51 protein-coding genes, 1 tRNA gene and 1 pseudogene (2 of these 53 cut by a window edge) are annotated in these 57,671 nt (G+C 42.2%); 20 read left to right on the top strand and 33 right to left on the bottom strand.

Annotation, left to right across the window (positions count from 1 at the left end; translation table 11 throughout):
• The 4 genes from mreD to B3R63_RS10040 all read left to right on the top strand — a co-directional run.
• A protein-coding gene (gene mreD, locus B3R63_RS10055; protein WP_005024886.1) for a rod shape-determining protein MreD crosses the window boundary here: on the top strand, positions 1–454 show its 3' portion. It extends 38 nt beyond the left edge of the window; only the last 454 of its 492 coding nucleotides appear in the window; its start codon lies beyond the left edge, outside the window; the stop codon is at positions 452–454.
• Positions 442–1,008, top strand: coding sequence for a Maf-like protein (locus B3R63_RS10050; RefSeq protein ID WP_005024888.1), 567 nt, complete (start codon positions 442–444; stop codon positions 1,006–1,008). The genes mreD and B3R63_RS10050 overlap by 13 nt, the downstream gene beginning before the upstream one ends.
• A gap of 38 nt (positions 1,009–1,046) precedes the next feature.
• A complete protein-coding gene (gene rng / locus B3R63_RS10045) occupies positions 1,047–2,501 on the top strand; it encodes a ribonuclease G (RefSeq protein WP_151838803.1) in 1,455 nt (484 codons plus the stop codon).
• A 134-nt stretch (positions 2,502–2,635) separates the two neighbouring features.
• A complete protein-coding gene (locus B3R63_RS10040) occupies positions 2,636–2,809 on the top strand; it encodes a PA1571 family protein (RefSeq protein ID WP_005015969.1) in 174 nt (57 codons plus the stop codon).
• Between the two features lie 36 nt (positions 2,810–2,845).
• Here B3R63_RS10040 and B3R63_RS10035 read toward each other — a convergent pair whose 3' ends face one another.
• Entirely contained in the window at positions 2,846–4,231 is a 1,386-nt protein-coding gene (locus B3R63_RS10035) for a WS/DGAT/MGAT family O-acyltransferase (protein WP_151838802.1), read from the bottom strand.
• A 198-nt stretch (positions 4,232–4,429) separates the two neighbouring features.
• A complete protein-coding gene (locus B3R63_RS10030) occupies positions 4,430–5,164 on the bottom strand; it encodes a phosphoadenylyl-sulfate reductase (RefSeq protein WP_111280540.1) in 735 nt (244 codons plus the stop codon).
• 199 nt (positions 5,165–5,363) lie between these two features.
• On the opposite strand from B3R63_RS10030, the gene thrH reads away from it, so the two are divergent.
• Positions 5,364–5,981: a bifunctional phosphoserine phosphatase/homoserine phosphotransferase ThrH gene (gene thrH, locus B3R63_RS10025; RefSeq protein WP_138000518.1), complete on the top strand. Its 618-nt coding sequence runs from the start codon at positions 5,364–5,366 to the stop codon at positions 5,979–5,981.
• 69 nt (positions 5,982–6,050) lie between these two features.
• Here thrH and B3R63_RS10020 read toward each other — a convergent pair whose 3' ends face one another.
• Together B3R63_RS10020 and B3R63_RS10015 are read right to left on the bottom strand one after the other, a co-directional pair.
• The gene (locus B3R63_RS10020; RefSeq protein WP_151838801.1) at positions 6,051–7,271 is read right to left on the bottom strand and encodes an OmpP1/FadL family transporter; all 1,221 of its coding nucleotides are present in this window, start codon (positions 7,269–7,271) and stop codon (positions 6,051–6,053) included.
• 309 nt (positions 7,272–7,580) lie between these two features.
• Complete coding sequence (locus B3R63_RS10015) at positions 7,581–8,873, bottom strand: OmpP1/FadL family transporter (protein WP_106438656.1); 1,293 nt, start codon at positions 8,871–8,873, stop codon at positions 7,581–7,583.
• 501 nt (positions 8,874–9,374) lie between these two features.
• On the opposite strand from B3R63_RS10015, the gene B3R63_RS10010 reads away from it, so the two are divergent.
• Complete coding sequence (locus B3R63_RS10010; protein ID WP_151838800.1) at positions 9,375–10,058, top strand: phosphatase PAP2 family protein; 684 nt, start codon at positions 9,375–9,377, stop codon at positions 10,056–10,058.
• Positions 10,059–10,089: 31 nt separating this feature from the next.
• Here the strand turns inward: B3R63_RS10010 and B3R63_RS10005 are convergent, their stop codons facing one another.
• The 5 genes from B3R63_RS10005 to B3R63_RS09985 form a co-directional block, all read right to left on the bottom strand.
• Entirely contained in the window at positions 10,090–11,406 is a 1,317-nt protein-coding gene (locus B3R63_RS10005; protein WP_106438654.1) for an ATP-binding protein, read from the bottom strand.
• 20 nt (positions 11,407–11,426) lie between these two features.
• The gene (locus tag B3R63_RS10000; protein WP_286730883.1) at positions 11,427–12,104 is read right to left on the bottom strand and encodes a response regulator transcription factor; all 678 of its coding nucleotides are present in this window, start codon (positions 12,102–12,104) and stop codon (positions 11,427–11,429) included.
• 3 nt (positions 12,105–12,107) lie between these two features.
• A complete protein-coding gene (locus tag B3R63_RS09995) occupies positions 12,108–13,772 on the bottom strand; it encodes a phosphoethanolamine transferase (RefSeq protein WP_151838798.1) in 1,665 nt (554 codons plus the stop codon).
• Between the two features lie 143 nt (positions 13,773–13,915).
• Positions 13,916–13,988: transfer RNA gene (locus B3R63_RS09990), tRNA-Arg, on the bottom strand.
• A gap of 72 nt (positions 13,989–14,060) precedes the next feature.
• The gene (locus tag B3R63_RS09985; protein ID WP_005406968.1) at positions 14,061–15,413 is read right to left on the bottom strand and encodes an amino acid permease; all 1,353 of its coding nucleotides are present in this window, start codon (positions 15,411–15,413) and stop codon (positions 14,061–14,063) included.
• A 332-nt stretch (positions 15,414–15,745) separates the two neighbouring features.
• Between B3R63_RS09985 and prpF the strand changes: the two genes are divergently transcribed.
• The 3 genes from prpF to B3R63_RS09970 all read left to right on the top strand — a co-directional run bounded on the left by prpF (position 15,746) and on the right by B3R63_RS09970 (position 18,402).
• Positions 15,746–16,933, top strand: coding sequence for a 2-methylaconitate cis-trans isomerase PrpF (gene prpF, locus B3R63_RS09980; RefSeq protein ID WP_286730880.1), 1,188 nt, complete (start codon positions 15,746–15,748; stop codon positions 16,931–16,933).
• A gap of 192 nt (positions 16,934–17,125) precedes the next feature.
• Positions 17,126–17,467, top strand: a complete 342-nt coding sequence (locus tag B3R63_RS09975) for a zinc ribbon domain-containing protein YjdM (protein WP_286730878.1) — start codon at positions 17,126–17,128, stop codon at positions 17,465–17,467.
• 26 nt (positions 17,468–17,493) lie between these two features.
• On the top strand, positions 17,494–18,402 hold the full coding sequence (locus B3R63_RS09970; RefSeq protein WP_005015945.1) for a polyprenyl synthetase family protein: 909 nt from the start codon (positions 17,494–17,496) through the stop codon (positions 18,400–18,402).
• Between the two features lie 264 nt (positions 18,403–18,666).
• Here B3R63_RS09970 and B3R63_RS09965 read toward each other — a convergent pair whose 3' ends face one another.
• The 4 genes from B3R63_RS09965 to B3R63_RS09950 all read right to left on the bottom strand — a co-directional run bounded on the left by B3R63_RS09965 (position 18,667) and on the right by B3R63_RS09950 (position 21,718).
• Entirely contained in the window at positions 18,667–19,521 is an 855-nt protein-coding gene (locus B3R63_RS09965) for an SPFH domain-containing protein (protein WP_005015943.1), read from the bottom strand.
• 39 nt (positions 19,522–19,560) lie between these two features.
• On the bottom strand, positions 19,561–20,016 hold the full coding sequence (locus tag B3R63_RS09960; protein WP_005015941.1) for an NfeD family protein: 456 nt from the start codon (positions 20,014–20,016) through the stop codon (positions 19,561–19,563).
• A gap of 92 nt (positions 20,017–20,108) precedes the next feature.
• On the bottom strand, positions 20,109–21,026 hold the full coding sequence (locus B3R63_RS09955) for a patatin-like phospholipase family protein (RefSeq protein ID WP_286730907.1): 918 nt from the start codon (positions 21,024–21,026) through the stop codon (positions 20,109–20,111).
• A 56-nt stretch (positions 21,027–21,082) separates the two neighbouring features.
• Positions 21,083–21,718, bottom strand: coding sequence for a lysophospholipid acyltransferase family protein (locus tag B3R63_RS09950; protein WP_248088443.1), 636 nt, complete (start codon positions 21,716–21,718; stop codon positions 21,083–21,085).
• Between the two features lie 152 nt (positions 21,719–21,870).
• On the opposite strand from B3R63_RS09950, the gene B3R63_RS09945 reads away from it, so the two are divergent.
• Positions 21,871–23,118: an MFS transporter gene (locus tag B3R63_RS09945; RefSeq protein ID WP_286730876.1), complete on the top strand. Its 1,248-nt coding sequence runs from the start codon at positions 21,871–21,873 to the stop codon at positions 23,116–23,118.
• Positions 23,119–23,280: 162 nt separating this feature from the next.
• Here the strand turns inward: B3R63_RS09945 and B3R63_RS09940 are convergent, their stop codons facing one another.
• The 3 genes from B3R63_RS09940 to B3R63_RS09930 all read right to left on the bottom strand — a co-directional run bounded on the left by B3R63_RS09940 (position 23,281) and on the right by B3R63_RS09930 (position 25,304).
• Positions 23,281–23,634: a DUF1304 domain-containing protein gene (locus B3R63_RS09940; protein WP_248088440.1), complete on the bottom strand. Its 354-nt coding sequence runs from the start codon at positions 23,632–23,634 to the stop codon at positions 23,281–23,283.
• Between the two features lie 65 nt (positions 23,635–23,699).
• Positions 23,700–24,677: a zinc-binding dehydrogenase gene (locus B3R63_RS09935; protein ID WP_286730873.1), complete on the bottom strand. Its 978-nt coding sequence runs from the start codon at positions 24,675–24,677 to the stop codon at positions 23,700–23,702.
• 3 nt (positions 24,678–24,680) lie between these two features.
• A complete protein-coding gene (locus tag B3R63_RS09930; protein WP_005015924.1) occupies positions 24,681–25,304 on the bottom strand; it encodes a TetR/AcrR family transcriptional regulator in 624 nt (207 codons plus the stop codon).
• A 346-nt stretch (positions 25,305–25,650) separates the two neighbouring features.
• Here B3R63_RS09930 and B3R63_RS09925 point away from each other — a divergent pair, with 346 nt between their 5' ends.
• Entirely contained in the window at positions 25,651–26,760 is a 1,110-nt protein-coding gene (locus B3R63_RS09925) for a porin (protein ID WP_286730870.1), read from the top strand.
• A 119-nt stretch (positions 26,761–26,879) separates the two neighbouring features.
• Here B3R63_RS09925 and B3R63_RS09920 read toward each other — a convergent pair whose 3' ends face one another.
• Complete coding sequence (locus tag B3R63_RS09920; RefSeq protein WP_349677294.1) at positions 26,880–27,446, bottom strand: hypothetical protein; 567 nt, start codon at positions 27,444–27,446, stop codon at positions 26,880–26,882.
• A 182-nt stretch (positions 27,447–27,628) separates the two neighbouring features.
• On the opposite strand from B3R63_RS09920, the gene B3R63_RS09915 reads away from it, so the two are divergent.
• Positions 27,629–28,324, top strand: a complete 696-nt coding sequence (locus tag B3R63_RS09915; protein ID WP_005015915.1) for an HAD family hydrolase — start codon at positions 27,629–27,631, stop codon at positions 28,322–28,324.
• Between the two features lie 46 nt (positions 28,325–28,370).
• Here B3R63_RS09915 and B3R63_RS09910 read toward each other — a convergent pair whose 3' ends face one another.
• The 5 genes from B3R63_RS09910 to B3R63_RS09890 all read right to left on the bottom strand — a co-directional run bounded on the left by B3R63_RS09910 (position 28,371) and on the right by B3R63_RS09890 (position 33,157).
• Positions 28,371–29,558 (bottom strand): ammonium transporter, encoded by a 1,188-nt coding sequence (locus B3R63_RS09910; RefSeq protein WP_286730862.1) that lies wholly within the window; start codon positions 29,556–29,558, stop codon positions 28,371–28,373.
• A gap of 402 nt (positions 29,559–29,960) precedes the next feature.
• Positions 29,961–30,686 (bottom strand): amino acid ABC transporter ATP-binding protein, encoded by a 726-nt coding sequence (locus tag B3R63_RS09905; protein WP_171053876.1) that lies wholly within the window; start codon positions 30,684–30,686, stop codon positions 29,961–29,963.
• Between the two features lie 14 nt (positions 30,687–30,700).
• Positions 30,701–31,384 carry an ABC transporter permease subunit gene (locus B3R63_RS09900; RefSeq protein WP_005015907.1) on the bottom strand — a complete coding sequence of 228 codons (684 nt, stop codon included), beginning with the start codon at positions 31,382–31,384 and terminating at the stop codon, positions 30,701–30,703.
• A 1-nt stretch (position 31,385) separates the two neighbouring features.
• Positions 31,386–32,129 carry an amino acid ABC transporter permease gene (locus tag B3R63_RS09895; protein ID WP_005015905.1) on the bottom strand — a complete coding sequence of 248 codons (744 nt, stop codon included), beginning with the start codon at positions 32,127–32,129 and terminating at the stop codon, positions 31,386–31,388.
• A 65-nt stretch (positions 32,130–32,194) separates the two neighbouring features.
• Complete coding sequence (locus B3R63_RS09890; RefSeq protein ID WP_286730856.1) at positions 32,195–33,157, bottom strand: transporter substrate-binding domain-containing protein; 963 nt, start codon at positions 33,155–33,157, stop codon at positions 32,195–32,197.
• A gap of 502 nt (positions 33,158–33,659) precedes the next feature.
• On the opposite strand from B3R63_RS09890, the gene B3R63_RS09885 reads away from it, so the two are divergent.
• On the top strand, positions 33,660–34,565 hold the full coding sequence (locus B3R63_RS09885) for an AEC family transporter (RefSeq protein WP_265761362.1): 906 nt from the start codon (positions 33,660–33,662) through the stop codon (positions 34,563–34,565).
• Positions 34,566–34,627: 62 nt separating this feature from the next.
• Positions 34,628–35,613: pseudogene (locus B3R63_RS09880) on the top strand (molecular chaperone DnaJ).
• A 43-nt stretch (positions 35,614–35,656) separates the two neighbouring features.
• Here the strand turns inward: B3R63_RS09880 and B3R63_RS09875 are convergent.
• Together B3R63_RS09875 and B3R63_RS09870 are read right to left on the bottom strand one after the other, a co-directional pair.
• Positions 35,657–37,768: an AAA family ATPase gene (locus tag B3R63_RS09875; RefSeq protein WP_265761364.1), complete on the bottom strand. Its 2,112-nt coding sequence runs from the start codon at positions 37,766–37,768 to the stop codon at positions 35,657–35,659.
• A 96-nt stretch (positions 37,769–37,864) separates the two neighbouring features.
• Entirely contained in the window at positions 37,865–40,756 is a 2,892-nt protein-coding gene (locus B3R63_RS09870; RefSeq protein ID WP_286730852.1) for a valine--tRNA ligase, read from the bottom strand.
• Between the two features lie 199 nt (positions 40,757–40,955).
• Here B3R63_RS09870 and B3R63_RS09865 point away from each other — a divergent pair, with 199 nt between their 5' ends.
• A complete protein-coding gene (locus B3R63_RS09865) occupies positions 40,956–41,633 on the top strand; it encodes a hypothetical protein (protein ID WP_017400958.1) in 678 nt (225 codons plus the stop codon).
• A 41-nt stretch (positions 41,634–41,674) separates the two neighbouring features.
• On the top strand, positions 41,675–42,478 hold the full coding sequence (locus tag B3R63_RS09860; protein WP_286730849.1) for an SDR family oxidoreductase: 804 nt from the start codon (positions 41,675–41,677) through the stop codon (positions 42,476–42,478).
• Positions 42,479–42,548: 70 nt separating this feature from the next.
• Here B3R63_RS09860 and B3R63_RS09855 read toward each other — a convergent pair whose 3' ends face one another.
• The 8 genes from B3R63_RS09855 to sdsA form a co-directional block, all read right to left on the bottom strand.
• Positions 42,549–42,986, bottom strand: coding sequence for a YbjQ family protein (locus B3R63_RS09855; protein WP_248136781.1), 438 nt, complete (start codon positions 42,984–42,986; stop codon positions 42,549–42,551).
• Positions 42,987–43,007: 21 nt separating this feature from the next.
• Positions 43,008–43,358, bottom strand: coding sequence for a YbjQ family protein (locus B3R63_RS09850; RefSeq protein ID WP_005015884.1), 351 nt, complete (start codon positions 43,356–43,358; stop codon positions 43,008–43,010).
• A gap of 94 nt (positions 43,359–43,452) precedes the next feature.
• Entirely contained in the window at positions 43,453–44,925 is a 1,473-nt protein-coding gene (gene adeK / locus B3R63_RS09845; RefSeq protein WP_005406922.1) for a multidrug efflux RND transporter AdeIJK outer membrane channel subunit AdeK, read from the bottom strand.
• Positions 44,925–48,104, bottom strand: a complete 3,180-nt coding sequence (locus B3R63_RS09840) for an efflux RND transporter permease subunit (RefSeq protein ID WP_286730844.1) — start codon at positions 48,102–48,104, stop codon at positions 44,925–44,927. Before B3R63_RS09840 ends, adeK begins: the two co-directional genes overlap by 1 nt.
• A gap of 12 nt (positions 48,105–48,116) precedes the next feature.
• A complete protein-coding gene (locus B3R63_RS09835; RefSeq protein WP_286730841.1) occupies positions 48,117–49,358 on the bottom strand; it encodes an efflux RND transporter periplasmic adaptor subunit in 1,242 nt (413 codons plus the stop codon).
• Positions 49,355–49,996 (bottom strand): phosphatase PAP2 family protein, encoded by a 642-nt coding sequence (locus B3R63_RS09830; protein ID WP_119878494.1) that lies wholly within the window; start codon positions 49,994–49,996, stop codon positions 49,355–49,357. Before B3R63_RS09830 ends, B3R63_RS09835 begins: the two co-directional genes overlap by 4 nt.
• 149 nt (positions 49,997–50,145) lie before the next feature.
• A complete protein-coding gene (locus B3R63_RS09825) occupies positions 50,146–52,200 on the bottom strand; it encodes a site-specific recombinase (protein WP_286730834.1) in 2,055 nt (684 codons plus the stop codon).
• A gap of 16 nt (positions 52,201–52,216) precedes the next feature.
• Positions 52,217–53,194 carry an All-trans-nonaprenyl-diphosphate synthase gene (sdsA, locus tag B3R63_RS09820; RefSeq protein WP_005015869.1) on the bottom strand — a complete coding sequence of 326 codons (978 nt, stop codon included), beginning with the start codon at positions 53,192–53,194 and terminating at the stop codon, positions 52,217–52,219.
• Between the two features lie 467 nt (positions 53,195–53,661).
• On the opposite strand from sdsA, the gene rplU reads away from it, so the two are divergent.
• The 4 genes from rplU (at position 53,662) to serS (ending at position 56,631) form a co-directional block, all read left to right on the top strand.
• Positions 53,662–53,973, top strand: coding sequence for a 50S ribosomal protein L21 (gene rplU, locus B3R63_RS09815; RefSeq protein ID WP_005015865.1), 312 nt, complete (start codon positions 53,662–53,664; stop codon positions 53,971–53,973).
• Positions 53,974–53,991: 18 nt separating this feature from the next.
• The gene (rpmA, locus tag B3R63_RS09810) at positions 53,992–54,249 is read left to right on the top strand and encodes a 50S ribosomal protein L27 (RefSeq protein ID WP_005015863.1); all 258 of its coding nucleotides are present in this window, start codon (positions 53,992–53,994) and stop codon (positions 54,247–54,249) included.
• 208 nt (positions 54,250–54,457) lie between these two features.
• A complete protein-coding gene (gene lolA, locus B3R63_RS09805; RefSeq protein ID WP_005015860.1) occupies positions 54,458–55,153 on the top strand; it encodes an outer membrane lipoprotein chaperone LolA in 696 nt (231 codons plus the stop codon).
• A gap of 206 nt (positions 55,154–55,359) precedes the next feature.
• Positions 55,360–56,631, top strand: a complete 1,272-nt coding sequence (gene serS / locus B3R63_RS09800; protein ID WP_248132662.1) for a serine--tRNA ligase — start codon at positions 55,360–55,362, stop codon at positions 56,629–56,631.
• A gap of 107 nt (positions 56,632–56,738) precedes the next feature.
• Here the strand turns inward: serS and B3R63_RS09795 are convergent, their stop codons facing one another.
• Positions 56,739–57,671, bottom strand: partial view of a helix-turn-helix domain-containing protein gene (locus B3R63_RS09795; RefSeq protein WP_286730819.1) — the 3' portion only. Its footprint extends 39 nt past the window's final position; 933 of the gene's 972 nt are visible here — the last part of the coding sequence; its start codon lies beyond the right edge, outside the window; it ends in the stop codon at positions 56,739–56,741.

The following is a 57,671-nucleotide window of genomic DNA, read 5'->3' as shown; positions in this document are numbered from 1 at the left end:
TCCATTGATTGTCATTATCCTGTCAGTCATAGTCGGGTCAGTATTAATGGTCTATCCACTGTCTTATGACATTTCGGGATGGCGGCCATTATTTATGCTGATGATCATGCTGTTCTGGATATTGTGTCAGCCAAGCTGGACAGGTGTCTGGTTTGCTTTTGCAGTGGGCATCTTTACAGACTTGCTACGTGATGCGCCCTTGGGAATGAATGCACTCAGTTTTGTGCTGATCACCTTTGTCGTACGCTGGTTTACCCGTGAACGCCGGATTTTAACCTTTGGCAATTTATGGGTACTGGCAACACTAGCAATTTTTGCCCATCTGCTGTTTACCTGGTTCACCCAGGTTATGGCCGGGCTGCATTTTTCAATTGCACGGCACTGGCAACCGTTACTTAGCAGTATTTTGTGCTGGCCCATCCTTTATTACCTGCTGCGAAAATGGCGCATCTGATTCTGGCCTCAAGTTCGCCAAGGCGACAGGAGCTGCTCAGGCAATTAGGACTGGAATTCGATATTCACAGTCCTGATATTGACGAGAGCACAAGAGCAGGTGAAAGTGTCGGTGAGTACGTAGAGCGTCTGGCTCGTCAAAAAGCACAGGCAGTACTCGCACAATATCCTGAATCTGTAATTATTGCTGCTGATACCAGTCTCGGGCTGGATGGTACCATTATTGGTAAACCTGAATCGAAGCAGCATGCCTTTGAAATCTGGTCAAAATTATCTGGTAGACACCATGATGTTTTTTCAGGAGTCTGTATTGCCACATCCCGGCAGATTTCGAGTATAGTGGTACATACCCAGGTTGAATTTCAAACACTCAGTCCAAACGACATGGAGCGTTATTGGGCGACCGGAGAGCCAGAAGGCAAAGCGGGTGCATATGCCATACAGGGCATTGCAGCGCAATATATTCCCCGGATTTTTGGCAGCTACACCAATGTGGTCGGGTTGCCGTTACATGAGACAATACAGTTATTAAAAGCAGTTAAGGCACTAAATTAACCGCTGGAAAGAATTTTTATAATGTTTTGAGTTTTAGTATGTCTGATGAGCTACTCATTAATGTCACCCCTATGGAATGTCGGGTCGCATTAGTTGAAAATGGTACGGTCAATGAATTATTTGTTGAACGGACTGTCAAGCGTGGTCTGGTGGGAAATATCTATAAAGCCAAGGTAGTCCGTGTATTGCCTGGCATGCAGGCTGCTTTTGTCGATATTGGCCTTTCACGTACAGCTTTTTTACATATCAATGACATGATCTGGCCCCGCAACCAGCCTACTCCCAATGTATTTGAATTATTACAACCTGGCCAGATTTTGACGGTGCAGGTCATGAAAGATATGCTGGGTACTAAAGGCGCGCGGCTGTCTACTGACCTTTCAATTCCTTCCCGCTATCTGGTACTGATGCCATTTGGAAATCACATTGGGGTTTCACAGCGAATCGAATCAGAAGAAGAGCGTGACCGGCTGCGTTCACTGATTGAGAAAATTCAGCAACAGCACGATTTACCGGGTAGCGTAATTGTGCGTACGGCAGCTGATGGCGTCGATGAAGCAGATATTGCCCAAGATATGGCCTACCTTGCCAAGCTTTGGGAATATATTCAGCGCAAACAGCGTGCTACCACTGTCCCATCTCTGATTTTTGAAGAATTACCTTTGCCTCAGCGTGTTATCCGTGATCTGGCCAATGAAGAAACTGCCAAAATCTATATTGATTCGCGGGAAATCTATACCAAACTGAGCGAATTTATTGAAGAGTTCGTACCGGGTATGCAAGATCGTCTAATTCACTACCCAGGTGAGCGCCCACTTTTCGACTTGTATAATGTTGAAGAAGACCTGCAAAAAGCCTTGCAGACACGGGTGGCCTTAAAATCAGGTGGCTATCTGATGATTGATCAGACTGAAGCCATGACTACTATTGATGTTAATACAGGTTCCTATGTGGGCGGCCGTTCGCTTGAAGATACGGTCTTTAAAACTAATATGGAAGCCACTCAAGTGATTGTCCGGCAGTTACGACTACGCAACTTGGGCGGCATTATTATTATTGATTTTATTGACATGCAGGAAGCGACCCACCGCAATGAAGTCATGCACCAGTTTGAAAAAATGCTGGAACGGGATCATGCCAAAACTAAAATTACACAAGTTTCCGAATTGGGACTGGTAGAAATGACCCGAAAACGAACTCGGGAGTCTTTAGAACATCTATTATGTGAAGCTTGCCCAACCTGTCAGGGACGGGGATATGTGAAAACAGCAGAAACAGTATGTTACGAGATATTTCGAGAAATTATGCGCTATGCTCGGGCATTTGAATCACAAAGTGGCTTTACAGTAGTTGCCCATCCTGCGGTCATAGACCGTCTATTAACAGCAGAAGCACCAGCAGTGGCGGATTTAGAGCATTTTGTAAATCGGGTAATTAAGTTCCAAGTCGAAAATCTGTATACGCAAGAGCAATATGACATCATCTTAAGCTAAAGTTGTAACAGAATTTCGCTTAATCCTTGTTACAACTGAAATTTTACTTTCATGCATGAATTTTCAATACTAGATGCATTGGGTAGCCAAAGACTTTTCTCCCCTATGTAGTCTTAGCAAATGAGGTAAATGACATGAATGTTAGCGAAAGAATTATTCATAAAGGTTTTCAACACGTACTTGATTCAAAAAAAGTCAATACATGCTATATGCTTGATGATGATGGTCGAGAAATCCAGATTACTACTGCGATGATCCGCTCGGTTTGTCACCAGCTTTTAAAACAATGCCGTACTATTAAAAAATAAGGGGCCTAATTTAGCCCCTCAATTTTCTATTGTTCTTTAACCTGTTACAGTCAGATTTTTCTCAAACGTTTCATCTTCGATCAGGGATTCAAAACGCTGTATTTCATCTTCCAAATGGGTAAGCAGATTCTGCATTTTGGGTAATGCATTGCGACAGGCGATTAAGCCGACCTCGAGTTTGTCCAGATAACTGGTCATGGTAATATTTAAAGCTTGTCCATCCAGTACAATCGAAGCAGGAAAAAGTGCATCCAACTTTGCACCATTCCAGTACAAGGGTTCACGTGGACCCGGTACATTAGAAATTACCAAGTTAAAGGCCTGACGTTTAGGCATCATTCCTGAAAGTATATTAAGTCCTGCGGCAGAGTATACCAGTGCGCTGTAATTCAGAATCTGACCTGATGTCATTCGTTTAAAGCGCTGTTTAGCATTCAGTACACTTCGGCGAATAGTTTCCAACCGTTTTAATGGATCTGCCTGATGTGTACCCAGATTGGCCAGAATCATGGTAATCCGGTTGCTCACATCTGAGTCATCATCCCGGATAGAAGCTGGAACCATGGCAATTAATGGCTTCGCCGGTAAACTGTTCTGGCTAAGAAGATATTCACGTAAAGCACCTGAACACACTGCCAGAATTACATCATTAATAGTTCCATCCAATGCACTTGCGATATTACGTAAACGGTTCAACTCAAAAGATTGTGCTGCAAAACGTCGTGAAGCACTGACCCGCTGATTGAGTATACTTTTCGGTGCCTGAAAGCTGGAAACATAGTGCGGATTACGGCCCATATCTTTCATCACTGTCTGTGACAGTTCATACATTACTTTAGGTACAGCTTCAAACTGGTCTTTAAGTAACCCAAGAATTTTCTTTGTACTTCCTTTCTTAGCTTCTTTAAGGCGTTTGGCTCGTGGGCCTTCTACACACCATGGCGGTACAATACTTTTAGCCTGCTGGTCCTTGGATAGTGATTTTTCAACCAGTCGCATTCCTGCAATTCCATCAACCATGGCATGATGAATTTTGAAGTACATAGCAAACCGGTTGCCTTCAATACCTTCAATAATATTACAGGTCCAGAGCGGTTTTGCGCGATCAATAAGTGTACTATGTTCTTGAGAAATATAAGCTAATAGTTCCCGAATACGTCCTGGATGAGGCAATGAAATATGGCGGAAGTGATGATCCAGATCAAACTCTTCATCTTCATCCCAAAACAGGCCACTTAGCCGGTTATTAAAGGGTGGTACTGGAATTGATTTTGAGTTACGAATATCCTGTACCAGATCTTGTATAAAAGTCGCGGGTGCATGTTCAGGAATTTCAAACAGGAATAGACCGCCTACATGCATGGGCTGTTGACGTTTTTCTAATGATAAAAAAATGAAATCAATTGGGTGTAATGGACGCATAGCGTTGATTGCCTCACTGCAATGGATCTGTCAGCTCTTATTGAGCTGCTCATTGTTAGAATTATAGGACACGCGTTACAGTATATAATCTTTCAGTCCAGACGCAGCATAAATTTATGTGAATTCATCAGTTAAATAAAAACCGCTCAATTAACTGTTAAGACTCTCAGTTAGGTATGAGCGGTTTTTTGACTGATATTACTTCTTTAAATTACCAACATGCAGACCACATTCTTTATGGGTGGCTTCTTCCCACCACCAGCGCCCTTCACGTTCATGCTGATTTGGTAAAACAGCTTTAGTACAAGGTTCACAGCCGATTGAAATAAAACCACGTTCATGCAGAGCATTATATGGAATTTCCATTAAACGGATATAACTCCAGACATCACTGCTTGACCAGTTGGCCAGCGGGTTATACTTGATTAACTGTTTACCCGGCCCAGAAAAACCTGTGTCTGCCTGAACTACTAGTATTTCAGTACGGGTTCCCGGACTCTGGTCACGACGCTGACCGGTAATCCAGCCATCTAAAGTCGCTAGTTTCTTGCGTAACGGCTGAACTTTACGAATACCACAGCATTCCTGATGGCCATCAACATAGAAGCTAAACAGGCCTTTACGATTTACCATATCGAGTAAGGGTTCTGCTTCAGGAAAACAAATTTCAATTTCAATGTTGTAATGATTGCGGACTTTTTCAATAAATTGATAGGTTTCTGAATGCAGTCGGCCAGTATCCAGACTGAATACCCGAAATGGTTTTCCCAAACGGGAGGCCATATCAATCAGAACTACATCTTCAGCCCCTGAAAATGAAATAGCAATTTCACCTTCCTGACTCAAGGCAAGTTCCAGAATCTCGCTTGGAGATTTATCAGCATATTCAGATGCCAAGGCATCCACTATATCAATGGTTGGGATAGCGGTCATGAAGGCTCCTGGCTCAAAGGCTTGGACGCTGTAAAAATATATATTCACTAAAGTGCAATACATTTTAAGGGAAATGAAATAAGCTGCTTAGCACATTAACTACAAAGCTTATGAATAAAACTGATTAATAAACAGTTGCGCAAAATATAACGGGTTAATGCTATGATAATCCGATTTTTTTATGATGCTTGGAGAATTCATGGAAATTGTATGTCTCGATCTTGAAGGGGTATTAGTCCCGGAAATCTGGATTAACTTTGCAAAAAAAACAGGGATTAAAGAACTAGAAGCCACTACTCGAGACATTCCTGACTACGATGTCCTGATGACTCAGCGTTTAAATATCTTAAAGCAGCATGGTTTAGGTTTAAATGATATTCAGGCCGTGATTGCAGATATGGGTCCATTACCCGGCGCCAAAGAATTTGTAGAGTGGGTCCGTACCCATTTCCAGCTGATTATTTTATCTGATACTTTCTATGAATTTGCCCATCCATTGATGCAGCAGTTGGGCTGGCCTACTATTTTTTGTCACAAGCTGGAAACAGATGAAGAAGGCATGATCACTGCCTATAAATTACGTCAGCCAGACCAGAAACGTGAGGCAGTAAAGGCACTCCACAACCTGAATTTCCGTGTAATTGCAGCAGGGGACTCGTATAATGATACAACCATGCTGGGTGAAGCAGACCATGGTTTCCTGTTTGATGCGCCAGAAAATGTAATCGCTGAGTTCCCGCAGTTCCAGGCAATTCATGGTTACGCTGCTTTAAAAGAGGCAATCCGTTCAGTGTCACTGCGTGATATTCCAGCTTAAGATTTTATAAATAAGCTTAAAAAAGGGCACTTGAAGCGCCCTTTTTCTATAAATTGTTTAATGAGATTTTTAGAATTTGTAACCAATATTTAGACCATAAGCGATAGCATGATTACTTTCAAAAGTACCTGCCGCCGTATGAGCACCTGTTACTGCATCAGCATCACCTAACCAGAAGTATTTTACACCTGCACCAATAAAGTAATTTTCAGCCGGTGAAAAACGTACGCCTGTACCTATACTCCAGTAACCTTCAGTTGGGCCTAGAGTTGTTACAGGATTACCTGCACCAGAATCCCAACCTACTGATACATTACCTGCCCACAGATCATTAAATTTACGGCCTACACCGACCGTTGCTGAAATCTGATCATCTTTATAGTCAATCAGATTAAAGCCATTTGGTTTGCCAAGAGCTGGAGTTGATTGACCAAGGACTTGCGATAACTTGCCGAATTTATAAGGTTGGACTGCAAACTTGGACCATTCTACCCATCGTACATTGGCAAATGCGACAGTATTTTCCATAATGCCCGTTTGAAAATCGACATTAACTGACTGTGGTGTGGTTAATTCAGTACGTCCAGAAGTAGCACTAATCTGGTTCATTGCACCATCAAGTCGAGGATTACCAGTGAGTCCTGCCGCGCCAAAATTCTCATAAGCATTCATATCATGCTCAATTTCAGAACGATAGGTTATAGCAGCTTTTAGGGCAATCTCAGGAATTTGATAAGCAATACCAGCCAGCCAGCCTACCGATTCGTCTTCACCTGTTTTTAAATCATATCCATTGAAGGCGCTATAAGCATTACCGCGTAATTTCACCGTACCATCAACTGTCTGATAAACAGCACCTGCATATAAATTCCAGTTTTGAGTAGGCTGATAGCCAATCAGAAAATTCAGGTTTTGAGTATCTACTTCAACGGTAGTACCACCTTTAAATGGAACCATACGGTTTTCAACAAAGTTATTATTTCCTTTGTACTCGGCATCAGCACCAAATGGCTGATCATAGATCAGACCAAGTGAAATTTTATCAGTAGCTTGAATTTTCAAAGCCGCTGATGGGAAATAGTAGTCACCAGCCATATCACCAGCAACATTCCCATTTGCGTCAGTACCTGAAACATCAGGATCAAGGATAGAAATACCTGCCTCAAAATAGTTTTCAGGCTGTAAAAATGCCTGAATAGATTGACCTGAACGGTCTAAACCACCCGCATTAACCGCAGTGAGAGGGAGTGAGCTAAGAAGAATAGCGGAATAAATTTTATTGAGCTTCATGGTCTTTCCCTGATGCCATATGTAACAAAAAAGTTGAAGGAAAGTAACACAAAACAAAAAAGAGTAAATGCTCAGCTCGGTCTAAAAAATGAACTGATGAATGCAAGAAATATGCTTGATTAGAGTAAAAAGACTAAGAATACTGATGTATATAAATGATTTATAAATAAAAAATTAGAGTAAATATTTTAAAAAGATACCAAACAAAACCGGATTTTTTTTGGCTAAATTAGCAACACTTAAAATTTGTATAGTAGAGTAGTAATAGAAAAGCTACCGCAAGCGATAGCCTTTCTAAAATAATTTACCTTAGAAACGATAACCAATTTTTAGACCATAACCCCAAGCATCGTTATCTTCAAAATCAGCTACATATGAATTAGAACCGAAATCAGATGCAGCTTGAGCTTTTGCATCGCCTAACCAGAAATATTTCACACCGCCCGCAATAAAGTAGTTTTGTGCAGGGCTAAATTGTAGACCTAAACCAAGATTCCAATAGCCTTCTGTTGGGCCTAAAGTAGAAACTGGATTACCAGCACCTGAATCCCAACCTACAGAAACGTTACCTGCCCATTGTTCAGAAAATTTACGGCCTACGCCTAGAGTAGCTGAGATTTGATCATCAGTATAAGAAACAATATCAAAGCCATTTGGATTATTAGGAGTAGCACCTGCCGCGCCTAAAGCTCTTGAAACTCGTTCAAACTGCTGTGGACGAATTGAGAAATCCTTCCAGTTGACCCAGCGTACGTTAGCAAAGGCTACTGTATCTGCCATAATACCGCTTTGGAAATCAAGGTTTACAGACTGAGGAGTAGAAATTTTAGTATTTGTATTTACATTATAAAGCGCAGCAGCAGGGTTTTGCGTTACTAAAGCTAAAATATCACTACGACCATATTCATTTGTTTTCAAATCATGATCAATTTCAGAACGATAAGTTAGTGATGCTTTTAGAGCAATTTCAGGAATCTGGTAAGCAATACCCGCTAACCAACCTACAGCACTATCGTCTTCCATTGTAGCATTGTATTGACCTAATGCAGTTGTACTGCCATATGCTAGACCACGTAATTGAACATTACCTTCAACTGACTGGTATACAGCACCACCATAAATATTAAAATTTTCAATAGGTTGATAACCTACAAGCATAGTAATATTTTCTGATTTAACTTCTACTTCTGTACCTTCTGTTCCATTATGGAAAACACCACCAGCTAAAGGATTTAAATAAGTATCAGTAGGGTAAGTTGCTTTCGCTCCAAATGGCTGATCATAAATTATACCAAATGAAAAATTATCAGTTAACTGAAATTTTAATGCTGCACTGGGAAAATAATAATCATCACCCATTTCGCCAACTGAGGTGCCTCGATAAGCAGGAGCTAATGGTGCGGCAGCTCCTCCTGGCGTCCAATTATTTTGAACTTTACCAGAAACTGATGGATCAAGAACAGAAATTCCGGCTTCAAAATAATTACCTGGTTGTAAGAATGCAGAGATCGACTGACCTGAACGATCTAAAGCTGCTGCAAATACCCCAGTTGCAGGTAGCATCGCTAAAATCATTGCTGTGCTAAGAGTTTTTAATTTCATTCTAGTCTTTCCTTGAGATACGGGAAGTTTTACGTGCATGATCTATGCTTTTTAATTTTGGAGATCATCCTCTTCCGGGATAAAATCTAACTTAACTCCATGTGACAAAAATAGCACAATTAAAACAAGAGTAAATGCTCTATTTGAACTTAAAAATAAAAAAATATGTTGAAAAATCATACTAAATAGAGTAAATGTTCTATAATTTTAATGGAATAATTAATTAAGTAATTGAAATATAAAAATATTAATTTATCGTTATTATGTAATAATCGCTTTTTTCAATTAAAATTTAAAATTTGACTATTCAGATTTTTAAAAATAATCAAGAAAATCAAGAGCAAAATTTAAGCAAATAATTAATTTAAGTGAATTCATTGTAGGGAGGAATGGGTTAATTTTCTTTAAACAAGATTTTAAGTAGGAAGTAGTGGGTCAGTTTAAGATGATTTTAAGTAATATCTGTTCAGATAAAGAGGATATTTATTTAAATTTTCTGTGATGCAAAACTCAAACTATTTTTTGTCTTATCAGTACATTTTATTATTTATAAATTTCTTTATCTTAAAAATTTTTTTCCCTGTAGGCGGGTTAATCGATTTATCTCTTATACAACCGTGGGTAAGCCACTCGGGAGAATTCCTATTTCGTGATAGCTGGTATTTGGCGAAACTCAACCATAGCTATATAAAAGATATAATTATGGCTGTTTATATCTGCTATTTTATGGGCTGGTTAAGCTCATTTAAGTGCCAAAAACTTAAAACGTATCAAATGAAGTGGGGCTATTTTTTTCTGGTCTCCCTGTTATGTACCAGTATCGTTGGTCTCATCAAGTCGCAGTCTGCATATGCTTGTCCATGGAATATGACTATCCCTTCTATTTCAGGGTTTACTTGGGATTTTTCAGCAAAAAATGGGCATTGCTTTCCAGGCGGCCATGCTTCAACAGGTTTTGCTTTATTAACAGGCTATTTTGTTTACCGCTTATCTAATATAAAAAAGGCCTGTTTCTTTCTTGTGGCTGGCTTAATACTTGGTTTTGCAATGGGCTGGGCACAGATGATGCGTGGTGCCCATTTTTTAAGTCATAATCTATGGACATTGTGGATCTGCTGGTGTGTAAATGTTCTGATATACCAGATTATCCTCAACTATTCTCCTCAAATTTTAAGTACTGACTAGAGATTCTGGCTCTCTACTTTCTACAGGTTTTTTAAAGAATATTATCTGGTAAAAATATATTGACCTGTAAGCCACCTAATGTCTGGCTGTGTGTAAAACTAAGCCGTCCCTTTAAACGTTGGGTTGCCTTATGAACAATGGACAGACCTAAGCCACTCCCAATTTCTGTATGCTGATAAACACGGTAAAAACGCTGAAGTACCTTTTCGTATAGCATAGGGTCAATACCTGGTCCACTGTCTTCTATCTGTATCAGTGCTCCATTTTCTCTGGCATATACGGAAACATTAATTACACCATTTTCTGGCGTGTATTTAATGGCATTATCAATCAGATTAAAAATAATTGAGTGTATGATAGCGGGTTCCGACAGGATACTCACCGGATCCTGCTGCTCCATGCCCAGATCGATATTCTTTTGTATTGCCAGCTGGATGAGTTCCTCTACACAATTTGTAGCGATATCGCTCACTCTGACCTGCACACTATGCTCAGTTTCTAAAATATTTGCATCCTGTTGAGCCAGGCTAAGTAATTGACTGACCAGATGCTGGACACGCATTAAACCTTTATTGAGGTTCTTTAAAGCAGGATGGTCAGGAAACTCTTGTAACAGAATCTGTATTTGCAAATTTAATGCAGTAATCGGTGTTCTTAACTCATGAGCTGCATTTGCTATAAATTGCCGCTGCTCTTGCTGTGAATACTGAATCCGGCTGAATAGAGAGTTGATTTCATTAAGGACTGGTACAATTTCTTGGGGATATTTAAATATTTGAACCGGTTCTAATTCATGTGGCTCACGCTTTGCAATTTCTTCTTTAAATTCGTCTAAAGGTTTAAGATTGTGGCTGATGATCCAGCCTAATCCCCAGAGCACCAAGGGCATAAACAGCAAGTAGGGAATAAACATATTGCCCGCAAGTTCTAGTGCCAGATGCCGGCGGACAGAAAGCTGCTGGCTAACCTGTATCTGGTCATGCTCAAGTGGGAGCACATAAGTCCGCCAGATATCACTTGCAGTCTGGTGTGTATAAAAACCGGCTTTTTCTACCGGTGCCACCAGCCGCTTTGACTGGCTTTGATGATCTTGATCAGTATATGCCCATACATCTACAAATAAATCTTCTTCATGGTAGCGCTGATGTTCATCAAACTGGCTTTGGATCTGCTCTGGACCATGGGCGGCAATACGTTCAGCCAGATTCTGCATCTGGGCATCCAGAATTTCATTAATTTCTTCAAGCGCAATACGATAAGCTGAAAAGACCAGTACACAGCCCAGACTGATACTAAAGAATGAAATATAGAGTATGAGCCGTTTTTTTAAGGAGTAATTTGATGACATAAAAACTTCGCTGTTTAAGCTTAGGCCTGACCCAGACGGTAACCTAAACCGCGAATAGTCCGGATAAAGTCCTTGCCGAGCTTGGTGCGTAAATGGTGTATATAGACCTCAATGGTATTGCTGTTGATTTCAGAATCTATATCGTAGAGCTTATCTTCCAGGCTGCTTCTGGAAAAAATTTTATAGGGGTAACTCATCAAGGGAATAAGGATAGCCCATTCACGCTTGGACAGGTCAATATGTTCGTTTTTAAACAGAGCAGAATGCTGTTCCAGATCAAGTATCAGGTCGCCATGTTGTAGTATCTGTACGGTTTCGGTCTGAATGCTGGTTATAGTGCTGCGACGTAATAGAGCCTGTATACGTGCCAGTAATTCATCAAATTCATAAGGCTTGACCAGATAATCATCTGCACCTTGATTCAAGCCATCTACCCGGCTGTGTAGCTGGTCGCGTGCAGAAATAATTAAAACTGGAAGAGCCGGTTTTTGCTGCCGGATCTGCTTGAGGGCCTGCATTCCATCCATAAGAGGAAGGCCCAGATCTAACAGGACAATATCAAATTCCTGTGTTTTAAGGAGTTTTAGGCCATCAATACCGTTATTTACCCATTGCACTGCGAACTGCTGATATTGCAACAGTGTAATGGTGGATTCGGCAATCATAAAATCATCTTCAATAATCAGGATTTTATTCATTTTTTATATCCTCAGGTCCGATAGATGATGGCATTGTTGCAGCATATCATGCTGTGGCTGTATCACTGCACTCTTAATGTTGAGCAGACTGAGCAGGGTAGGAAATAAATTATCCTGGCTCAGATTTTGCTGTTTCTGGTTGGCCAGACAGGCGAACTGCACAGGGTGCTGCTGTTTCCAGCTCTCTGAAAACCACATTAACATTGGAATATGGGTTTGCTGGCTGGGTGCAATGGCATAAGGCGAACCATGCAAATATAAGCCATGTTCTCCAGTAGATTCACCATGATCAGATAAATACCATAGCGCGCTCTGATAGTGTTGGTTCCCTTTTAAGGTTTGTATAAGCTCGGCAAGCACATGATCGGTATAAACTATTGAATTATCGTAGCTGTTAATTAAAGACTCGGTACTACAACCCTGAATGGCATTGGTATTACATGTTGGTTGGAACCGCTGGTATGCTGCTGTTGAGCGCTTAAAATAAGCCGGGCCATGACTGCCTGCCTGATGCAGAACAATCAGGCGTGGTGCCTTATCGGTTTCTGGAATACTGGCCAGATAAGCCTGGAGTGCCTCAGGCAAGATTTCATCATGACATTCTCCCTCTATACACCACTTCTGTTTAAGGGATTTATTAAATCCATATTGTTCTATGCGGTTGCAGACGCCTTTACAGCCTGAGTTATTATCCACCCAAGTCACTTTGTAGCCCGCACGCTGGGCAATATCTAGCAAGCCTTCCCGGTGTGATGCGAGCTGTTCATCATACTGCTGACGCGGCATACCGGAAAACATGCAGGGAACTGAAACTGCTGTGGCTGTTCCACAAGAATTGACCTGACTGAAATTTATAATATCCAGTTTAGATAGTTCTGGATTGGTCACTCTGGTATATCCATTTAAAGCAAAACTCTCAGCACGGGCAGTTTCACCTACTACCAGAACCATAAGCTGGGGTTTTTTTGAATCTGATACCGGTAAAATTAAATGTGCATCTTCTCCATATTTAATAAGTGGCAAATTCTGTCTTGGCGCTTTCTTTTTATAATACGAAATGCTAGATGCGATTACATTTTGTGGGCTGATCATACCTTTTAGATCACGATGTTCACGAAAGATAGCTGCATAATCAATATAGAAGGTAAATAGCATCAAGCCGGCCAGAACCAATGAGGTAAGCGCACCGAACATTTTAGAAATAAAAACTTTAGATAAAGCTTCAGTTTTTATTTTGACTAAGCCTAGCAATGATAAAGGCAGCAAGACAAAGCCAAGACTCCACAAAACAAATTGCCAAGAGAGCAGATCCAGTACTTCGTGCTGATCGGTTTGTAATGCATTCTGAATTTGGTCAGCTGATATACCTATGCCCAGACTATTAACAAAATAAGCTGAAAAACCGCCTAAAAGAATGAAGATGACAGCAAAGAATCGAATGTTCCATTTCCACTGCAGCAACTGAAAAATCAGGTTGTAGATACTCACCACTACAATGACTGTTGCCATTAAAAATAACCATGCCTTGATTCCCTGATAAGGTGTGAGCTGCATCATCTTCATATAAAAAGAAAGATTCAGGGCAACGCCAAACCATATAGACAGGATTAAATTGAAGATATTAAGTGAAATAGGCGGAAACTTGTTCTGGAGTCGTCTGAATATCATAAAGGCATTGATACTTTCAGCTTATATGGAATTTTAATGTAAAAGCTGAAACTTAAATGATACTTAAATCAGGGAAGAGGAGAGACAAAATATGCAAAAGGCTTTGCCATCATTAAAGAGATGTATACTGATTTAAAAGGATGTGTGCCCTGCGGGACTCGAACCCACGTCGGTCGCTTAGGAGGCAACTGCTCTATCCAGTTAAGCTAAAGGCACAAAGAAGACTTATTATAAATGAAAAAGTTACTGCCTCAACAATAACTTTTTCAAAATAGAATTTTATGGACTTTACGCACGAGGTTTAAGTATTTTATAAAGCACTAGCATGAGAACCACCCAGATTGGTAGCATCAGCACCGACTCTTTAAAGCCTTGTGTCCACATAATGTAGAGTACAACAGCAATAAATACTAAAACGATATAGTTGCTCAGAGGTGAAAACAGTGCCGGAAATTTGGATAAAATTCCATTTTTCTGAATATAGTCTTTGAACTTTAAGTGGGTTAACGTGATCATGGCCCAGTTCAGTACTAAAGCTCCTACTACCACATACATCAGATGACCTAATGCATCTTCTGGAATCAGATAGTTCAGTAATACGCAACCGAAAATCAGAAGTGCAGAGAAAAGCACAGCAGGAATCGGTACACCTTGCTTATTAACCTTCAAGAATATTTTTGGCGCATTACCTTGTTGAGCCAGACCATACAGCATACGGCTATTGGCATACATGCCGCTGTTATAAACTGACAGGGCTGCAGTCAGAATAATAAAATTCAGCAGATGAGCTGCCCAGCCAATACCTAACTGGCTAAAAATCATTACAAATGGACTTTTATCCAGACCACCGAGTTCCAGCTGGTTCCATGGTACCAGTGACAGTAAGATGGTGAGTGAACCTACATAAAACAGTAAAATTCGGAAAACTACTTGGTTAATAGCCTTAGGAATAGTTTTTTCCGGGTTTTCTGCTTCTGCAGCTGCCATTCCGATCAGTTCAATCCCGCCAAAAGCAAACATCAGGAAAGCCAGCATATAAAACAGGCCGTCAAAACCATTCGGGAAAAAGCCGCCATGACTCCACAGATTGCTAAAAGATGCACCAGAACTGGCATCTGCAGTAAAGATCAGATAAAGGCCAAACACAATCATGGAAATGACTGCTGCCACCTTGATAATGGATAGCCAGAATTCTGATTCACCATAAAACTTGACATTACCCAAGTTAACTAAAGTAATGATTACAAAAAAGAAGAGTACCGAAGCCCACGCAGGAATATGCGGCCACCAGTAATTGATATATTTGGCAACGGCAGTCAGCTCTGTCATTGCAACTAAAATATAAAGAATCCAGTAGTTCCAGCCTGCCAAGAAGCCCGGAAAGTTACCCCAGTATTTATGCGCAAAATGACTAAAAGAGCCAGCAACCGGCTCATGTACAATCATTTCACCTAGTTGGCGCATAATTAAAAAAGCAATTAATCCACCGATCGCATAACCTAAAATAATGGATGGACCAGCAGACTGTATAACCTGCGCAGAACCTAAAAACAGACCGGTACCAATAGCTCCACCCATGGCAATAAGCTGGATATGACGGTTTTTTAAGCCACGCTGAAGTTGCGATGTATTATTGTTCAAAGTGCTCAGCTCGACGATGACTAAGTCAAGTATTGTAATGTATTGCAACTTATTAGCCTAGTCAGACTAATTGCTTGCTGCTGAATCTTAAGCTCTTTTATAAATTTAATAAAAATAAATAACTTAGAGAGAGGTAAGGCTGTTATTTATAGAATTGGGATGGTTGAGTATTTAAATTTAGTCTGACTAGTCTATAAAATAATTCTGCCGGTTTCAGACTCGAACAGGAATAGCCTGCACAGCAGTTTAAAAAAGCTTTAATATGAACCGGGATTGGATAGCCCACATTTGCCCAGCAATAATCATAAAGAATGACAGGAATTAAAACAGCAATGAGTTCAGTACCACAAATTAAAGTCGCCGCTACCTATATGCGTGGCGGAACCAGTAAAGGTGTATTTTTTAAACTTGATGATTTACCTGAAAAGGCTCGCGAAGCAGGTCAGGCGCGTGATCATTTTTTACTGCGTGTGATCGGCAGTCCAGACCCTTATGCCAAACAGATTGATGGGATGGGTGGAGCGACCTCAAGCACCAGTAAAACGGTGATCCTGTCTAAAAGTACCCGGGCAGAACATGATGTCGATTATCTGTTTGGACAGGTCTCAATTGACCAGCCTGTCGTTGACTGGAGTGGTAACTGTGGCAATTTGACCGCAGCAGTTGGGTCTTTTGCTATTAGTAACGGACTGGTTGATGCTGATCGTATTCCTGAAAATGGTATATGTACCGTAAAAATCTGGCAGGTCAATATTGGTAAAACAATTGTTGCACATGTACCTGTAACGCAAGGGCAGGTTCAGGAAACTGGAGATTTCGAGCTAGACGGTGTGACCTTCCCGGCAGCCGAAGTTCAAATTGAGTTTTTAGATCCTTCCGATGATGATGGTGAGGGGAGCAGCATGTTTCCTACTGGCAATGTCATCGATATGTTCGAGGTTCCTGGAGAAGGCAGTTTTCAGGCTACATTTATTAATGCAGGCATCCCCACTATTTTTTTAAATGCAGCAGATTTAGGGTATACCGGCACGGAGTTACAAGAACAGATTAATACTGACCCTTTAGCGCTAGCACGTCTGGAAACTATTCGTGCCTTTGGTGCTCTTAAAATGGGACTGATACAGGATATAGCTGAGGCAGCCTCCCGTCAGCATACGCCGAAAATTGCTTTTGTGGCGCCCCCGCTTACTTATATGGCCTCCAGTGGAAAGCAGGTCAAGCAGGAAGATATTGACCTGCTGGTCCGTGCGATGTCGATGGGTAAACTACACCATGCTATGATGGGTACTGCTGCAGTTGCTATAGCAACAGCGGCGGCAGTCCCAGGTACTGTGGTAAATCTCGCTGCTGGTGAGGGAGAGCGTGAAGTCGTCCGTTTCGGGCATCCTTCCGGGACCTTACGTGTGGGCGCACAAGCTGAACAGCAGCAGGGAACATGGACTGTCAGGAAAGCCATTATGAGCCGGAGTGCCCGTGTGCTGATGGAAGGCTGGGTTCGTGTACCGGGCGACTGTTTTTAACCAAAGACGTCAAATTAAAAAATACCAGTCTTCAAAGTCAGGCTGGTATTTTTTATATTTCTTCTTTTGATTATAAAGAGCTAATGTGATTTTCTCCCTAAAATAGGGGGTGCTATAATACTTTCGAACTGAGCCATAGAGAAAACAGGCGGAAAGCAGTATGATGCTCTTACTTTTGATAAGGATAACATCATGACTGACCAACTTCCTGCATGCCCACAGTGTCACTCTGAATTTACCTATCAAGACCAGGAACTTTATATCTGTCCTGAATGTGCGCACGAGTGGCCAGCATCCAACATGATAGAGACCGAAACTTTTTCAGTTAAGGATGCGGTAGGTAATTTGCTTCAGGATGGGGATACGGTCAGTGTGATCAAAGACCTGAAAATTAAAGGTTCCTCACAGGTCGTAAAAATAGGTACAAAAGTTAAAAATATTCGCCTGATTGAGCATAGTGATCATAATATTGATTGTAAGATTGACGGAATTGGAGCCATGAAACTTAAATCCGAATTTGTTAAAAAAGTCTAACCGAACAGAAAATATTGAGGCTATTTGTGTCAGCAATACCCGCAGTTAAAGCAGAGATATTAAAACAGGCGCAAGAACGTATCCAGCAGGACCTGCTCAGTGCGCTGGAGGCGTTTTCCTTACCAGAGCCTTTAAAAAGTGCGGTATATCATGCAGTCATGCTCGGAGGTAAACGGGTCCGTCCTGCACTCTGTTATGCAACAGCGGCCCTGCAGCCCAACTCCAATTTTGCAGCTGTGCGCCGTGCTGCGGTCGCGATCGAAATGATCCATTGCTATTCGCTGGCACATGATGATTTGCCATGTATGGATAATGATCTGCTGCGCCGCGGTCAGCCTACCTGTCATGTTGCTTTTGGTGAAGACACTGCATTACTGGCTGGTGATATATTACAGTCAATGGCATTTGAAGTTCTGGGTAGCCGCCTGTTTGATCAAGGTGTGGCGGTAGACCAGGCAGTTGTATTAAGACAGATGCAGATATTGGCTACTGCAAGCTCAAAAATGGTTTGTGGCCAGGTGATGGATTTACAGGCTGAAGGCAAGCAGGTAGACCAAAGCCAGCTGGAAAATATTCACCGCAATAAGACAGGCGCATTGATTCAGGCGGCGATCATGATGGCTGCGGTGACTATATTTAATGGTACGGATCAGGCTATTCCACAACTTCGCCAATATGGACAGGCAATTGGTCTGGCATTTCAGGTACAGGATGATATTCTGGATATTGTGTCTGAAACAGAAGTACTGGGTAAAACGGCCGGTAAAGATGAGCAGGTCGAAAAGTCAACTTATCCTGCTTTGATGGGGCTTGAACAGGCACAGCTTTATGCCAAGCAACTCCATGATCAGGCTTTTAGTGCGCTTGAATATTTTGGAGAGGCTGCTGAAGAGCTCAATACAATATCCCGCTTCTTACTGTCACGTAAAAGCTAGATCTGGCCAATAAAACCCTGTAATTAAAAAGGAGCATGTTAAGCTCCTTTTTATATAAAAAATGCGCTCATAAAACTATTTTTTCTAACTATCAGTCTGTTTAAAGCAGTTTTTATTGAGTAATTTATGGGTGTTTTGCTCAAAGTCTTTCTGCCGAGACTCAAGTTTTACTTCCGTTATTAATATTAAACTCTATTTAATATTAATAAAATAAGAACAGGCGGCTATTAAGCAAGCCACCTGTTTTAATAAAATCAGTCAAGATTAGTTATGACGACCCATAATTCCGCGGATGGTATTGAGTACATCAGCCGGTAGAACCACCGTTTTAGCATTGTTGGATTTTGCCATATCCTGCATGGCTTTTACATATTGTTCACCGAGCAAATAAGCTACCGGTATTTCCTTGTCACCTACTGCTGAGGTGACCATATCAATAGCTTTTTGTGAGGCTTCGGCCAATACGACCTGTGCCTCTGCATCACGGCGAGATGCCTCCAGACGACCATCAGCTTCTAAAATGGCAGCCTGTTTTTCACCATCAGCACGTGTTACGGTTGCACGGCGCTGACGTTCAGCTGCTGCCTGCGCTTCCATTGCAGCCTGCATGGTTGCAGAAGGCTGAATATCTTGGATTTCTACAGTTTTTAAAGTGATACCCCAATCCGAAATATCATCGGAAATGGCTGCTTTAAGTTTGGCCTTGATATGATCACGTGAAGAAAGTGCATCATCCAGATCCATTTCACCAACAATTGAACGTAAAGAAGTCTGTACCAGATTCTGAATCGCCCAACTATAGTTTTCAATACCATAGACGGCTTTTTCTGGTGTAGTCAGATTGATATAAGCTACTGCATTCATCAGCAGTACGGCATTATCTCGGGTGATCACTTCTTGTGAAGGAATATCCAGAACAATATCTTTGGTGGTCACTTTATAGGCGACTTCATCGACGTAGGGAATCACAAAACTCAGGCCCGGATTCAAAGTAGTATGGTATTTACCCAGACGTTGAACAATCCACTTATAACCTTGAGGAACAATACGCACCCCTTTAAAAATAGTTACGCCTACAAAGAGTAAAAAGACTAAAACAATAATGGTGCTGACTGACATGATGGCTTCTCTTTATATTTTCATGATAGTAACGTGCAGTTAACCGTGTCGCTGCACGACCAGGTTATTTCCTGATATATCCGTCACTTGTACCCGATCACCGACTTGAACAATATCTTGCGTACGGCAGTTCCATTCATCCGACCCTAGTAACGGCATGGGAAAACGGACTTTAATCTGGCCATGTTCCATTCCGGTCTGAATAACCATGCCTATCTGGCCGATAGTGGCCTCCCTTGAGAGCCCGGCCTTAGTTTTATCGATAGACAGAGGCTTGATAAACTTGAACCAGAGCAGGGTACATAGAATCGACAGGACAATCCACATCACGATCTGAGTGGTCAGGCTCATCATTGGAAAAAGCCAAAACAAAATACAAACCATGATTGCAGCAATACCAAACCATAATGCGGCAAAGGCAGGAAGAATTAACTCGGACAGAATCAGTAAAATGCCGAGTACAAACCAGTGCCAAGGTTCAATTACAAATTCCATAATTTTGTCCGGTGATTAAAGTTACAGCAAAAAGATGAATCTTCACTGTAACAGATCAATAACCCAATGAAAATTTAAAAATTTTCAGCTATTCAGAATTTTGGGCGTGGGGCTGGCTTAAAGGCCGCAGGTGACTTCTTAAATTGCTGAATCGTGCCTTGAATAGCCCGTATCTTAAGCTGCGCCGCTTTCTCGCCTTCTAAAATAGATTCATTGCTGGCTTTTAAGTCAAGTACGCCTAAGTGCCCGACTTTAGGTTGAATGACCACATTGGCCTGTGCAAGTTCTTCATTAATGCTTTGCTGGCCCATGATATTAATGGTCTGGTCCAGCAAACCCCACATATTTACCGGACGGCTGGCATCTGGTCTGGCTGAAATATCAACCGCAATAACAATATCCGCTCCCATATCTCTGGCAGTTTTTACCGGAATCGGGCTCACCAGTCCACCATCAATATATTTGGTTTTACCAATAGTTGCCGGCACAAATACATTCGGGATACTGCATGAGGCCCGTACAGCCTGTCCCGCATTCCCCTTAATGAAGTCTGCTTTTTGACCATTATTAAGACGTGTTGCGACTGCAGCAAAGCGGATTGGAAATTTTTCAATTGGTTTATTGCTGACCTGAGTATTCACATAGTTCTGCAATTTTTGGCCTAAAATAATACCTTGGCTATTAAGGGTTAAATCACGAATATCAGCCTCTTTAAGCTGTAGTGCCAGCTGCTGTAACTGATACGGGGTTTTACCACTGGCATAAATGCTACCGACAAAGCTACCGGCACTGGTACCTGTAACAATTTTAGGTTTAATACCGTGAGATTCGAGTACTTTAATTACACCGATATGAGCAAAACCTTTAGCACCACCACCACCAAGTGCTAAGGCAATGACGGGCTCACGAGCCTTTAATTGTGTTGTAACCGGTGGAGTCTGGGCGGTCTTGTCACATCCAGCAAGAGCTAGTGCCAGTATTCCTGCAAAAGTAAGCTGTACAAATTTCATCTTTAGTTTAGTAGTGACTTGGATCAGAAAAGATATGTCCATCACAGCAGATTTGCTTAATTTTTGCCAGCATTTTCCAGCAGTTTTTGTAAGGGTAGGGCCAGCCACTCTGGTTTTTTGGGAAAGAATTTCCCCTGATATTGTTTCAGGATATACTCCAGATCTGCTTCATAGTTGCCTGTAGGCTGCATGATGCCTAGGCAATAAACTTTTTTATGCTTGTAGTCGAAAGAAAACATGACTATTGGAATATCTGCCTGATAAGCAATCCAGTAAAAACCGCTTTTGATTTTCTCGGCACGTTTTCGGGTGCCTTCTGGGGCGAGGGCAATCCAGATTTTGTCAGTAGAGTGGATTTTTTCCACTGCCTGTTCAGTCAGGCCATTGGTACTGTTACGCTTGACTGGAATAATACCTATCCATTTGAGTAAAGACTTAAAAGGGAATCTGAACAGGCTATCTTTTCCAAACACGTTTACTTTTAATCCCAGTGCCCCAATCACCAAAAAACCGTACCAGCCATCAATGTTGGAAGTATGGGGTGATACCACTGCAACAGCTTTAGGCAGATTGGGAAATTCACCTTCAAAAGTCCAGCCCTGTGCCAGAAACAGTTTCTGGCATAAAAGCCGAGTAGCTGCTGTACCGCGTGAGGGAACCAGATTGGGCAGACGGGGAAAATGTTGTAACATGCTTTGGTTTTTTAAGTAGTGGCGTATTTTAAATCTTAATCTGATGTCACAGCTGATACATTGGCAAAATATCTGAAGCTTGGTTTATGGGAATGAGCATCATGGACAGTGTGAGCAGCACAAAAATAATCCTAAATAACCGAGTAAAGTAAATGTCCCGGCATCTTTATCTGCTGCTGTTTTCGTTGTACTGGGCGCAAGGCCTACCTGTTGGTTTTATGACACATGCCTTGCCTGTCATTCTTCGTATGCAAGGGGTATCATTGGCACATATTGGCGGCTTTGGCCTGTTAATGCTACCGTGGTCAATCAAAATTCTCTGGGCACCCTGGATTGACCGTTATGGTACTCAACGGTTTGGACATTATCGTAGCTGGATTATCCCTACACAGTTATGCAGTGTTTTAATATTAATTGCCCTGTCATTCTTGCCGATTCAGGCACTCGACCAGCCCGTTTTTTTACTCACTTTTTTTGCTGCCTTAATGCTGCTAAATCTGGCAGGTGCCACCCAAGATGTAGCTACAGATGGACTGGCTGTTCATCTGCTTACCCTCAAACAACAGCATTGGGGTAACACTTTCCAGGTCATTGGCTCACGTTTGGGCTTTATAGTAGGAGGCGGAGCTTTGCTCTGGGCATTGGACTGGTTAAGCTGGCAACCTACATTTTTAGTACTGGCAGCTTTGGTTCTTTTAAATACGCTACCCATTGTTTTATTTAAAGAGCCCGCAAAAGAAGTATCGGTCTTTTACGAAAAAATATCCTGCAAGCAAAGTATCAGACAGTATTTTAACTATTTCCTGAATAACCGGATTTTAAAATCCTGGTTAGGAGTGTTAGTCACTTTTAAAGTAGCAGATGGACTATCCGGACCGCTGTTAAAACCACTGATGGTCGATCTGGGACTCAGCCTTTCACAGATTGGTATTTACATCACAATATTAGGTGCTGTTGCAGCACTTTTCGGAGCAGTATTAGCTGGTACGCTATTAAGATGGATGCGTCGTACGCAGGCTTTATTCCTGTTTTCTTTTTTCAAGGTTCTAAGTTTAATTGCATACGCCTGGCTGGCTTATTGTTATGACCAGCAGTATAGGGTAAGTCACTGGTTAATCTATTGCATTAATGCAGCTGAAGACATGATTTCTGCCATGTTACTGGTTGTCATGCTTACACTGGTAATGCAATATTCAAGAAAACAACATGCCGGCACCGATTTCACTTTTCAGGTTGCCCTTATGGCAACAATTAGTGGGCTACTGTACACGTTAAGTGGTATCGCCGGAGACTGGCTAGGTTATGCCTATTATCTGAATATTATTATAGGCATTTCAATATTGTGTATGTATCCAATTTGGCTCTGGACGAAGGTCAGCCAGCATCCTTTGGATGTATAAGAACTATTTGTTTTACTGTATTCAGGTGATAGAAAAAAGTATATGGTTTTATTCTTATAAGAACTTTAAACAATAAAAGTTATATAAACCAAATTTAGTATAGTGTGTGACAATTAAATATTTTTATTTTGCCTTATAAATAATTTTTATTAATTAATAAATTTAGAAAAGATTCACTGCAATCAAGGCAATAAGGGCGGGTAGTGCCTGAATATATATAATTTTCTTACTTGCGGTCAGTCCACCGTATATTCCTGCAACCAGGACGCAGCCTAAGAAGAAATTGGCGAGTGCCAGTGCATAGCTCTCAGGTGCATACAATGACCAGAGCAGGCCAGCTGCCAAGAAACCATTATATAAGCCTTGATTTTGCGCCATGACTTTAGTCAACCGTGCTTTTTCAAGAGTATTACCAAATGCTTTTAAACCAGAGGGCTTATCCCATAAAAACATTTCTAAAACTAAAATATAGAGATGTAGCAGTGCAATCAAAACAATCAGAATTTGTCCGATCATACACTTTATCCTTATTATTGATGAATAACGCCAGATCAGCCTCGTAGCTGATCTGGGATAAAAAATTACGGTTTAAGAAGTACTTTGCCCTGACGTGCACCTTGAGTGGCTTTCAGTGCAGCTTCTTTAATTTGTGCAAAGCTGAATATACCTTCAACAGGAAGTAGTAATTTTTTTTGCGCTGCAAGCGTCAATAATTCTGTAATTAGCGCCTTTTTGCGTTCAACAGATAACTGCTTGTTGACGACGCTTGCCCAAAAGCCTTTGACAGTGGCCTGTTTAAAAATCAGATCTCCTGAGGAAATCTGCATGGTTTCACCTGTCATACTGCCAAATGAAACCAATAGGCTATTATCGCTCAGTAAAGCGAGCATTTCACCACTGGCTTGACCACCAATTGAGTCTACACCGGCTATAAGAGGCTGATCAGCATGAATGGCTTTCACCTGATTTTTCCAATCTGCCTGGTCTGTTGCAACTACATTCTCGATACCCAAGGCTTGCATTTCAGTGACTGCTTCGTGCCGACGAACCAGATGAATTACCTTCTGGCCACGCGCTTTTGCGATCATAGCCACAGTTTTACCCACCGCACCATTTGCAGTATTTTGAATCAGCCATGAATCTGTAGGCAGGTTGATAAAATCTAAGAGCATTAATGCGCTGATTGGCATCCCAATTAACTGAGCCGCAGTTTCGTCATCAATTGCATCAATTAAAGGGACGAGACCCTGCACTGGCGCAATAAAATATTCGGCCCAGCTACCATGAACTCCAGCAACTGCCACACGCTGACCCACTGTTACACCTTGCACACCTTCACCCAGTGCGTCGATTATCCCTACAGCTTCACTACCACCAATTGCGGGAAGTGTGGGCTTATAGCCATAACTGCCACGCACAGTCCATATATCATGGTTATGCATTGGAGATAAAATTGTTTTAATACGTACTTCGCCAGCTTTCGGCTCGGGTTGTGGCATATCGGCAGTTTCCAAAACCTCAACGGGTTCGCCAAACTGATGATGAATAATACTTTGCATTTGCTATTCCTTTAAAGGTTTTAATAATTGTTGGGTGGTTTCCAAGGCGAGATAGAGTGGTTGCTTATCTTGTGCAAGTTTTGCCAATAAAGCTGCACCCAACCATAGTTGATACATTGTTTGCGCCAGTTTTTCAGGTTCAATATGTAAGGAAATTGAACCGTCTTGTTGTCCTTCTTTAAGTAGACTCGTAATACGTTCTGTTAACTTATGCACGCCAAAGTTCAAAATTTGACGCATATCTTCAGATAAATCTGAAACTTCTGCTGCTAACTTGACGATCAGACAGTTTTCTGCCCAGCCTCTGCCATGAATACTTTCTTCAACATGAGCAGGAGGGTTAATCCATGCTTTCCAAAGTGCCAGAAGACGTAGGTAAGCGCTTCCGCCTTTTTGCTGCATCAACTGGTCAATCCTGACCGTGTAATCAGCCAGATACTGTTGTAGAAGTGCGCAGCCGAAAGCCTCTTTTGAAGCAAAGTAATAATAGAATGAGCCTTTAGGCACATCGCAATTCTTGAGAATTTCCTGTAAGCCCACTCCAACAAAGCCTTTATGCAGTACCAATTCAAAACTACTGCTTAAAATATGTTGGCGCGTTGCTTCACTTTTGTCTGATCGTTTCATACTTTTACTATAAATTACTAATAGACCAGTCGTCTACTTAATAATAAATTATTCTAGTGTTTTATATTGAAGCATCTTAATAAATAACTATATGCAGCCAGTATTTATCTGTAATACCGCTCATTCAGTTGTTTTCTATATTCAGATACTATTAGCAGTTGATCTAACTTAATGGACCTCATGCGGAGATAAAAGGTATCAGGTACAACTATACCTTTCTTGAGCAGACAACTAAGCTTTTAATAAAAAAATAAATAATAAAATCAGATTTTTAAATAAAAAATAATTGATTTTATTCAATCACAGGGCTCGCTAAGATCCGTTACAAACCAATCACGAGTAAATCATGAAAATGAAAATTTTAACGGGGCTAATCTTGAGTCTGGTTACAAGCACATCTTTCGCTGCACCAGCCATTTATGGGGAGATCGATGTAAGTCTGGATTATCTTCCAGAAAATAATGGTTCGGGTGTTTCTGATAAAGACGTTTGGGAAATTAATAGTAATAGTAGCTTTATTGGAATCAAGGGCGAGGAAAAACTGAACGAGCGTTTAAGTGCAATCTATGCTGCTGAATGGACCTTTTATGCAGATGGTGATAACACCGATTTTGACCAGCGTAACCGCCTTATAGGCTTAAAAGATATCAGACTTGGTACACTCAAGCTGGGCAAACATGATACACCCCTTAAGCAGCTGTCCGGTGTGGTAGATAGCTTTAATAATTATGTGGCTAATAAGGCAGATGTTGCCGGTATTTTTACTGGTGAAAACAGGGTAGACAATGTGCTGGTTTATGAATCACCCGCTATTCCTGTAGCGGAAGGAAATCTTAAAATAAATACGCTACTGGCAACTGGAGAAGCTTCAGGTATTAAAAAATCCAGTGGCGGTGTTAAAACAGCTGGGCGTGGTTTAGGTGATGCGTTCTCTACAGCGATCATCTATGACCATCAACTGTTTAATGCAGGCATTGCCTATGATAAAGCTATCCCAAGTAATTTTCTTGGACGAGGTATTTTAAATGCTTCCGAGCCGGAACCCTTAAGCAGCGGTATATTCGCAGCAGCAAATACCGTTCGGGCAGTGGGACGGATTCATTTGAACCAGCCTCTGTATCTGAAAGTACTCTATCAGAGTTCAAAAGTGGCGGATGCAGCCGGAAATGCAACGAGTGCGGCGACAATTGATGATGCACAAGGCTGGCTGATCGGAGCAGAGTATCAACTGCCTCAGGCCCAAGACTGGATTCTAAAGGCACAATATAGCCAGAATACCACCTCATTTAAGAATGCCACACCAGATTACGAAGCACAGCAGTATATGGTAGGTGCGGACTATACCCTAAATAAACAGGTCAAAACCTATGGTTATGCGGGTTATTTAACGCTCGAGCAGGGTGAAAGTAAAAATAAACAGCCTCTAGGGGGTATAGGACTTGAATATAAATTCTAAAATTCTATGTATGAACAGGACCAATGAATAATATGGTTCGCACTGTTGAGCCCGGTTTTTTTAACAATATCGAATGAAGCGTATGAGCAGCAGTTTGCTAAATCAAGTGAAAAAACCGGTTAATTACGTTGAGGTAAATCAGGCTGAAACTGAGCCTGACACACCCCTTTAATTTTTTGTCTATTCACTACGACATAAATTGACTGTCCTACTTTTTTATCTTTACAGAGCTGTTGGTATTTTGAATATATTCCCAAACGGCTGGTAGGATCAGCGCTTGTATTGTAGAACTGATGCTGCTCCAGACGTGACCAGTCACGAGGGTTATTCGGTTTGAAGCTGAGCCGGCATGTGCCAGACAGACGATAACTGTTACTGGTAATTTTCTCTCCCATTATTTTTCCCTGACAAAGTTTATCCAAAGCAGTACGATTAGGACCATTCATCACGTGCATATTATCATTTAGGGTCTGCTTTGCACTGTTCATGGGGGAAACCGTTTCAGCTGCGGATGCAGTAAAACTTTCAGCAGTTTGATGCGGAGTTGATGTAGCCATCATGTTATAAACTAAGGGCATATTTAAAGTTGAGTCTGAAGCTGTCGTCTTGGAAACAAGTTCGGCAAAACTTGAATTCATCCATATTACGGCTAAGCTAATACTGAAGGCAAATGCTCTTTTTTTCATCATGTAACTCATTCTTGGCAAAAGATAAATGATTTAAATTATTGTGATGACTAATAGCCCTGTCATGATCGAGCTGGTTGTTATAGTTGCAATTGCTGTATGTTTTTAACACAAATTAGTATAACGCCGATTCTCAATTAGGCTACTCTAATTTTCTAAATTTTAAGTTATGAATATTATGTATGATTCAAGCCATCCTTTTTGATCTGGATAATACCCTGACACACCGTGACCAGAGTGTAGAGGCTTATAGTTACTATTTGGCCCAATATTATCAACGGCACCTGGGAGAGGTGGATGTAATGCAGATTAAAGCTATCATCAACCGGATTGATAATGGCGGCTATCCCAAAAAGGAATTGCTAACTCATCCGAGTATTGCTGCTTCCGTTGCACAGGCATTACAACATGAACTTAAATGGCATCATGCTGTAGATTTTGATGAGTTGACGGCATTCTGGTTTGAACAGTTTGGCCTGCATGCAGTACCGATGGAAGGCTCTGAACAAGTATTGCAAGAGCTAAAACAGCAGGGTTTTAAACTGGCAATAGTGTCAAATGGCGGTCATGACACACGACTCAAAATTATAGAGGGTTTAAATATCGCTCACTATTTTGACCTGATTGTCAGTTCGGAGCTAGCAGGTTCTAAAAAGCCGGAGCCAGAAATTTTTCAATATGTATGTCAGCGGCTGAATGTTATGCCTGAAGAATGTCTGTTTATTGGTGACCATCCCATAAATGATATTCAGGGCGCGCAAAATGCAGGAATGCATCCGGTCTGGATGGAAGGCTTTCATGAAGTAGATCCATACGACGCTCAGTTAATAAGCCCCAGAATTAAAAAACTTGAGGAAATCTGGCAATTTATTGGTTAATAAAGCTAAAAAGCGGCCTGGATGGCCGCCAGATATGAGCAGAATTTTAAAACATACTATCATCCGAATTAGCAGAAATTTTATGGATAGAGAGGTCTGCACCAACAAACTCATCTTCCTGACTTAATCGGATACCCACAGTCAGTTTAAGTACGCCATAGACTAAAAAACCACCGCCCAGTGCAATAACAATTGCCAAAAAAGTGCCGAATAACTGTGAAATGAGTGAAACACCGCCCAGACCACCCAATATCTGCTGTCCAAATATTCCCACTGCTATTCCACCAAAAGCGCCGCATACGCCGTGTAATGGCCACACACCGAGTACATCATCTACCTTTAGACGGTTCTGGGTATAGGTAAACAGCTTGACAAAAATAATACCTGCCAGTGCTCCAATAATTAAGGCACCTACTGGATGAACAATATCTGACCCGGCACAGATAGCCACTAATCCGGCAAGTGGTCCGTTATGCAAAAAACCAGGGTCATTTTTACCTATAAAGTTGGCAGCCAGCGTTCCACCTGTCATGGCCATCAGGGAGTTAATGGCTACCAGACCAGAAATAGCATCCAGACGCTGGGCACTCATAACATTAAAACCAAACCAGCCCACAATCAGAATCCAGGAACCCAACGCCAGAAAAGGAATTGAAGAAGGGGGATGTGCACTGATCCGTCCATCTTTTTTATAGCGGCCACGACGTGCGCCTAAAAGTATTACAGCTGCCAAAGCAATCCAGCCACCCATCGCATGGACTACCACCGAACCGGCAAAGTCGTGAAAGCTTGCACCAAAACTGGACTTGAGCCAGTCCTGCAGGCCCAGATTCCCGTTCCAGATCATACCTTCAAAGAACGGGTAAATTAAGGCAACCAGAACTAGAGTCGCAATTGCCTGAGAGCGCATTTTGGCACGTTCAGCAATACCACCAGAGATAATGGCAGGTATGGCTGCCGCGAAAGTCAGCAGAAAAAAACAGCGCATCAGGTTATAGCCATGATCTTCAGCCAGCGTTGCACCTAGGTGAAAAAAATGATGGCCATAGGCAATATAATAACCAACAAAAAAATAAGCCAAGGCAGAAATCGAGAAGTCTGTCAGAATTTTACTTAAGGCATTCACCTGATTCTTATGACGTACAGTTCCCAATTCTAAAAAAGCAAATCCGGCATGCATGGCAAGTACCAGAATTGCACCAAGAAGGAGAAAAAATAAATCCATATTCTGCATAATGAGGTACCAATTCGGTGCAACTGATCTAAAACTTAGTCAGTATAACCATGCCAAATTTAAGTAAAAGAGAGGAGAAGACGGAAAATATTGATTAAGTTTTGATAAGAAATAACAAGACTCGATATAAAGCAATTACTTAGGTTTAAATTATGGTTTTGCGCCAAGATGGGGCATAAAAATATAGTCTATTTATAGTTTAATTTGTTGATAAATATAAATTATTTTTAATGGGTATAAGGCTGGTTATGAATCTCTGCTATGAAAAAGTGCATTTTCAAGCTAAAGATAAACAGTAGAGAATCAGGTTGAAAATTTCACAAAACTAACTGTAAAGCTGGATTTAATCTTAAACACTATAAAAAAGCAGATCATATGATCTGCTTGTTCTCATCAATTTTTTTAATGCAGAATCTTGTTCAGGAACTGCTGAGCACGTTCACCCCGAGGCGTTGTGAAAAACTCCTGCTTGCTACAGTCTTCCACGATTTTACCCTGATCCATGAAAATAATCCGGTCTGCGACCTGACGGGCAAAACCCATTTCATGAGTTACGCACATCATGGTCATACCTTCTTTAGCCAGTTCAACCATTACGTCCAGTACTTCATTAATCATTTCCGGATCAAGAGCAGAGGTGGGTTCATCAAATAGCATGGCAATTGGGTCCATGCTTAAAGCACGGGCAATTGCCACACGTTGCTGCTGGCCACCGGAAAGCTCGGCCGGGTACTTGTTTGCCTGAGTACTTAAACCGACACGGTCCAGATATGCCAGGCCTTTTTTCTTGGCCTCAGCTTCACTGCGACCCAATACCTTAATCTGGGCAATAGTCAGATTCTCAGTAATGCTGAGGTGAGGAAACAGTTCAAAATGCTGAAATACCATACCAACCCGGCTACGCAATTTGTTCAGATCGGTTTTGGGGTCATTAATCGCAATACCATCAACCAGAATCTGTCCCTGCTGGATAGTTTCCAGACCATTGACTGTTTTGATTAAAGTGGATTTCCCGGAACCTGATGGGCCACAGACTACTACCACTTCACCTTGACGAATCTGGGTGGTACAGTCTGTGAGTACCTGAAACTTGCCATACCACTTGCTGACATTGTGCATATCAATCATGATCTTTTGATCATTCATACATGTAACCTTTTCTGTAATCTTCTTACGGTATATGTTGCCAGTGCACTAATGGTGAAATAGACTAGACCGGCAAACAGGATGTATTGAGTGAGCAGTGACATCAGGTCACCGCGAACATAATTGCTGCGGAAGAAATCCAGCAGACCAATGGCATAAACCATGGTTGAATCCTGAAACAGGATAATAGTCTGCTGTAGCAGTAAAGGAGTCATCTTGCGAAAGGCCTGAGGCAAAACAACCAGCCGCATGTTCTGGCTATATGTCATTCCCAGAGCATAAGCCGCAGCACTTTGGCCGCGTGGAATTGACTGTATGCCTGCACGTACAATTTCCGAGAAATAAGCTGCTTCAAACAGCATGAAGGCTACAATACTGGAAACCAAAGCAGTATCTATAGTCAGGAAACGTCCGGTTATTGTGGTGTAAATGAATGGAACTGCAAAGTAGAACCACATCAGCACCAGCAGCAGGGGAATGGAACGGAACAGATTTACATACGCCTGCGCCACCAGATTAAGTATTCTAAAAGAAGACAGGCGCATCAGGGCCAGCAGGGTACCAATCAGAATTCCGCCAAGGGTGGCAATACAGACAACTTTCAGGGTGATGGTCATGCCGTACCAGAGTGCCGGACCAGAAGCCTGTAAATCCTGTAGAAACGAAGTGAGCCATTCCATATTATTTGCCTCCTGCAATCAGGCCCGGAACACGTAAACGGTGTTCCAACAGGGTCATCAGTAAAATGAGGCAGACATTGATCACAATAAAGATCAGGGTCACAAAGGTATAAATTTCAATAGTATTCTGGGTATATTCACTAATGGTTTTCATCTGTGAAATGATTTCCGCTACCCCGACCAGTGAAGCAACTGAAGTGTTTTTAACACAGTTGGTCAGCTCGGAACTGAGCGGCGGCAAAATCGTCCGGAATGACTGCGGCAGAATGACATAGCGGTATAACTGTGATGTACTAAAGCCCATGGCATAACCTGCATTGATCTGGCCACGTGGCAATGCCTCAATACCGGTACGTACCTGTTCACAGACACGTGCGGCAGTAAACAGGCCCAATCCGACACTCGCCGAGATGAGTGCACTGGCATTTGAGCTTAAGTCGTTCATCCACCAGTCCTTGACGGGACCAGGCAAAAAGTTCGGGACTACATAGAACCAGATAAACAGTTGGATCAATAAGGGAACATTACGAAAAAGTGTTACATAAGCAGTGCCGATAGTACGTGCAGTCTTACTGGGCAGGGTGCGCATAATTCCCAGGATGCTCCCCAGCACCATGGCAATACTCCAGGCCACCAGCGCAATGACCAGTAACCAGCCCAGACCGATTAATACCCATTGCAGATAAGTGCTGTCACCTACACCAGTCGACTGAAACAGTACTGACCAATTCCAGCTATAATTCATGAAAACTCCTGACAGAAGCAGGCCAGAAGATACCTGGCCTGACGATGACTGTCTAAAATCAGGACTTACTGATCCCGGTCATGCGGATTGCTGATCAGGGCTTTTACTTGTTCCGACATTGGGAAGTTCAGGTTAATATTTTTTGGTGGAATTGGCTGCTGGAACCACTTTTTATACATATCGTTGATTTCACCAGAGGCATAAGTGGCTTTGATTGCGTCATCAACTACCTGTTTAAATTCTTTATCACCTTTACGCAGCATACAGCCATAAACTTCCTGAATCGGTGGTGTACCTACAATCACCCACTTGTCTGGTTCTTTGGCTTTAGACTTTTCACCAGCCAGCAGAATATCATCCATCATAAAGGCTGCCGCACGGCCGTTTTGCAGCATTAAGAATGAATCAGCATGGTCTTTGGCAGAAATAACTTCACCAATCCCCAGTTCCTGTGCATGCTGACGGATATAACGTTCAGAAGTTGTGCCGGCGGTGGTTACGACCTTTTTACCTTTTAAGTCAGAAAAATCCTTAATACCTGAGTCTTTTGCTGTAAGCAGACGAGAACCGACCTGGAAGAAACCAACTGAAAAGTCGACCTGTTGCTGACGTTCCTTATTGTTGGTGGTTGAGCCACACTCCAGATCGACGGTACCATTTGAAACCAAAGGAATACGGTTCTGGCTGGTCACCAAGTTGTAACGCACTTTCAGATCCGGTTTGTTCAGTTTCTGCTTGAGAGCTTCTACGACCTTCATTTGCAAGTCATGAGCATAACCCACCGGCTGGTTTGGATTATCTGCAATATAAGAAAATGGAATAGATGAATCACGGTGTCCCAGTACTACAGTGCCAGACTGGCGGATTTTCTCCAATGTCCCCGAACCTGCTGAACCTGTATTTGCAGCATTCCCCGATGCAGCATTATTTTCACTAGCAGGAGCATTATTATTGTTACTACAGGCCATAAGGCCGAGCATCAATGTACTCAGGCACAGCACTGAGGCTGCACGTACTTTATTTGACATGGTAAAACTCCTTTTCTATTGTTGTGAGCTTGCTGTTCCTGCCCAAAATAAACACTTGAATGTTTACCTGTTTTAAACGATTAAATATTTTTATACATCTTTCAACTTATCTTTTAGCATGTTAATAATCGGTGTGGAAGATATCCACGACTGAAGTTGTAGGGACTTTTATCCAAATGTTTGTAAATAAAAGAAATTATGATGAAAAAAGCATCATTTTAAAGGGATGTGGGTGATTAGTTTTACTTACAACTGACGGCTGTAGGAGGAGCTTGATCGCGTATAGTATTTCAACTCTATACTCCATTTCTCTCATGATGAGACTGGCTTATTTTTATGAAGCAGGAAAAATAAAAAACTGTTTTTTTACTTAGGGCTAGAAATACAGATTGTGTATCCTTTGCAGAGCTTATATGTTGTTTAAAACATTATTCATTTTTGCTGCTTGGATCAAAAATTAATTTGATACTTTTTAATGCGGCCCCAGCATATAGTATTTCACATGGCACATATAATTCTGGCCCTTTTTCCCTTGGTTGCATTCATTGCTACGGGCTATCTGTTTAAAAGATATCATTTTTTAAGTACCGAATTCTGGTCAGGCGCTGAAAAGCTGAATTACTATATCTTGTTTCCGGCGCTGCTGTTTCACACTTTAGCGACTGCAAAAATTGAATTTGACAGTCTGAAAATGCTGCTGGCGGCAATGTTTATTACAGTGCTGACTGCCACGATTGCCTTGTATCTGCTGCGTTATATAAAACACATTCAGCCCGCCCGTTTTGGCGTGCATACACAAAGTATTGTCCGTTTTAATACTTATATCGGGCTGGCACTGGTGGCCGCACTGTTTAAACAGGAAGGTGTGGCCATACTGGCGGTTTTGCTGACAGTCTGTATACCACTGGTTAATATCATTTCTGTGCTTTCACTGACGTCTAGCGAGCAGATGAGCTTACGGCCTGTCATTATTTCTCTGTTGAAGAATCCCTTGATCCTGTCCTGTCTGGTGGGGGCGATCGTAAATGTATCAAATATTCCTGTCTGGGAAGGAGTATTTAACCTGATCAAACTATTTTCTGCTGCAAGCCTGCCACTGGGCCTGCTCTGTGTCGGTGCAGCCTTACGGTTTATGGAAATGAAAAAAGATATTCCTGCCTTAATACTGGATACTTTTGCCCGTTTACTGGTAATGCCGGCGTTGGCTATAGGAATTTGCTGGTGGATGCAGCTTCCAGTGTTACAAACCCAGATTCTAGTGATTTTTTTCGCATTACCGACAGCGTCGGCAGCTTATATTCTGACTAAAGTATTAAAGGGTGATAGTCAGCTTATGGCAGCTGTTATCAGTTTACAGACCTTATGCGCTGCCATAACGTTGCCGCTTGTAATTGCTTGGGTGATGTAAAGTAAAGGTTCGAATGATGGACTTTAAATCAGGTATAATTTTTCTTTTGCTGCATTATTCATATGGCACTTGAATTAAAAACCACGCTTCAGCCCGATGTTGGGCTTTCACCGCAGCAGAGAAAGCTGAACCGGCTAATTGATAAAATTGAACAGCAACAGCTTGAACTGAAGCAGTGGCAGCAGGCACAGGAACAGATTCAGCAATATACCCGTCAGACTTTAATGCCTGTCTATCAAGAGTTACATGCGGTGCTGTTTCAGCAACTGGACCAGCTATGGAAACATTTGCATGAGGCAGAATTCTCCAAGGCAGAGGCGACGCAGCTGGATGTTAAAATCCAGTATCTTGCAGCTTATTTAAAAGACTCTCAATCTTTATCAAGGCAGCAAGCCGAGATTGTTGACAACATTTATAATTACTATCAACAGCATATAGAACATAGCCAAGCCAGAAAAAATAAAAAGCAAAGTGCAGAGGAAATAGAGCTATTTTTTGATGAAGAAAATAATTCAGAACAGATAGCATCTGAAGATTTTGAAGAATGGGATAGCGAAAAGTACAGCCAGGCACGTGAGCAAGCCAAGTTAAAACACCAGAAGGAAAAGCTGGAACAGGCTACAAAGCTGGCCGAGCAGTCTTTAAAAACAGTGTACTTAAAAATTGCTGCAACTATTCACCCAGACCGTGAACCGGATGAAACTAAAAAAATTGAAAAGACCGAGCTGTTGCAACGGGCGAATGAGGCCTATGCAGCACAGGATTTATTTTATCTGCTGAAACTGCAAATCCAGATTGAACAGAATCGGGGTAATTCACAAAAGGGCTTAAGTGCCGAGCAGATGAAGTTTTATCAACTGGCTTTAGATCTGCAAAGTCAAAAGTTGGATGATCAGATAGAAGAAATTATTCAGTCATNNATTTATATAAGCAGGTAGATGCGGATACTTCAGCGATGAAAAAGCAGTTAAAAGGAGAAAAAGAAAGATTGAAGTATATGAAGAAGGTGAGTGGGGTAGAGATATTGATGGAGAATGGAGTGCTTTAATGCGTTTCTCCCTCTCCCTTTGGGAGAGAGCTGGAATGAGAGGTTATGAAAAAATTTTATTCATAATAAGACTTAACTCACAATGTTGAGTTTCTCTATAAGGTATTTGGGGAAGATAACTTATATTTACTCCCTCAATAATTTTTAAAGCATTTAGTGCTTTAGATGGTTTATCTTCACCTGAAGTGAGTTCAGGGTAATAAGCTTCAATGGCTCCTAAATTTAATACAAAATACCCTAAATCATATAACCGATTTATGAGTTGAATTTTTTCTTCTAAATAGAAGGTTTCATGTAATTTTAGAGCTTCACGGCGCTTATTATTGGTTTCAAACTCGAAAAGTTCATCAATTTCTTGTAAATCTATGTCTGTAATATCTTCTTTATGTTTGACTTTATAGGCTAATTCTTTTAATCGAGTATATTTGTCTTGCCATGAACGTTTCTTTACTTGTTCTGAAATCATCGAGCCTTTGATTTTGCTATCAATACGTTGAACTTCACATATCTGATCTAATTTAGTTAAGAAACTATTCCTTAAATCTTGTAGCTCAGTAGTTTGACTACCTAACTCTAATTTATCAAATCCATCAATTAGAATATCTAAATCTAAGAGAGTAAAAACTTCAATATCAAAATGTTTATAGAAATCATAAAACCGTTTGGTGTTCATTTTTCCACTTATTCTAATAATATGGATATTTGTTTTTTCAAAACAATAAGCCTTGTTAATAAATTTTGAAAGTCCTTTTAAAAATATGAGATCTGAATCACCTTCAACTAAGAGAACTTTTTTAGAAAAGAAAGCAGGTGTACTATTTTCATAGCATATAATTTGGAAGGCATCTTTATATGAACTATTTTGAACAAAGTTAATTTCTTTTGCTTTTGAACAAGGGGGATTATCAGAAAATTCCTTATAGATTTTAATAAAACATGTGTCTTTAGCAGTTGCAGAAAAAAAGTTTGGAGAGTGTGTAGTTACAAATACCTGATCTTTCTCAGATAGTTTTTCTAGGACATTATAGAGAATTCGTTGACCATTCGGATGTAAATAAAGTTCAGGTTCTTCAAATAGAAAAATGTAGTCTGTATTTTGGTTCTCAGAGTTAATTTTTTCGACATAAGTTCGGAGAATGGAAAATACCAAAGTACGTTTTACTCCATCACCTTTATAATCAATAGTAGTTTTTATACCATCATCAATTAGAATTTGCGTGCTGTTGAAAATTTGCTTTACTTCGGGATTGGGAATTTGTAACTCTAATTTTATTTGGGAAAAGCTCTCTTGAAAAACTTTTTCAATTTGTGTTTCTAGTAATTTAAGACTTGGTAAACGTTCATCAAGAATATTTTCAGTGCCATCTTCCTCTTTAACAAGCTGACGATTTAACATTTTATTAAGTTTTACAAAAGAATTTTTAATATCCAAAAATTCAGGAGATTTTTCAATTTGTATAAACAAAATTTTTATTAATTTACCAAAACTAGTACTTTCTTTTGTTTTTGTTTCATCACTAAAATCTTTTACGGCTGGTATATATATTGGTTCAGGAAACATTGGGATAACCGTGTTACTAAACCCTGTAGGTAAATTTTCCCAATCAAAATGGAAGTTATCTTCCGAAAGGCTTTCTGTTATTTCTTCAATCTTTTCTTTCGCTGCTATTTGTGATGAAATTGAACTCACGATATCCTGATTGAGTCCATAAATATCAGTTAAAAACCTTTTGATTTCTGGTGGTTTTTTCCCTTTAAGCTCACTAGTAACCCAATCAGCTCTATAAATTTCGTTAGTTGGGACTTTTTTATAACAAAGAAGATCACTTGTATAATCTAGTTTATATTTTCTGCGGAAACTTATTGAATCATTTTCTATGATTTTTTGAATTCTAGTTCTGTTTTCCTCGTCTGAAATTTTATTTAAGTCATTCTCATTTATATCGGTAAAAGTTATATCAATAAAAATCTCTCTAGATTTATCATAGTAATCAGATTCTGAGATTTTCGTACCTTTAAGAAATAAATTGATAGCTAAGAGAACAGTGGATTTACCTGCATTATTTTCACCAATGACACAATTCATCTGTGAAGGTGTTAAATCAATATTTTTAAGGCCCCGAAAGTTTTCGACATGAATTTTTGAAATTTTCATTATTGACTATCTAGTTAATTTTAATTGTTATATTTATAAATTATAGATCCAAAAAAAGCCACCTATAGGTGGCTTTTTAAATATCAAACTACAGCATTAAAGCGCCGCAATTTGCTCCATATTCGCTTTAATCTTCGCTAACTGATCAGCAAACTCAGCAAGTTTCACTTTCTCGCCTTCAACCACAGCAGCAGGTGCTTTCGCCACAAAACCTTCATTGCCAAGTTTAGTGGCAATCTGATCATGTTGCTTTTGAACCTTGTCTAAGTCTTTTTGTAGACGACCCAATTCCGCTTTAGGATCAATTAAGCCCTTCATTGGAACGAATACAGATACATGACCGACTACAGATGAAGAAGACAATGGTGGTTGTTCGCCATCAGTTAAGAATGTAATGCTCTCAACTTTTGCCAATGCTTTAAACAACGGTTCAATACGTGCAATCTGCGCTTTTTCAGCATCAGTGGTATTTTGCAGCAGAACAGGCAACAAGCGCGCATTCCCTAGACCCATCTCACCACGGATGTTACGCACCGCACCAATCAAACCTTGCAGCCATTGCATATCCGCTTCAGCTTGATCATTGATCTTCGCTGTATCTGCAACCGGGTATGGCGCCAGCATGATCGTTTCGCCAATAATACCGAGTTTAGGTGCAAGTGTTTGCCAGATTTCTTCTGTTAGATACGGCATCAACGGGTGAGCCAAACGTAACGATGCTTCCATCACAGAAAGAAGAACACGACGTACTTCAGCTTTCCGTTCTTCAGAGACATTTTCATCGTTCAGAACCGGTTTTGTCAGCTCTACATACCAGTCACAGTATTCATTCCAGATGAACTCGTAAATCGCTTGCGCAGCCAAGTCTAAACGGTAGGTTGCAAATGCTGTTTGCACTGCTTGTTCCGCTTTTTGCAGACGGCTTACGATCCACTGTTCAGGCAACTCCCAAAGGTCTTGACGTGCTTCCTGCCCAATGGTCTGGCCTTCGACATTCATCATCACAAAACGGGTCGCGTTCCAGATTTTGTTAGCAAAGTTACGGTAGCCTTCAACACGCTTCATATCGAACTTGATGTCACGTCCGGTATTGGCAAGTGCGCAGAAAGTGAAGCGAACTGCATCGGTACCGTAAGCCTGAATACCTTCCGGGAATTCTTTACGGGTTGATTTTTCAATCTTCGCCGCTTGTTTCGGGTTCATCAGACCTGTGGTACGCTTTTGTACCAGCGTTTCAAGGTCTACACCGTCAATCAGGTCTAACGGGTCAAGTACGTTCCCTTTAGACTTCGACATTTTCTGACCTTCGCCATCACGTACCAGGCCATGTACATACACAGTTTTGAACGGCACCTGAGGCGTACCATCTTCATTTTTCATGAAGTGCATGGTCAGCATGATCATACGGGCAACCCAGAAGAAGATGATGTCGAAACCTGTTACCAGTACATCAGTCGGGTGGAAAGTATTTAAGAAATAGTTGGCTTTATCTTTTGCTTCGTCGCCAGTCCAGCCTAAAGTCGAGAATGTCCATAGACCAGATGAGAACCAGGTGTCTAGTACGTCTTCGTCTTGGTCTAACTGAACATCGGCAGGGATATTGTTTTTTACCCGAACTTCTGCTTCGTCACGACCCACGTAAACATTACCATCTTTATCATACCAGGCTGGAATACGGTGACCCCACCACAGTTGACGCGAGATACACCAGTCTTGAATGTTGTTCATCCACGCCATGTACATATTGCTGTACTGTTCAGGCACGAACTTAATACGGCCATCCTGCACCGCTTCAATGGCTGGTTTCGCAAGTGGTGCAATCTTTACATACCACTGGTCTGTGAGCAGAGGCTCAACGATTACGCCTGAACGGTCACCACGTGGCGCTTTCAGGTCATAAGGCTGAATCTGGTCTAACCAGCCTTCGGCTTCGGCCTGTGCAACCAGTTTCTTACGCGCTTCAAAACGCTCTAAACCAATATAATCTGCTGGAGCAGGAATGGTTTTAGAAATTTGCTCCCCAGCTTTGGCAATATATTCAAACTCAGCCAGTACTTCTGCATTTTTGTTGAAGATATTGATAATCGGCAGTTCGCAGCGCTTGCCCACTTCATAGTCATTGAAGTCATGTGCAGGGGTGATTTTTACGCAGCCGGTCCCAAAATCTTTTTCTACATATTCATCGGCAACCACAGGTACTAAACGGCCAGTAATCGGTAATACGATATTTTTACCAATCAGGTGCGCATAGCGTTCATCTTCAGGATGTACAGCAACTGCCGTATCACCCAGTAGGGTTTCTGGACGTGTGGTGGCGACCACCAGGTAATCATGGCCGTCTTGGGTGCGCAGCGTTTTATCTTCAAAGAAATATTTAAAGTGCCAGAGAGAACCTTTTTCCTCAACCGATTCAACTTCAAGATCAGACAGGGCCGTTTGCAGTTTCGGGTCCCAGTTCACCAGACGTTTACCACGGTAGATCAGGCCTTCTTCATGCAGTTTTACGAAAACCTCTTTAACAGCATTGGATAAACCGTCATCCATGGTAAAGCGTTCACGTGACCAGTCCACCGAAGAACCCAGACGACGGATCTGACGGGTAATATTGCCACCAGACTGTTCTTTCCATTCCCAGACTTTCTCGATGAACTTGTCACGGCCCAGGTCATGACGGCTAATATTCTGTGCCGCCAGCTGGCGCTCAACCACCATTTGGGTTGCGATACCAGCATGGTCCGTACCTGGCTGCCAAAGCGTATTTTTACCTGACATACGGTTATAGCGAGTCAGGGCATCCATAATGGCATTATTAAAACCATGACCCATGTGCAAGCTACCGGTGACATTTGGCGGCGGAATCATAATACAGAATGATTCACCTTTTTCAGATGGCTTGAAATAGCCACGCTCTTCCCAAGTCTGGTACCATTTTTTCTCGATCTCGGTTGGATCGTAGGTTGTTGCAATATTCTGAGCTGAATCGGTCATAGTTTTAAAAGATCAAAAGCCAATAAAAAATTGTATTCATTGTAGCAAAAAAATATCTGTTTTTAATGCAGTAAAACCCGACAAATAATTTTGTATTTATGCTGAAACACGGTAGATTTAAGCTGCTTTAAGTCCGTATCGAGGCCTTTAAGCATTCAGATAAAAAATATAAGTAGTGAAAAATAAGGAAACAACCTTCATGAGCTATGCTGTATTTCTCAAATTGAGTGAATCCTCTTACAGCCGTTTTGAAGTTATTCGCATGCAGTTAAATGCCGGGGTAAAAGCAAGTCAGGCTGAAATGCTGGGTGGGGTACTCAGCGAAATTGCCTGTGAAATTATTGAGCAGGCCTTTAGCGAACTAATTTTAAAGCAGGCCAATAGCATAAACACTGAGGATACAAAAGAAATTAAAGAAAACCGGCAGGTGGTCAGGCAGATACTGGAAACTTTACGTAAATACCTGCCTTGGGCGATTTCATTTTTTAGTAATGAGCGCCTGTTGCCACTGGTCAACTATTTTGCAGGACTGATCTGTGAACATGACCGGCAAATCTGGATCCGCTATGACGTGCATATGCAGCTCATGCAGGATGTACTGGAGACTGTTGAACAGATTCGGGCAGGCCAGCTGAGTGCAGTGCCACGAGCTTTTGCCTTGCTTATTCATATTATTGATCTTGGCGTGACCTGCCTGATCCGTGAACCGAAGAAGCAGCTTAAATTTAATGTATTTATTGACAAGACCTTAAGTGGCGTAATTCATGTGACTACCCATTTAGGCTATAAACGCCTAGAAAAAATTGGGACCCAGCTCCAAAAGGAACAGGCCAATGCATACATTGAACATTTTATGGGCTTTATGCAAAAAGCCTGATAAAAAGTTGTTAACTGACCAGGAATAAAAGGCAGAGAAAAATGGCAAGTCCGCAATTAAACAATAAAATCGTCTGGATCACTGGCGCATCTTCAGGCCTGGGTAAGGCGCTGGCACAAGAATGTGCAGCATTAGGAGCAAAGCTGGTCCTGAGCGCGCGCCGTTATGATGAGCTGGAAAAAGTTCGTCTGGCTTTGCCAAATGCGCAAGATCATCTGGTTGTTCCTATGGATATAACAGATGAAAGTCAGGTACGTCATGCTTATGATCAGGTATTGGCTACTAAAGGCCGCATTGACTGGCTCATCAATAATGCAGGCCTCAGCCAGCGCGCCTTGATTCAGGATACCACCATGCAGACCGAACGTGCCATCATGGAAGTCGATTATTTCTCACAGGTATTTCTGACCAAAACAGTCTTGCCCACTTTTATCCAGCAGAAGTCTGGACAGATTGCCTTTGTCTCAAGTGTAGCAGGACTACTGGGTACTCAGTATCGCGCGTCCTATTCGGCGGCCAAGGGAGCAATCCATATGTGGGCCAATAGTCTGCGTGCTGAAGTTGCTCAGGAGGGTATAGGCGTTTCTGTAATTTTCCCCGGTTTTGTGAAAACCAATGTGTCATTTAATGCCTTAAATGGAGAAGGCAAGCCACAAGGTCATCAGGATGAAGCAATAGAAAATGGTCTGGAACCACAACAGTTTGCCAAAATTACGGTTGAGGCCTTATTGGCTGGGGAAGAATATATTGTCGTAGGAGGCCACAAGGAAAAGCTGGGCGTACTGGTATCTCGCCTATCACCCAAACTGCTATATAAAATGATCCGTAAAATGAAAGTAAAGTGACCTGTGCTTCTTTTTTGGAGAGCTGGGGGGAGAACTGCAAATCCTGTTCAGTCCCCCTGCTAAAAATGACTTATGTGGTTTTAATTGCTGTGCCGTAGGCAAATACTTCAACCATGCCACCCTGCATTCCGAGTTCAGTGGTACTCAGGCGTAAACCCATGATATGGGTTGCTCCTGTACGCTGAGCTTCTTGCTTTAAACGTATAATTGCCTCACGCCGAGCTCTTTCTACAATACTTTCATAAGCAGTGAGCCGGCCACCAAAAAAATTCTGAACATTGGCAATCACATATTTAAAATAGTCATGTGAGATGACTACATTGCTCGAGACGAGCTGTCCGGTATTCAAAGTGGTATGAAAGCGATGATTATCAACAGTAATATGTGCCAGCATATTTTCTTTTTTTTCAAGTTCACGCAGATGTTTGTATTCGACATGGCGTCCAAATGCCCAGCCAATCACGAACAGCACTATAAAAATTCCGATCTTAAAAATCAAAGCGTCCATAACCCGGCATCCTGTGTGATTTTATGAAGAGAATGGATCTGGAATTGAAGGTGCAACTGGAGTTACGGTGACTGCAGTCCCATATACGAACAGTTCAGAAGCACCTTGTGCTATATTTGAGGTAGAAAAACGAATCCCGACAATTGCGTTGGCACCCAGATTTTGGGCTTTTTCAATCATGCGGTTCATGGCTTCCTGACGGGATTCTTCTAATAATTCGGTATAACCTTTAAGTTCTCCGCCTACAATATTTTTCAGACCAGCCATAAAGTCACGTCCGACATGCTTAGAACGGACCGTGCTGCCATAGACCACATCAATTTGCCTGGTAATGTGGTGACCCGGAACAGATTCTAGATTGCTTAATAACATCTTATTTTCCTTTTGTTCATAGTTGAAGATAGAAAATTTGGACTTGAAAAGCAATAAAAAAGCCCACCGAAGTGGGCTCTCTTATAAATTATGCTTACTGTACAGCTTTCGCTTCACGGTTTGCTTTTTGTTCAGCAGTTGAAGCCGGGCGAGCAATCAAATCGGAACTGGTGGTTTTAACCCCACCACCTAGAGATTTATACAGTTCTACCTGATTATTCAGATTGGCCTGTTCAAGGAGCAACAAGCCTTGCTCGGCTGCATATGAAGCACGCTGTGCATCAAGTACAGTCAGATAGCTGTCAATACCGGCACGGAAGCGTGCATTTGCCAGACGATAGGAAGTATTGGTGGCTTCTACCAGACGACGCTGTGCAGCGACACGGTCACCAATATTTTTACGAACAGCCAGTGCATCATTAACTTCACGGAATGCAGCCTGAATTGAACGCTCATAATCTGACAGGGCAATCTGCTGATCTGTTTCAGAAATAGCAATATTGGCACGACGCGTACCCCAGTCGAAGATTGGAATATCCAGACTTGGGCCAAGCGACCAGACAAATGCACCTGATTTGAACAGGTCACTCAGGTCAGTTGAGGCATAGCCAGCCGAACCAGTCAGGCTGATCGTCGGGAACAGGCGTGCGCGTGCAGCCCCAATATTGGCTCCAGCGGCACTCAGCTGATATTCAGCAGTACGGATGTCCGGACGGTTAACCAGCAGATCACTTGGCAGACCGGTTGATAGGACATTCTGGTTCGTTACACGGCTAATACGCTTTGGTGGCAATAGGTTGTCAGGAACCTGTTCACCCACCAGTAAATTGAGCAGGTTACGGGCTTGTGCAATCTGGGTGCGATAATTCGCTACGTCATTACGAGCAGTCTCAACAGAAATCTGTGCCTGACGTACGGGTAATTCAGAATCAATCCCGACATCAAAACGTTTCCGGTTCAGATTGTAGGATTCAAGCTGGGCAGCCAGTGTACGTTCAGCCAGGTCCAGATTGGCACTGGCAAATGAATAGTTGAGCCAGGCTTGTGACACCTGACTGATCAGGCTGATTTGGGTAGAGTCACGAGCAGTCTGCGTAGCCAGGAAGGTGTCTAGTGCTGCATCTCGCAAGCTACGGACACGACCCCAAAAATCCAGCTCATAAGCTGTTACACCCAGCCCTACATTGTATGAAGTAGTCGGACCACGACCCTGACTGTTCAGGTTGTCCTGGCGTAGTACACTACCACTGGCACCAATGGTAGGGAGCTGGTTATTTTCAGAGATCTGGAACTGCTGCTGGGCTCGCTGAATGTTCAGGGTCGCCGTACGCAGGTCACGGTTATTGGTCAGGGCCAGATCAATCACCGATTTCAGGCGTTCATCTGAAAAAAAGTCTTTATAGCCCTGTGCCGCAATCGAGGTTCCACTATCTGCTTCAATATAATTGTTGGGAATATTGGCATTAGCGACTGGCTCTGGACCGCGCATGCTCTGACATGCAGTCAGGGCAAGCGCTAGAACAGACAAAGCAAAACCGCGACCTGTTAAAGTCCAGAAATTTTGCATCACGATATTTGCTCCTGATTATTTCTGTTTTTTGGTTTCTGTTTAAAAATGCTACGGATCCATACATAGAATACTGGAATAAAGAAGATACCCAGTAATGTTGAGCTGATGACGCCACCCAATACACCGTAACCCACCGAGTGCTGGCTGCCTGCACCGGCACCTGAAGACAGGGCAAGCGGCAGTACACCAAAACCAAATGCTAATGTGGTCATGATAATTGGACGCAAACGCATTCTTGCGGCATGCAGCGTAGCTTCTAACAGTTCTTCACCTTCTTCTTGCAGGTCTTTTGCAAATTCGACAATCAGAATAGCGTTTTTCGCAGCCAGACCAATTACCGCAATAATTGCAACTTTAAAGTAGATGTTATTCGAGAGGTTAGGATCTTTCGAAATCATCATACCTAAGAACGTCAGTACTACGGCACCCACAATACCCAATGGAATAACCATGAGTACCGAGAATGGAATAGACCAGCTCTCGTAAAGTGCAGCAAGACACAGGAATACGATCAGGATCGAAAGGGCAAGCAATGCAGCAGTTTGCGAGCCGGCTTCATTTTCTTCAAGTGATAAACCGCTCCATTCATAATCATATCCCTGCATACCCATACTTGGCAGCTTAGCCATGATTTCCTGCATTGCCAGCATGGCATCACCAGAACTCACACCCGGGGCAGGTGTACCCTGAATATTAACCGATGAGATACCGTTATAACGTTCAAGACGAGGTGAACCATAAGTCCATTCACCAGTTGCGAAGGCTGAGAATGGGACCATCTGGCCCTGGTTATTACGCACATACCACTTGTCCAGATCTTCAGGCATCATCCGGGTGTCTGCCTGACCCTGTACATAGACACGTTTTACACGGCCACGATCTACGAAGTCATTAATATAAGACCCGCCCCACGCAATACTCATAGTACTGTTGATATCAGCAATACTTACTCCCATTGCACCGGCCTGAGCCTGGTCAATCGAAATTTTATATTGTGGCGTATCTTCCTGACCATTTGGACGCACACCCATCAGGCGTGGGTCTTGGGCAGCCATACCCAAAATTGCATTACGAGCGGCCATCAATTTTTCATGGCCATTACCACCTGCATCTTTCAGCATGAAGCTAAAGCCCGCAGTCACACCCAGTTCAGGCATGGCAGGTAATTGTAAAGGCATAACATAGCTGGCATCTTTAGCAATAACGTTCAGTGCCATACCACGCTGGATAATTGCACCAATCTGTGCTTCAGGGGTAGTACGCTCACTCCAGTCTTTTAATCTGATAAATGCCAGACCCGCATTTTGTCCTACACCGGTGAACGAGAAGCCCGCGACACTAAATACAGACTGGACATATTCCTTTTCATTCTCAAGGAAGAAGCCGGTCATGGTGTCAACCACCTGTTCAGTACGGCTTAATGATGCATTAGGTGGAAGCTGTACCAGCGTCATGACTACACCTTGGTCTTCATCTGGAAGGAATGAAGAAGGCAGTTTCTGGAACAGCAGCACCAGTATGCCAACCACCACAACATAAAACACACCAGAAATAATACGGTGATGCAGGAGTTTGCTTACACCATTCTGATAACGGTGAGACATCCGGTCAAACTTATGGTTAAACCAGCGGAAGAAGCGGGCAAAAATATTATTGCTTGGTGCTTTATTTGGATCATGCTGTTTGAGCAGTGTCGCACAGAGCGCCGGCGTAAAGGTAAGCGCTACAATTAACGACAGAATCATCGCAGTAACCAGAGTAATCGAGAACTGCCGATAGATGACCCCGGTAGTGCCCCCAAAGAACGCCATGGGTACGAATACTGCGGTTAGCACTGATGTAATACCAATCAGGGCACCAGAAATCTGTTTCATTGACAGTTCTGTGGCAGTAACCGGATCAAGATGCTCCTCTGCCATGACACGTTCGACGTTTTCCACCACAACAATCGCATCATCTACAAGCAGACCGATTGCCAGTACCATGGCGAACATGGTGAGGGTATTAATCGAGAAACCAAAAACATTAATTACAGCAAAAGTACCTAGAACAACAACCGGAACAGCAAGTGTTGGAATAATGGTGGCGCGCCAGTTCTGCAAGAACAGGAACATCACGATAAAGACCAGAATGACTGCTTCAACCAGTGTATGAACCACACTTTCAATTGAAAGTTTGATAAACGGAGTAGTATCAAATGCCAGCACGTCTACCATCCCTTGAGGATAGCTGGTACGTAACTCTTTTAAGCGTGCCTCGACTGCTTCAGCAGTGTCGAGTGCGTTGGCGCCTGTCGCAAGTTTGATGGCTACACCGGCCGCTGGTTTATTATTATATTTTGAAATAAAACCGTAATCTGCGCTGCCCAGTTCCACCTTGGCGACATCACCAATACGGACTTGTGCACCACTTGCAGTATTTTTCAAAAAAACATTGCTAAATTCTTCAGGAGTCTGCAACAGGCTTTGTGCAGTAACTGTAGCATTTAGCACCTGATCTTTAGTCAGTGGCGCACCGCCTAACTGACCCACTGCCACCTGAGCATTCTGGCTACGGATGGCGTTAGCTACATCACTTGGAGTCAGCTGAAAACTGCTTAGTTTGGCAGGATCGAGCCAGATACGCATGGCATAAGAGCCACCAAATACCTGTACCTCACCCACACCTGCAACACGTGATAAAGGTTCAGAAATATTTGAGTTAACGTAGTCTTTAATATCAGCATCTGACAGAGAATCATCAGGTGAATAAAATGCAATGACCTGCAAGAAGCTGGCACCAGATTTGGTTACCCGCACGCCTTGGCGCTGTACATCTTCAGGAAGCAGAGCCGTTGCAGACTGCAGTTTGTTTTGAACCTGAACCTGTGCAATGTCCGGATCAATACCTTGTTCAAAATTCAGCTGGATAGATGCTTGACCATTCCCGGCACTATTTGAAGAAATGTAGCGTAACCCGTCCAGACCGTTCATCTGCTGTTCAATAATCTGGGTCACTGTATTTTCAACAGTTTCAGCAGAAGCGCCCGGGTAAGTTGCCGCAATCGTCACGGTCGGTGGAGCAATCGTCGGATACTGTGCAATTGGCATTTTGGTGAGAGTAAGTACCCCCGCCAGCATGATCACCAGTGCAATCACCCATGCAAATATGGGGCGATGAATAAAAAATTGAGCCATTCAGTCTACCCCTTATGTATTTGAAGTAGCATTTTGTTCAGCTTGTGGTTTGGCCTGTTGAGCTGGTTTTGCGTTATTGCTTCCCTGGGCCGCTGCTTGAGGCTGTAGAGGTTTAGGGTTCACTTTTTGGCCTTCTTTAACTTTGGCAATGCCTTCTACAATGACACGTTCACCTGCTTGAATACCGCTAGTCACAATCCAGTCTTTACCTTGCACACCGGCAGTTTGTACCGGACGGCTTTCTGCAAGGCCTTTAGCATTTACGATCATGGCAACCGCCTGTCCTGTCGGAAGACGGGTAATTGCAGCCTGTGGAATCAGCATTGCATTTGGAATCACTGCCTGTACGATTTTTGCAGTTGCATACATACCCGGTAACAGCAAGTGATTCGGGTTGGAGAATACTGCACGTAGAGTCACTGTACCGGTTTCCGGATCAACACTGGCGCCAGAAAATGCAAGATTCCCTTCAGTCGGATACTCGCTTCCGTCTTCAAGGCGCAGTTTAACTTTAGTGTTGTTACTGCTGCTCAGGTTACCCTGGTTCAACTGTTGACGCAGACGCAGCAGTTCAGCACTTGACTGGTTAATATCGACATAAATCGGATCAAGCTGCTGAATGGTAACTAAAGGTTCAGTCTGGCTGGCCGTCACCAGTGCGCCTGCTGTAACTGAAGAGCGGCTAGACTGACCTGAAATTGGAGCCCGTACAGTAGAGTAGCCCAGATTAATCTCTGCATTACGCAGTTCTGCCTGAGAAGCGTTAACATCAGCTTGTGCCAGTTTTACCTGAGCTACAATATCATCATATTCCTGTCTTGAAATCGCATTGGTACCTACCAGCTGACGATAACGGCCTTCTTTTACACGCAGAACATTCAGGTTTGCCTGCTGGCGGTTCAATGTAGCACGAGCACTTGCTACATTTTCGCGGTTGGTACGCGAGTCAATTTCATATAAAGCCTGTCCCTGACGGACATAGCTCCCTTCGGTAAACAGACGTTTCTGGATTACACCGCTTGCCTGTGGCCTTACTTCAGAAATCTGATAGGGTGAGGTACGTCCAGAGAGTTCAACAGACTGTTCTACACTTCGTGGCTGAGCAACCAGGACACCTACTTCAGGTGGTGGCATTTGTTGAGCAGCCGCGCCTGTTTGTGCATCCTTTGGATCTTTGCTACAACCCACAAGTGCGATACTTGTTGCTAAAGCACAAGCGGTAAGGGCCGGTGCCCAAAGCTTTGCCGATGTCATTGTTCCACCTCATTTAGATTTTTATCTAAAAATAAATTATTTTTGCCTGACTGATTATGACGAAACCATAGCCAAAGCAGAGAGATCCAAATAAAACCAATACTCCAACCCGTTAAAACATCGGTTGGGTAATGAACCCCGAGATAAACCCGTGAAATTCCCATAATGATCCACCAGCTATTCGCAGCAAGGAAAATCCAAACATAATAACGATGCTTGCGAAGTAAGAAGAGCAACAGACAAGCAAAGCTTGCAGCATATGCACTATGGGCACTTGGAAATGAGGCGCCGTAGCTCTGAACCAGGTGATATATTTCTAAGGGTCGGGGCCTTGCAATCCACCATTTCAATAACCAGACCAGCGTGCCGCTGCCGATCATTCCGAAACTAATAAAAATAACGGTTTTATATTTTTTATACCATGCCAGTCTTGAGCACCAAAGCAGTACAACAAATCCTATGACAACTGAACTACCTATTTTAGATAAGAACATTGCAAGAATATTAAGGGATTCTGTTCGGTGCTGGCTGAACCACTTTACTTGTGCCACGTCCCATCCCTGAAGCGCAGGGATGTAAGATACCAGTCCGCTAAGGACAAGCATAAGGCAAGCAATAAGCAAGAACAGGTAGGGCATGCAGCAACCTTGTATTCTAACTGATCAGTTAGGAGCCATAAATTGAAGCAAAGTGTACTGACTGGTACACTTTTTTTCAAGTCTCTAGAATTATCTTATTTTTAACTGAGCAGTTAGAAGCAATATCACATAAACGCAACAAAATTAAGTTATTTTTCTGTTTTAGACAGCGAGTTATCTACAGAATTTGCTGCTTCTTCAATTTTAGGGGGCCAGAAAAAATCACTAGGACGGGTCATAAAATGTGTCAAAACTAACTTTGCCAAAGGTTTCCATTGCTCAAAACGAACCCGTCGTGCGCGTAGAGCTACAATAATGGTGAGACTAAAACTGACAAACAAGTTAGTTAAGCCAATAAGCAGGACGCCCAGAAAAGAAACAATGATGAGGCCAAGATCTGGCCCGCCATTAATATTCATCAGACCCTGAATAAAATTGGCCGATGCAAAGGCAATATGCCGGATATCTAGGGGTAATCCTAAAATAAAACCCAGTGTTCCCATACTGCCCAGCATAATCCCAAATAGAAAGTTACCGGCAAGTGCTCCCAGATTACGTTCAATATAGGCAGAAAAACGGTCTAGGCGGTCTTGTCCCATCAGGTTTTTTAATTGGGGATGCGCTTTCAGGCGTGGTCCTACTTTACGGTAAACTGCCATATTGTCGAAATAGCCGGCAATTAGTCCCGAAAGGAACAGGCAAACACCGGCAATTGCTGCATGGGGCAGAGCAAGGGAAGTAAAGGGATTCAAGTCATGCAAAAGCTTGGTAGCTTTCATATGGGTCATTAGAGGTTCTTGCATCCCGGCTTCCCATAGCAGGGTAATCAGTGCTGCGGTTGGTATGGCTATCGAGATATTACCCAAGATTGCAATAAACTGAGTCCGGATAATATTAATAATCAGGGCTGCCAGTTCTGCAATTTGTGCGGTGCGAGAGCCTTTCTTATGCTGTACCGTGGCAGCGAGCGCTGCTGCGGTCATAGCTGGCTGTTTGGTCGCTACTGTAAAATGCAAGACATGAATCAGTACGAAGCCTAAAGAGTAATTCATGCTGAACATAAAGGCCTGCATGAGCGGAGCCATGGCCAGACGCGCCATCAGGATTTTAAGGGTTGCCATTGTGGCAATAATTACCCCGGCACCTGCTGCGGCCTTATACATTGAAAAAAAGCCCTTTTTATCGGTACTTACATAATGCTCACCGGTCCGGCTGGCATTCTCAGTTACCTGTAAGGCAATCAGCTCACTGGTAGTGGTCAATAAAGCCCGTACACTTTTTTCACTATAATGTGCCTTGACCAGCTCACTCAGCAGCTGGCTGAGTGCATCATAAGTATAAATATCTTCTACAGTGACGATATGCAGCAGCAATTCAATCCGGTCCACACATTGCTCAAGCAGGGAAAGCAGATAGGCGAGGCTTAAACTTACCCCAATACGCTTGGTAGACCGGCGAATCTTGAGCACGACATCCCGGCACTGTTCAAACATCACAAATGCCTGTGATGCATCTGGTGGCTCCATCACGGCAAACTGGTCCAGATTTTGAAGCAGCTTTTTATAGCGGACAATAAATTCCACTACTTCCCGATTCTGGACCAGAAAGGGGGATTCGTATTCGGTCAGTTCAGGATAGGCATTAATAAACTCCGGATAGAGTCCAATACCACTAATCTGGTAAGATAAAACGGTAATCGCGCGGATCATTTCATCACGGACTGACTGCTTCTCTGCCATATTGCCATTACTGCGGCTAATCAAGCTAAAGAACAGTTGCCAGTCCTGGCTATCAATATTTTCTAGCCAGTATTTGTCAGTACGCTGATGAAAGACACGGTGCAGCAGATCGGTCAGCTGGGTTTCATCATTGATCAGCGGCAAAAAGTGTGCACCTAAACGCTGGGTAAACTGATTCCAGAAACCATCTAACGATAAAATGCCGCTGTCAGCATAAAGTGCGGTTTGCCGGTAATGATTAATAATACGTAGAACAAAAGTTTGAAATGTACAGGCAGCGGCCGGTGTAATTAAAAGCGACTGAATAAATGCCCGAAATTTTCTTTCAATTTCTTCGGTATTTTTGGTATCAGCGGGGCGTAGACGGTTAACCAGCTCAATAAGAATATTTTCATCTAATACAGCTTGAGGTTGCTCAAGCTGCTGGTGCATTCTGAGAAAAAGATCTTGAAAGTTTAAATGCATAAAATTTTTAATAATATTATTGGATTCGGTCTAAAGCTAAGCGGGTCAAGTTAACCAGCGCCTGCCGGTAAGTACTCTCAGGTAATATTTCTAGTGCCTGTAATGCTCGCTCGGTTTCTTCAGTAGCACGCTTATGGCAATAATCCAGCGCTCCCGAATTTTGTACAATCGCAATAACTTGTTCAAGCTGTGAAGTACCGCCAGTGGCAATGCTGCGACGGATTAGGTCGCGCTGTTCACCTTGAGTATTTTGCATTGCTGCAATCAGCGGCAGGGTGGGTTTGCCTTCCATCAAGTCATCGCCAATATTTTTGCCGAGCGTATCAGCATCTGAAGTGTAATCCAGAATATCATCAATAATCTGAAAAGCATTGCCAAAGTGTCCGGCAAAACGACGTAAAGGTTCACGGTATTCAGGTTTGCCTGCCAGTATTGCAGCGCCTTCGGTCGCCAGTTCGAACAACCGTGAGGTTTTACCGTGAATAATCTGTAAATAAACAGCTTCTGTCGTATCTGGCTGATGCTGTGCCTGCAACTGCAATACTTCACCCTCAGCAATCTCACAGGTTCCTGTAGAGAAGTCCTTTAACAAGATCATATTGTCCAGATCAACCAGCAGATCAAATGCCCGGGCAATCAGAAAATCCCCCACTAGTACCGCAGTCTGGTTATTCCATGTCGCATTTGCTGTTGGTCTGCCACGGCGTAAGCCAGACTCATCTACCACATCATCATGTACCAGAGTCGCCGTATGCAGCATTTCAATAATGGCCGCCAGCTTCTGTGCATGCTTTAAATTGGTTTCACCACAGGCATAAGCGGCCAGTAAGCACATAATCGGACGCATGCGCTTTCCACCTGCTTCAACGACATGCTTGCTGACTGACATGACCAGTGCGACCTTGGAGCTGATTCCTTCATTAATAAACTGGTCCATCGCTGCAAAATCTTGAGCAACAGGAGCGAGAATATCTTGCTTGAAATCGATGGCCATATGAAGAAGAACCTCTTGCGAAAGTAATCGGATGCACAGTTAAACAGTGAGACGTCTAAACACCGTGACCAGCCTTTAGATAGCTGATACTTAAAAAATTAAAGCTATTGTATCCTAAAGCAGCCAGGAAGGTAGCCAAAATTCTAGGGCTTAAACCAGACGGGAGCCTTTAGTTTAAGGTCCGCTGCCTTTGAGTATATTCTTCTAAAGAACTGCTGCCATGATGCTGTTGCGCCAGACAAGATACAGCGTGGCCTTAAAAATGCAAAGAAAAATCACTGAAAATACCGGTAAGGGAAAAAGAATAGTGTGTATACAAATGTCGTCTGAATATTTTGGGTAAATTACTTGTTGTTTGATCGGTTTTCACTTAAAATCTTTGGCCTTGTATAACCCCAGTGGCGCTCGTCTTAAGATCGGTATATCCCTTTGCCGGCACGACGACACGGGCATGATTGGAGTACATTATGTACGCAGTAATCCAAAGCGGTGGTAAACAGCACCGTGTAGTTGAGGGTGAAACCCTTAAAGTTGAATTGTTGAAAGCTGAAACTGGCTCAACTATTACGTTTGACGACGTACTAATGGTTGTGAACGGCGAAAGCATTCAAATCGGTGCTCCAGTAGTCGCTGGCGCTAAAGTAACTGCAGAAGTAGTTGGCCATGGTCGTCACGACAAAATCCGCATCATCAAAATGCGTCGTCGTAAACATTACCGTAAACAACAAGGTCACCGTCAATGGTTTACCGAGTTGAAAATTACTGGTATTTCAGGCTAATTACGAGGAGTAAGAGACATGGCTCACAAAAAAGCCGGTGGTTCGACACGTAACGGTCGTGATTCAAACCCAAAAATGTTAGGTGTTAAAATTTATGGTGGTCAAACTGTGACTGCTGGTAACATCATCGTTCGTCAACGTGGTACAGAATTCCACGCTGGTGCAAATGTAGGTATGGGCCGTGACCATACTTTATTTGCTACTGCTGATGGCGTAGTAAAATTCGAGGTGAAAGGTCAATTTGGCCGTCGCTACGTAACAGTTGAAGCTGTATAAGTTTAAACTGTTTGAGAAAAGCCCACTGTAAATGTGGGCTTTTTTTATATCTAAAGTTATAGAAAAAATCTTCATCATGATGGATAAATTTCAACAAACTGCATGAAGAACATAACAAAATATCTTATATTCTCAATGATTAGGCCAGAGTTTGTCAGTTAAGATGAAACTCAAATAAATGAGATCAGGCAAATATAAAGGTGATTATATGAATATGCTTCGTAAAACCATATGTGCTATGACAGTGGGTGCAGCCACCTTGGCGCCAGTAATCAGTACCTCTGTTATCGCTGCGCCTGTGGCGGCATCGGAGCAGCAGGCAACTGCAAATCTGGTTCAGCAGCTCAAAGGTATACAAAGTCTGAGCGCCAATTTTGAACAGACCACTAAAGTTAGTGGCAATGCGCCTAAAAAGCAGAAAGGCCTGACAGCTCAACATATGAACCAGACCTTTAAAGGTACAATGAAGGTTGAGCGTCCTGGAAAATTTTTCTGGGAAACCAGCAGCCCGTCTAAACAGACAATTGTTACTACCGGTAAAACAGTCTGGATTTATGACCCCGATCTTCAGCAGGCAGTCCGTCAGTCTTTAGATGAACAGGTCTCAAATACACCAGCGTTACTGCTCTCTGGTAATACCAGCCAAATTATGCAGTCTTATCGGGTAACGCAACCAAATAAAGCCAAAACCTACTACACCCTTTATCCAAAGAATAATGAAGGGGCTTTTCAGAGCCTGACTATTAGCTTTGGTACCAACAAAGCTCCAAGCCTGATGATTTTAGAAGATTCACTTGGCCAGACCACCTATGTAAAATTTAGCAATGTAAAAGTTAATGCTTCTATTCCGGCCTCTACCTTTAATTTCACTCCGCCAAAAGGCACCGATATTATTGACCAGTAAATAAATTCTTTTAAATTTAAAAAGCTGCCTTGTGGCAGCTTTTTTATTACAGTTTCTCTTATATATCCGCTATAGAAAGGAAGGTACTATAGTTGAAATTGTGGGCTTATTATGCGAATCATCCGAACAACTTCCTGTGCTGTCTGTATTTTTTGCCTTGAAGAGCTTACACTATAGCCAGTTTTTTACCTTATTTATGATTGGCTATGATTGACCCGAAATTACTCAGAAATAATATTGAGGCTGTAAATTTAGCATTGGCAAAACGCGGTGTTCAGCTTGATGTGAAAGAATGGGCAGCTCTGGAAGTTCGCCGTAAGGAAATCCAGCAGAAGACTGAAAATTTGCAGGCAGAACGTAATGCCGGAGCAAAGCAGGTTGGTCAGCTTAAAAAAGCAGGTGAAGACGCATCAGAGATTATGGCACGTATGTCAGCAATTGGTGATGAAATCAAAGCTGCTGAACTGGCACTGGCTGAACTGCAAGCCGAGCTTGAAACCAAATCAATGAATATTCCTAACCTGCCAGATGAGTCTGTACCAGCAGGCAAAGATGAAAGTGACAATGTTGAAATTTTAACATGGGGTACCCCACGTCAGTTTGACTTTGAAATCAAGGATCATACAGACCTGGGCGAGTGGATGGGTGGACTGGAGTTTGAAACTGCCACCAAATTAACCGGCTCACGTTTTAGTGTACTTAAAGGTCCTCTGGCGCGGCTGCAACGTGCTTTAACCCAGTTTATGCTCGATACGCACACCCTTAAAAACGGGTATACCGAAGCGTATGTACCTTATCTGGTAAATGCTGATTCCCTGCGTGGCACAGGCCAGCTACCAAAATTTGAAGAAGACTTATTCAAATTGCAGGGGGAAAAAGAATATTACCTGATCCCGACTGCAGAAGTACCTGTAACGAATTTTGTGCGTGACGAGATTATTGATACTGCTCGCCTTCCATTGAAATATGCAGCGCACACGCCATGTTTTCGTAGTGAAGCCGGTTCTTATGGCCGTGATACCCGAGGCCTGATCCGCCAGCATCAGTTTGATAAAGTGGAAATGGTACAGATCGTTAAACCGGAAACATCCATGCAGGCACTTGAAGAACTTACTGCCCATGCAGAGGGCATTTTGCAGGCACTGGGTTTACCATATCGCAAAATTTTGCTATGTGGTGGAGATATGGGCTTTGGAGCTACTAAAACCTATGATCTGGAAGTGTGGGTGCCTAGCCAAAATACCTATCGCGAGATTTCCTCTTGTTCTAATATGGGGGATTTTCAGGCTCGCCGTATGAAGGCCCGCTACCGTGTAGACCAGAAAAAAACCGAATTTGTGCATACATTAAATGGTTCAGGTTTGGCTGTTGGGCGTACGCTATTGGCTGTGATGGAAAATTACCAACGTGCTGATGGCTCGATTGAAATTCCTGAGGTATTACGTCCATATATGGGCGGACAAGAATTTATTGATTAATTGATCAATTCAAAAAGCTAAATCATCTGATTTAGCTTTTTTATGAACTAATAAATTAAAATTAATACGCAAGTTATGACGTGCTAATTATCGTTCCATAGTTTTTTTTAAAGTCTCGCTAGGTTTTTCACCAAATGCTTCTTTATATTCAATAGAAAGCGACCTAAATGCGTAACTCCCCATTTGTATGCAATCTCAGTAATATTAATTTTATAGCTTGATTGGGAAATTTCATTATAAATACATTTAAGTCGGTAATGTCGAATATAGGCATTCGGGCTGCATTTTAAATATTTTTTAAAAATTGTATTTAATTTCTTTTTACTTAAACCCGAAGCGTATTCCAGATCTGAAATTTCAATTTTTTGCTGTATATTTTTTTGAATAAATTCTAATAACCGATTAAGAAAATTGGGGTAGTCCAGAGTATTTTTATAAATCAAATCACTGTAATTGTTTGGCTGTGACAATAATAATGATTTGACAATAATATATTCAAAATCTGACCGCATTTCTTGAAAGAAAGAGGCATTGGTAAAATTATGCGTAAAGTTCTTGATGCTGTCGATTAAATCCCACCAGGCTTTAATTTTGGGATTGTGACTATCCATTACATTCTCAAAAATAAGAGGTTGTATTACGGGTTGAGAAATTAAATCAGATAAGATTTTTTCAACAAAAGTTTTTGAAAAAGAAATGAAGGTTTGAATACAGTTTTTATCGATGATTAATTCAAATTTATCTTCAGGAGAAACAATTGAAGCCTGATCATGACATGCATAGAAAATAGCACCATCTTTTTTAAATAGGGGACGTCCATTTTTAGGGCGCGTAATACAAAAATAGTTCATATCCTCTTGGTCATGGGTTTTAAAAATAATATCTTTACCGTAAGTTAAGTCACCAATAATCATACGACCGATCTGTGAACCATGAAAACTAAAATCTAGAGGTTCATATTTATTCGAGTCAACTAAATCATGTAGACCAATAATTAAATCAAGGCAGTGCCTGGCATCATGAATATTCTGCGTGTGAGA

The organism is Acinetobacter sp. UBA1297, from assembly GCF_002307755.1.
Classification (GTDB): Bacteria; Pseudomonadota; Gammaproteobacteria; order Pseudomonadales; family Moraxellaceae; genus Acinetobacter; species Acinetobacter radioresistens.
Note: the sequence above shows the minus strand (reverse complement) of the source record. Positions and strands in the feature narration are given on the sequence as shown.

Coding starts and splice junctions, on each gene's coding strand:
- B3R63_RS10050 (WP_005024888.1), top strand. CDS start 442: ATGGCGCATCTGATTCTGGCCTCAAGTTCGCCAAGGCGACAGGAGCTG.
- rng (WP_151838803.1), top strand. CDS start 1,047: ATGTCTGATGAGCTACTCATTAATGTCACCCCTATGGAATGTCGGGTC.
- B3R63_RS10040 (WP_005015969.1), top strand. CDS start 2,636: ATGAATGTTAGCGAAAGAATTATTCATAAAGGTTTTCAACACGTACTT.
- B3R63_RS10035 (WP_151838802.1), bottom strand. CDS start 4,231: ATGCGTCCATTACACCCAATTGATTTCATTTTTTTATCATTAGAAAAA.
- B3R63_RS10030 (WP_111280540.1), bottom strand. CDS start 5,164: ATGACCGCTATCCCAACCATTGATATAGTGGATGCCTTGGCATCTGAA.
- thrH (WP_138000518.1), top strand. CDS start 5,364: ATGGAAATTGTATGTCTCGATCTTGAAGGGGTATTAGTCCCGGAAATC.
- B3R63_RS10020 (WP_151838801.1), bottom strand. CDS start 7,271: ATGAAGCTCAATAAAATTTATTCCGCTATTCTTCTTAGCTCACTCCCT.
- B3R63_RS10015 (WP_106438656.1), bottom strand. CDS start 8,873: ATGAAATTAAAAACTCTTAGCACAGCAATGATTTTAGCGATGCTACCT.
- B3R63_RS10010 (WP_151838800.1), top strand. CDS start 9,375: ATGCAAAACTCAAACTATTTTTTGTCTTATCAGTACATTTTATTATTT.
- B3R63_RS10005 (WP_106438654.1), bottom strand. CDS start 11,406: ATGTCATCAAATTACTCCTTAAAAAAACGGCTCATACTCTATATTTCA.
- B3R63_RS10000 (WP_286730883.1), bottom strand. CDS start 12,104: ATGAATAAAATCCTGATTATTGAAGATGATTTTATGATTGCCGAATCC.
- B3R63_RS09995 (WP_151838798.1), bottom strand. CDS start 13,772: ATGATATTCAGACGACTCCAGAACAAGTTTCCGCCTATTTCACTTAAT.
- prpF (WP_286730880.1), top strand. CDS start 15,746: ATGAGTTCAGTACCACAAATTAAAGTCGCCGCTACCTATATGCGTGGC.
- B3R63_RS09975 (WP_286730878.1), top strand. CDS start 17,126: ATGACTGACCAACTTCCTGCATGCCCACAGTGTCACTCTGAATTTACC.
- B3R63_RS09965 (WP_005015943.1), bottom strand. CDS start 19,521: ATGTCAGTCAGCACCATTATTGTTTTAGTCTTTTTACTCTTTGTAGGC.
- B3R63_RS09960 (WP_005015941.1), bottom strand. CDS start 20,016: ATGGAATTTGTAATTGAACCTTGGCACTGGTTTGTACTCGGCATTTTA.
- B3R63_RS09955 (WP_286730907.1), bottom strand. CDS start 21,026: ATGAAATTTGTACAGCTTACTTTTGCAGGAATACTGGCACTAGCTCTT.
- B3R63_RS09950 (WP_248088443.1), bottom strand. CDS start 21,718: ATGTTACAACATTTTCCCCGTCTGCCCAATCTGGTTCCCTCACGCGGT.
- B3R63_RS09945 (WP_286730876.1), top strand. CDS start 21,871: ATGTCCCGGCATCTTTATCTGCTGCTGTTTTCGTTGTACTGGGCGCAA.
- B3R63_RS09940 (WP_248088440.1), bottom strand. CDS start 23,634: ATGATCGGACAAATTCTGATTGTTTTGATTGCACTGCTACATCTCTAT.
- B3R63_RS09935 (WP_286730873.1), bottom strand. CDS start 24,677: ATGCAAAGTATTATTCATCATCAGTTTGGCGAACCCGTTGAGGTTTTG.
- B3R63_RS09930 (WP_005015924.1), bottom strand. CDS start 25,304: ATGAAACGATCAGACAAAAGTGAAGCAACGCGCCAACATATTTTAAGC.
- B3R63_RS09925 (WP_286730870.1), top strand. CDS start 25,651: ATGAAAATGAAAATTTTAACGGGGCTAATCTTGAGTCTGGTTACAAGC.
- B3R63_RS09920 (WP_349677294.1), bottom strand. CDS start 27,446: ATGAAAAAAAGAGCATTTGCCTTCAGTATTAGCTTAGCCGTAATATGG.
- B3R63_RS09915 (WP_005015915.1), top strand. CDS start 27,629: ATGATTCAAGCCATCCTTTTTGATCTGGATAATACCCTGACACACCGT.
- B3R63_RS09910 (WP_286730862.1), bottom strand. CDS start 29,558: ATGCAGAATATGGATTTATTTTTTCTCCTTCTTGGTGCAATTCTGGTA.
- B3R63_RS09905 (WP_171053876.1), bottom strand. CDS start 30,686: ATGATTGATATGCACAATGTCAGCAAGTGGTATGGCAAGTTTCAGGTA.
- B3R63_RS09900 (WP_005015907.1), bottom strand. CDS start 31,384: ATGGAATGGCTCACTTCGTTTCTACAGGATTTACAGGCTTCTGGTCCG.
- B3R63_RS09895 (WP_005015905.1), bottom strand. CDS start 32,129: ATGAATTATAGCTGGAATTGGTCAGTACTGTTTCAGTCGACTGGTGTA.
- B3R63_RS09890 (WP_286730856.1), bottom strand. CDS start 33,157: ATGTCAAATAAAGTACGTGCAGCCTCAGTGCTGTGCCTGAGTACATTG.
- B3R63_RS09885 (WP_265761362.1), top strand. CDS start 33,660: ATGGCACATATAATTCTGGCCCTTTTTCCCTTGGTTGCATTCATTGCT.
- B3R63_RS09875 (WP_265761364.1), bottom strand. CDS start 37,768: ATGAAAATTTCAAAAATTCATGTCGAAAACTTTCGGGGCCTTAAAAAT.
- B3R63_RS09870 (WP_286730852.1), bottom strand. CDS start 40,756: ATGACCGATTCAGCTCAGAATATTGCAACAACCTACGATCCAACCGAG.
- B3R63_RS09865 (WP_017400958.1), top strand. CDS start 40,956: ATGAGCTATGCTGTATTTCTCAAATTGAGTGAATCCTCTTACAGCCGT.
- B3R63_RS09860 (WP_286730849.1), top strand. CDS start 41,675: ATGGCAAGTCCGCAATTAAACAATAAAATCGTCTGGATCACTGGCGCA.
- B3R63_RS09855 (WP_248136781.1), bottom strand. CDS start 42,986: ATGGACGCTTTGATTTTTAAGATCGGAATTTTTATAGTGCTGTTCGTG.
- B3R63_RS09850 (WP_005015884.1), bottom strand. CDS start 43,358: ATGTTATTAAGCAATCTAGAATCTGTTCCGGGTCACCACATTACCAGG.
- adeK (WP_005406922.1), bottom strand. CDS start 44,925: ATGCAAAATTTCTGGACTTTAACAGGTCGCGGTTTTGCTTTGTCTGTT.
- B3R63_RS09840 (WP_286730844.1), bottom strand. CDS start 48,104: ATGGCTCAATTTTTTATTCATCGCCCCATATTTGCATGGGTGATTGCA.
- B3R63_RS09835 (WP_286730841.1), bottom strand. CDS start 49,358: ATGACATCGGCAAAGCTTTGGGCACCGGCCCTTACCGCTTGTGCTTTA.
- B3R63_RS09830 (WP_119878494.1), bottom strand. CDS start 49,996: ATGCCCTACCTGTTCTTGCTTATTGCTTGCCTTATGCTTGTCCTTAGC.
- B3R63_RS09825 (WP_286730834.1), bottom strand. CDS start 52,200: ATGCATTTAAACTTTCAAGATCTTTTTCTCAGAATGCACCAGCAGCTT.
- sdsA (WP_005015869.1), bottom strand. CDS start 53,194: ATGGCCATCGATTTCAAGCAAGATATTCTCGCTCCTGTTGCTCAAGAT.
- rplU (WP_005015865.1), top strand. CDS start 53,662: ATGTACGCAGTAATCCAAAGCGGTGGTAAACAGCACCGTGTAGTTGAG.
- rpmA (WP_005015863.1), top strand. CDS start 53,992: ATGGCTCACAAAAAAGCCGGTGGTTCGACACGTAACGGTCGTGATTCA.
- lolA (WP_005015860.1), top strand. CDS start 54,458: ATGAATATGCTTCGTAAAACCATATGTGCTATGACAGTGGGTGCAGCC.
- serS (WP_248132662.1), top strand. CDS start 55,360: ATGATTGACCCGAAATTACTCAGAAATAATATTGAGGCTGTAAATTTA.